Genomic DNA, 55779 nt, shown 5'->3' with positions numbered 1-55779 from the left:
GGTTCCTGGTGCTGACCAACAACTCGATCTACACCCCACGCGACCTGCGCGCCCGCTTGAAGGGCTCAGGACTCGACGTGCCGGAGGAGAATATCTGGACCTCGGCCCTCGCCACCGCCCAGTTCCTGAAAAACCAGCTCCCCGGCGGACGCGCCTATGTCATCGGTGAAGCAGGATTGACGACGGCGCTGCATGAGGCCGGCTTCGTCCTCACCGACCAGAACCCCGACTATGTTGTGCTCGGCGAAACACGCACCTATTCGTTCGAAGCCATCACGAAGGCCATCCGGCTGATCATCGACGGTGCCCGTTTCATCGCGACGAATCCGGACGCGACCGGCCCTTCGAAGGATGGTCCGTTGCCTGCGACCGGAGCAATCGCGGCCCTGATCACTACGGCCACCAAGCGCGAGCCTTATGTGGTTGGCAAACCCAATCCGATGATGTTCCGCTCGGCGATGAACCAGATCGATGCACACTCCGAAACGACGGCTATGGTCGGCGACCGGATGGATACCGACATTATCGCCGGCATGGAGGCGGGGCTTCATACGGTGCTGGTGCTGACCGGGATCACCCGCAAGGAAGACATCGACGCCTTCCCGTTCCGGCCGAATCAAGTAGTCCCGTCAGTGGCCGAACTGATCGAGCAGGTCTAGCAATCAGGTCCGTTGCGGGCGGTGCTCGAGCATCGCGACCGTCACGGTGCCGCCCTTGGTTGGCTGCGACCCGACCTCGGTGAACCCCAGCCGGCCGTGGAACTTCAACGACCCGGGATTCGGCGGATCGGTGTTTACCTCGCACGTCACGGAATCAGCACCGATGGACCAGGCATGGTCGAAGACGGCGGCGTAGAGCGACTCCCCCACTCCGCGCCCGCGTGCACCGTCGGCTACGACGATCCGGTCCACGTAGAAGTGTGATCCGCCCCGTTTCTCAAACCACTGGAAGTTTTCGCTGTCATACGGCGAACCGGCTGAAAACGCGAAGACGAAACCGATAACGGCCGCACGGTTTTCGTCCGGGACCGCGACCAGTTTGAGGGCGGCACCGTCGACCAGGGCGGCAATACCATCCTCATCCGTAGTGGGAACGGCCGGCACCGCCGAATTATTGATGACGGTGATCGCCGGAATGTCTGCATCGGTAACGGCGCGCAGAAGGACAGACATCGTTAATCCAACCCCAGTTCATCTTTGCCGAATGCGAACAGGTACGGAATATCGGCTTCCTTCTCGATGCGTTCCTTTGCCCCTGTATCGCGGTCCACGATCACGGCGACCGCTACAACGTCGGCCCCTGCCTTGCGTAGTGCTTCGACCGCGGTCAGAGCTGAGCCACCCGTCGTCGAAGTGTCCTCCAAGGCGATCACCTTGCGGCCCTTGACGTCCGGGCCCTCTACCTGGCGGCCCATTCCGTAGGACTTTTGCGCCTTGCGGACCACAAAGGCGTCGACAGCACGGCCAGCGTCCGCCGCAGCATGCATGACGGCCACTCCAACTGGATCCGCGCCCATCGTAAGACCGCCCGCGGACTGAAAATCGTTATGTCCCGCGCGGTCGAGCAGGTCCAGCATCACCTGGCCGACGAGTTTGGACGCTTCATGGTGGAGCGTGATGCGGCGCAGGTCAATGTAATAGTCCGCTTCTTTACCGCTGGAAAGAGTCACTCGGCCCCGGACGACGGCGAGTTCCTTTATCAATTCCAGGAGGCGGGCACGGGCATCGGATACATCGGGAAGCGCTGAGGTCATGGCTTCAAGCATATAGTCCGCCGCTGGTTCAGGACGGCAGTGCTCTTTCAGCGCCGATTATTTCGGTGACGGAGAGAAAGCCCTATGGTTGGGGCGGGTTCCGAGGTGAGTATCGTGCCTCCAATTTGGCCAGTCTCCAGTAGCCGAAGGCCACCAGCCAGCTGAGCAGCAGTATGGCCACGATGATGTATCCCAGGTTCTCCAGATTGATGGCGGCAATCCAGGCCAGCGGTCCGGTATCGGCGCGGAGCCACTGGGCGAGCAGGGAGGTGAGTCCTACTCCGCCGACCAGGAAGGCAACCGCGATGGAGATGATGGTGACGGTGAGGTTGTAGTAGATCTTGCGGACGGGCGCGGCGAAGGCCCATCCGTAGGCATGGTTCATCACCACCCCGTCCAAGGTGTCGAACAGCGTCATTCCCGCGGTGAAAAGGATGGGGAGCACCAGTACCACGTACCAGGGCGCTGTGAGGGCGGCCGTTCCACCAACCACGAAGAGGCCAATAGTGGTGGCCGTATCAAACCCGAGCCCGAAGAGAACACCGACCGGATACATCTTCCATGGCTTATCCACCTTGCGGGCCACCGGGCCGAGCACCCTGTTCAGCACGCCGCGGTTGTCCAGCAGTTTGTCCAGCTGGGCTTCATCGAAATTGCCGGCTTTCATACCGCGGAAGATTCTCAGAATCCCAATCAGCGACAGCACATTGACCGCACCAATGAGCAGCAGGAAGAGTCCGGAAATCAATAGGCCCCACATGCCGGCCGCCGATAGGAAAGCTGAATCGTCCGCCGTTATCTGTTGGGTGAGTACGTTGAGTCCTGCCGCCAACAGAACCACCGTAACGACGACAACTGTGGAGTGGCCGAGCGCGAACCAGAACCCCACCGATACCGGGCCCTTGCCGTCGTTGACCAGCTTCCGGGTCGTGTTGTCGATGGCTGCAATGTGGTCGGCGTCGAAGGCATGGCGGACCCCGAGAGTGAAGGCGGCCAGCGCCAATCCGGTCCCGAATACTGCGTTGCTGCCCATCACGTAACGTCCAGGAAGGACGACGGCGAAGAACATGCCCCACCCGCCGGCCAGCAGCAAGACAATGACTATCCCCATCCCGATCAGCGGCTTCCCGGTGCCCGGGGCGGACATCCTGACCACGTTCATGGCCGCTCCTGTGAAGGTTATTCCACTGATTTTGCGGGTTCGCCGGCCGAAGCTCCCTCCTCGTGAGTGTGGAAGTAGCCTCCTCCGTCCTCGCCGGCATGGAAGTGCGGGGCCATTGGACCTGGGTCCGTAGGGGTATGGTCGCCGGCGATGTGTTTGGAGTGGAGCCGGCGTACCCAATCGCAGAGTTGGTCCACAGTGTCCTGTTGCTTCCTGGACATCGGCAGCACCGGGGCACCGTTCCGGGCGGCGGTCGCGTCTTTGACCATTTGTTCGACGTCGACCTCAACGTAGGGGGCAAGGTCGATTTTGTTGATTACCAGCAGGTCCGCCCGGGCAATCCCCGGTCCTCCCTTACGGGCGACATCACCGCCGCCGGCAACGTCAAGTACGAATATTTGCGCGTCGATCAGGGCAGGGGAAAACGTGGCGGTCAGGTTATCGCCGCCGCTTTCGACGAAGACGATATCCAGGGGTGCGAAGTCTTTCTCCAGATCTTCGACGGCGATCAGGTTCATGGTCACATCGTCGCGGATGGCCGTATGAGGGCAGGCGCCGGTTTCCACCGCCCGGATCCTTTCGGCGGGCAGCACGCCGGCCGAACGCAGGAACCGGGCATCTTCGTCGGTGTAAATGTCATTGGTGATCACGCCGATGTTGAGTTCTTCGCTCAGATTCCGGCACAGAGTCGCAATCACTGAACTCTTTCCGGTGCCTACTGGTCCGGCAATGCCAAGGCGCAGCGCGCGGCTTTGGGCGGAGTTGGTTTCAGGCATTAGGCTCTCCTCGTTCTCGGATCATCGGTCTGTTCTGGTCATCGGTGTTCGGGTCATCGGACTGCTGGTATCGGTGCGCGGACTGTATCCTCGTATCCGTTGCCCTTTGGCATCGGGGCCCCTGGCTCTCCGTCCGCCTGTTGTTGCCTGGCGGCCGGCGACCACGGCGGGCCGAGAAGTTCCATACCCTGATCCAGGTTCCGGCGCAGCCGCAAACTATCCGCGGCAACAGTGCTGACCATGGCGGCCGGACCGTTCAAGGGCAGCACGGCGGCGTCTGGAGCGAACGGACGGGCGGCGATGGGCTCATCCTCCCAGTCGGGGTCGACGACGAGGACCGACCCAAGTGCCCGGTGCTGTCCAACCACTGCAGGGCTGTCCCCTCCGGCTGACGCCGGTCCCAGATCAAGTTGCTGGTTGAACAGCGGCTTCCCGCCCCGGCGCACCCGGATATGCTGGCTGATGCTCCCGGGGACTTCTCCGGAGCGGCCGAGCAGCAGTTCCTCCCGCATCATCAACCGCGCCTCGAGGTCCAGCTCAACACGGATATCGTGCAGGTGATCGCAGCCGTGAGCGGCAATTACCGGCTCCGGCAACCAGACCAGCGTGGCGCCGTCGCCCACGTGGATGTTGATCTCCATCCTGGAGCGGCCGCCCCTCGCTCCCGGCAACAGCAGTGTCGCCGAGACCTCATTGAGGATCAGCGTGCTGCCTGCTCCGACGTCGATATCCAAGACCAGCCGGTCGCCACCGAGAGGGCCGGCTGCCCCTGATGCCAGCGACACCCTGGCAAGCCGGGCGCCCGCACCCGTCCACGGTTCCCAACCCTTCTGTATGGTGGGCCGAAGCACCAGCGGTGCCTTGGAACGGAGACCGCTCACCCGGCTGCGTGCTTGTCCCCCGCTGCCGATGACTTGTTCAATGACCAGGGAGGCCCGGGCGTACATCGATCCGTGCTGGTGCGGGTTGTCAGGAGGCAAAGAGACGCACATCCCAACGTGCGTGGTGCTCCGCGGCGATGTCCAACAACGGTGCGCCGGCGGCTGGAAGCTCCTCAGGCGGCGAGCCGGCGTACCCGGCGGCTTCAGCGGACAGCCGGTCCAACAGGGGTGTCAGGTGGGCCAGTGCCGCGTGGACGCTGAAGGGATCGAGGCTGAGCAGCTTCACGGATGCCGCAGCCGGGCCAGCGACCGACTCATGCAGTACAGCCAGTGCGGCATCGTGGGCGGTGAGGTCGAAGGCGGCGGCGGCCACCCCGAACACGATTGGTTGGTGAGGCGCGGTTGCCGTGCCCGTGAGTGCCTCGAACCGCGGATGCGGGTGGATGGCACTGGCTGCGCGCAGCAGTTGCCGGCCCAGTGTCCGCGATACTGACCGCAATGACGCTGAGGGGATCCGTGCGTCCAGTTCCGGATCGAGCTCGTGCAGCCGATCCATGTCCGAGGCGGTAGAGGCGTCGCATGCGGCGGCGGCGAAACTGGCCGCTACGAGTCCCGAGGTGAGGGCCCGCCCGGTCAGGAAACGTTCCAGGCTGTCCGCATCACGCACTCCCTGGGTATGGATGATGGCCTCCAGCCCGCCCGAATGTGCGTAGCCGCCCGCGGGCAGGCGTCCGTCGGCGAGCAGGAGAAGCGCTGCAGCGTTGGGCGGCATTTCGTTGCCTAGAACAGGAAGTAGCGTTGGGCCATGGGCACTTCCTGCGCCGGCTCGTGATCGATCAGCTCGCCGTCGATCTTCACGCCGTAGGTGTTCGGGTCCACCTCGATATGTGGCATTGCGGCGTTTTCCGGCAGGTCCTGCTTGGTGCGTCCGCGGCAGTTTTCGATGGCGACCAGCCTGCGGTTGATATTCAGCCGCTCCGCGAGATTATCCTCGATGGCGGCTTCGGACACGAATGCGACACTGGTCGATGCTGCCGCCCGGGTGTGGGAGTTGAATCCCTGCCGCGGAAGCACGGGTTGGGGTGTGGGTATTGAGGCATTGGGATCGCCGAGGGCGGCAACGGCCGCGACGCCGCCTTTGAAAACGGCCGTGGGCCGGACGCCGAACAGCGATGGCTGCCACAGGACGAGGTCCGCCATTTTTCCTGGTTCGATGGAACCTACCTCGCGTTCCAGACCGTGCGCGACCGCCGGGCAGATGGTGTATTTGGCGACGTAGCGCCGGGCCCGCCGGTTGTCGGCCGTGCCGTCGCCGGGCAGCGAGCCGCGGACCTTCTTCATCTGGTGCGCGGTCTGCCAAGTCCTGCTCACCACCTCGCCGATGCGCCCCATTGCCTGCGCGTCGGAGGACATGATGGACAGGGCACCGAGGTCCTGCAGCACATCCTCGGCGGCGATGGTGCCGGCACGGACGCGGCTTTCGGCGAAGGCGAGATCGTTGGGCACCTGCGGGTTCAGGTGGTGGGCCACCATCACCATGTCGAGGTGCTCGTCGACCGTGTTCACTGTGAACGGCCTGGTGGGATTGGTCGATGCCGGCAGTACGTTGCGCTCGGCGGCGATCCGGATGATGTCGGGAGCGTGTCCGCCGCCGGCGCCCTCCGTATGGTACGCGTGGAAGGTGCGGCCGTTGACCGCCCGGAGCAGATCCTCGACGAAGCCGGCCTCGTTGAGCGTGTCGGAGTGGATGGCGACCTGGACGCCGGATTGATCCGCGACCTGCAGGGCAGCATCGATGACGGCCGGAGTTGCTCCCCAGTCTTCGTGCACCTTGAACCCGCCGACGCCGCCGCGCAATTGCTCCCACATGGCCTCGTGCGAAACCGTATTGCCTCGCCCCAGGAAGAGGACGTTGACCGGCCAGGGGTCGAACCCTTCGAGCATCCGTTCCATCCACCAGGATCCGGGCGTCGCAAGGGTCGCCTTCGAGCCCTCGGTCGGGCCGGTTCCGCCGCCGACCACCGTGGTGGTGCCGACCGCCAGCGCCTCCTGCAGCATGTCGGGGCCGACGAAGTGGACGTGTGTGTCGATGGTTCCTGCCGTCATGATCAGCCCATTGCCGGCCATGATCTCGGTGGAGGGCCCAATCACGAGGTCGGGGTGGATACCGTCCATGGTGTCCGGGTTTCCAGCCTTCCCCAGGGCGATGATCCGCCCGTCCCGGATGCCGACGTCGGCCTTAATGACGCCCCAGTGGTCCAGCACGATGGCGCCGGTGATCACCAGGTCCGGCGTACCTTCCGCCCGCGTGGCGCGGGATTGGCCCATGGATTCGCGGATGGACTTACCGCCACCGAATACTGCCTCGTCGCCGCCGGAACACCGGTCCTCCTCCACCTCGATGAGCAGGTTCGTGTCGGCCAGCCTCACCCGGTCCCCGGCCGAGGGCCCGTAGGAGGCAACGTATTCTGAACGGGAAATCCTACTCATCGAGTTTTCCTCCACACAGTCCCCGTAGCCCGGGAACAATACGTCTGCCGCGGATCGGAATCAGTTCGACTTCCTCGGCGGCACCGGGCTCGAACCGCATCGCTCCACCTGAAAGCACGTTCAATCGCTTGCCCCACGCCGCGGACCGGTCAAAGTCCAAGGCGGCGTTGACCTCGGCGAAATGGAAGTGTGAGCCGACCTGCACGGGTCTGTCAGCCATGTTCTCAACCCGCAGTGTGGTGACTTCCAGACCTGCGTTGATCTCGACATCGTCCCCGCAGTGGATAACTTCGCCGGGGATGAGCGGATCGGACTCGCTCAGCCGCTCATCGGAGTGGCGCCGCGGTGCCTGCCGTTCACCGGTGCCCGAGCGGCGCGGTTCACTGGGACTGCTCGGTCCCGAAGAGTGGTGCGGTTCATTCTCCTGCGTCTTTTCGCTGGGGTAGTCCCGGCCGGGGTCATCTGAGGGGTGCACCGGCTCGACATGGCGCTTTTTCGGCTTCAGCTTCGGGTTCTCGAAGGGATTATGGCTCTTCGTCATTGGATCGGCCCCGTCACCGTTACGAGCTTGGTTCCATCGGGAAAAGTAGCCTCAACCTGGACCTGGGCCAACATCTCCGGGACGCCTTCCATCACATCGTCCCGCCCGAGAACGTGGCGTCCGGACTCCATCAGGTCAGCCACTGATTCGCCGTCGCGGGCACCTTCGAGCAAGTACGAGGTGATGATGGCGGTGGCCTCTGGAAGATTTAGTTTGAGGCCGCGTTCCTTGCGTTCGAGGGCGAGTTTTCCGGCGGAGTAGACCATCAGCCGTTCCTGCTCATGCAAGCTCAGAAACACCGTATTCTCCCACTTGAGTGCGGATATGCGGCACTAATTCAGCCCCGCAAAACAGCGCGGATTCGTTAGAAAGAGAGTCGCACCAATTTCGGCGACTTGATACTAAGTCAACTTAGCACCGGCCTTAAACGCCGTCAATGGAAACACCGTCAACGGGCGGCGAGCGCCGCAGTAGCCCGGTCGACCAGTTTTGACGCAACCTGGACGAGCCGCTCGGCAAGTTCCAAGGCGACTTCAGGGACTTCCCGCCGCAATCGCTGATACTCGTGCGGCGTCAGCACCTCCAGGGAGGTTTCTCCATCCGCATGGACATCCGCTACGTGCGGAACTCCGCTCATTGTCGCCACCTCGCCGAAACTTGTTCCTGAGGTCAACACGTTGATCGTCTTCGTTCCACCCGCGTCCCGCGGAATCGTCGAATGCGCCTTTCCCGACATGACGAGGAAGATCCCGGCCGGTTCGGCTCCCCTCGCAACTATCGTTTCGCCGTCGTCGTAATCGCGTTGCTCTAGGTAGTCCCGCAGGATGCCGACCGTTTCCGGCGATAACTCCTGCGCCAGAGGGTGCTCGTCCAGTGTCAACCGCCCCTCCCCGCCGGTTGGCTCGCCGTACTTGGTGATAATCCAGTCCTCGCACCATTGTGTTGCTGAATCCACGCCGTCGAAAACGGCCGGACCGCCATCCTCCTGCGGGCTATGCGCTCCCCGGTTCCCGCCCGACGTCCTGGAGCGACTGTTCCCGGAGACGAGAATCCCATCCGGATCGACGACGACCGACCGGCAGTGACTGGCGGCAATATTCTCCTGGAGCTTCGAGAACGTCCGCCGGGCAACCGCGCTGAAGTCCTCAACGGAACTGACATCAAGGACGATCAGGTCGAGCGACCCCGTCAGCTCGGTGACCGTCCGCGCGACACTCTCCGCCCCGGAAAAGTACATATCGCCGTGCAGCTCCAGGATCCGCACCTTGTTACCCTTTTCCTCCAGTATGTGCTGCTCCTTCGGAGTCCGGAGCCGGCGCGACGGCGCTTGATCCAGGGTGAACGTGGCACGGACGGCGGACCGCGCGCTGCGCGAGACATGCATGAAGTGCAGTTCCATCTCGGATGACAACCGCCGGCAGGTGGCGACGCCCCGGACGCTGTTGCCGTGCTGATCCAGGCGCGGCGAGAAGACGGCGATGCCAATCTGCCCCGGGAGCACGGCCAGTATTCCGCCGCTGACGCCGCTCTTGGCAGGCAAACCGACCTCAGCAACCCACGTCCCGGCGTCGTTGTACATGCCGCAGGTGGTCATGACGCTGAGGACATGCTCCACCAATTCCGGCGCGAGCACCCGCTCGGAGGTCACAGGGTTTACGCCCTGGTTCGCCAGCGTGGCGGCCATGATGCTGAGGTCCCGGCACGTTACATTGACCGAGCACTGCTTGAAGTACAGCTCGGTGGCCGCGTCGACGTCCTCTTCGATGATGCCTTGGTTCTTCAGCAGATAAGCGATGGCGCGGTTGCGGTCACCGCTGCGGCGTTCGGATTCATAAACCTGCTCGTCGAGCTGCAATTCCCGGCCGGCATAGGCGGAATAGGTGCTGCGAAGGCGCTCGAACCTGTCGCCGTCGGAAGATCCGGTAATCAGTGAGCTGGCGGCCAGCGCGCCCGCGTTGATCATGGCGTTACGCGGGCGGCCGGTACCGCGCTCAAGGCTGATCTCATTGAAGGCATCACCGGAAGGTTCGACGTCGATCTTCTTCCGCACCGCTTCGGTTCCGTGATCTGCGAGCGCCAGGCCATACGTGAAGGGTTTGGAGATGGACTGGATGGTGAACTCCGACTGCGCGTCCCCGACTTCGTAGACGTTGCCGTCCATCGTGGCCAGGCACAATCCAAACTGGTCGGGGTTTTCGTCCGCGAGTTCGGGAATGTAGCTTGCGACATTTCCGGAATCGTCCGGGGCGATTTTCCTGAGGAGGGACTCCAGATATTCCTGCACAGGTGACTGCATGATTGAACACTACGTCACGACGTCGTCGGCGGGTTTTAGTGGTGCTGGACTCTTGCCGCTGGGTGTCTGCGCTGTCGGACTCCTAGACTGGGTGAATGGTGGATACAGAAGAACGTCAAGAGATGATCGCCCGTACCCTGGTGAACGCATTCAGTTCCCTGATGGAGGCCGACCCCCATGGTTTCCGCACCAAATTCCGCAAGATGGCGGCCGACCCATTCGCCTTCTACCGGGGCAGTGCGTGCTTGTTCTACGCGGACATGAACGCAATGGAGGATCCCTGGGCGGACGAGCGCACCGACAGGATCTGGATCCACGGAGATCTCCACGCCGAGAATTTTGGCACCTACATGAGCAGCATGGGTTCGCTGACCTTCGACATCAACGACTTCGACGAGGCGTATTTGGGCCACTTTTCCTGGGACCTGCGCCGTTTCGTCACATCATTGGCTCTGCTCAGCTGGCAGAAAGCGCTGCCAGAGCGGGCTGTGCGCGACCTGGCCCGGACCTATCTGACGGCTTACCTGGAGCAGGTAAGCTACTACGCCGACGCCGGCCAGAACGACTTCGCGCTGCGCCTGAACAACACTAAGGGCACCATCCACGACGTCCTGCAGGCGGCCAAATCCTCGCGGCGGACAGATCTGCTCGATGCCATGACCCTGGTGGAGAACCACGAACGGCATTTCCGTGAAGATCGCAAAACACGGCGCCTGGGCGAGGACGAGTATGCCAAGGTCGAGGCGGCTTTCAACGAGTATTTGCAAACGATTCCTGATTCGAAGAAGTCAGGACGCGAAGTCTTCTACACGATCAAGGACATCGTCGGGAAAAAGGGATTCGGCATCGGCAGCGCCGGGCTTCCCGCTTATAACGTGCTGATTGAAGGTTTCAACGAGGCGCAGGAAAACGATATTGTCCTCTCGCTCAAACAGGGAAACGTTGCCGCTCCCAGCCGGGTGGTCACCGATGAACGGGTCCGCAACTATTTCGAGCATGATGGCCACCGGACGGTCATCAGCCAGCGCTCGCTCCAGGTTCACACCGATGCGTTCCTCGGTTACACCACCATCGATGGCGTTGGTTTCGTCGTCGACGAACTCTCCCCGTACAAACGCGACCTAAGCTGGGACAACTTGACTGAGCCGTCGGAAATTGACCCGGTGCTGGCCGACCTGGGACGTGCCACAGCCAAGGTCCACTGCGCCTCTGACCAGGACAGCGACCACGATCTCGTGCCATTCCAGACGGAAGAAGCCATCACACGGGTGATCGGCGACCGCCGCGAGGAATTCATCCAGGAGATTATCGACTTCGCAGTGGAGTATGCGGCGCGTGTCCGCCGCGACCACGCCCTCTTTGTCGACGCTTTCCGGGAAAACAAAATCGCCGGCGTACCTTCCATCTAGGAACGGTACGCCGGCGCTGTTGGTGACAGCTTGTTCCTAGAAGATGAACATCAACAGTGCGACGATTGCCAAGATTCCCACAATGGTCCAAATTAGACTTTTGCCAGCCATAATATCCTCCAAAAATAGTTGATCGCTTAGACTCTAAGCATACTTATAAACCGTAAGGACGGCACCCCTTATTTGGCAAACCGTTAAACTACAGCGGCAGCCAACCGCGCCACGTTATCCACAAACTTCACGAGCGGATAACGTGTTGTCCATTCCTCGAGCAGAAGTTCCCGGGACCGTGCGCGGTAGGATTCCTCGACGTCGCGCATCTGTTGTACGGTCTTGGCACCAAGCAGCATCAGCGTGACTTCGAGGTTCAGTTCGAACGAACGCATATCCATATTGCTTGAGCCAATTACCGTGACGCGGTCGTCAATGGATAAATGCTTGGAATGCAGGACAAAAGGTTTTCTGTAGAGGTAGATCCGGACACCCGCATGCAGAAGTGCAAGATAATACGACTGTTGAGCATGCTGGACCAAAAACTGATCACCGCGCTCGGACACGAATAATTCCACCTTTACACCCCGCTGGGCCGCCGTGGTGACGGCCCGCAGCAGCGATTCGTCCGGCACAAAATACGGACTGGTGATGGAAATGCGTTCCTGGGCGGAGTAAATAAGGGTGTTGAACAGCTGGAGGTTGTTGGCGGTGGCAAATCCTGGGCCGCTGGGCACCACCTGCGCCGTCACATCGCCAGGAGGTTCATCCCTGCGGTAGGGCTGGAGTTCCTCGAGCAGGATCTCGTCGGTCTCGTTGTACCAGTCAGTGGCGAACACCGTGTCGAGGGCCGCGACGACGTCGCCCTCCACCTTCGTCATCAGATCCACCCACCGCAGGTTCCCGCCGCGGTTGTAACTGGCATCCACAATGTTCTGTGACCCCATAAAAGCAACGCGGCCGTCGACGATGACGATCTTGCGGTGGTTGCGCAGATCCGGGCGGCGCCAGCGGCCTTTCAACGGCAGAATCGGCAACATCTTTCGCCACTCCAGCCCGATACTGTTAAGCCGCGCAATGGTCCGTCGGTAGCCAGGCACCCTAAGCGACCCAATGTGATCGAACAGGACACGCACCTTCACGCCCCGGCGGTGTGCCTGCTCCAGCGCCTGGAAGAAGACCTCCGTAGTGTTATCGAGATTCAAGATGTAGAACTCAACATTTACGTAATCGTGGGCCTTATCAATTTCCTCCGCCATGTCGCTGATGGAATCGGTGTAGTCGTGGCAGAATTCCGCGCTGTTGCCGCTCTGACTCGGCAAGGCACCAAGGGACCGGTTAAGAGCGACGACGCTCCGCAGCCACTCGGCACCCTTGTAGTCTTCTTCCCGCAACTCGGCCGCTGTGGTGTTGTCCCGAATGATCTCGTTCGCCCGGGCTTGATTCCTGATCCGACGCCGGCCGATGCTGATACTGCCGAACAGCAGGAACAGCACGACGCCGGCGTAGGGCACGAACAGGATCAGCAGTATCCAGGCCATGGCAGAGGATGGCCGGCGGTTCCCTGGAATGATACCCAGCGCGGCGATGGCGATGATCACGTAGATCGCGCCCAGCAGGACCGTCAGCCAATCGGGCAGGACAGGCAGTAGTCCGTCGGACGCTTCATCCGTGGTCACGCTAAGAGTCATAGTGCTCTCAACGATATCCGGATGGACCCGGTTACTTCACCGCCCCTGAGGTCAACCCGGCGACGAAGTACCGTTGCAGCATCAGGAATCCGATCACCACGGGGATACTCACAACCAGGGAGGCAGCCATAATCTGGTTCCAGTAGATATTGGTTTGGGTGGAATACAGCGTCAGCCCCACCGCGACAGTACGGTTGGCATTCGTCGTCATGACGGATGCGAACAAGACTTCGCCCCAAGCCGTCATGAAGCTGTAAATTGCGACGGCGACAAGGCCAGGTTTTGCGGCCGGCAGGACAACGCGCAGCAGCGCGTTCATAGGTGAGCAGCCATCGACCTTCGCTGCTTCATCCAATTCCCGGGGAATTCCATCCAGATAGCCCGCCAGCATCCAGATTGAAAACGGTAGCGAAAAGGTCAGGTAGGTAATGATGAGGCCGATCCTGGTTCCCACCAGTTGTACCCCGAAGACCTGATCGATATTGACGAAGATCAGAAACAGCGGGAGCAGAAAAAGGATCCCTGGGAACATCTGCGTGGAAAGAATCGTCGTGCTGAAAATCGTCCGGCCACGGAACCGGTACCTCGAGATTGCGTAAGCGGAGAAGATGGCGATTATCAGGCTCAGAATGGTCGCAGAGATGGACACAATAATGCTGTTGAGAAAGTAGTCGGCCAACGGAACGGTGGCCCACATCTGGATGAACGGCTCAATGGTGAATTCCTCGGGCCACCAGGAAAACGCTCCCTGCACATCGCCCAAGGGCTTTAGCGCTGAAGTAATCATCACGTAGATCGGAACGGCCGTTGACACGGTCAGAACAGTCAGGACGATAATGCGGAATGCTTTCGCGGGAGTTGTCTCACGCACGTTTTGACCTCCAGTTCAAGGCAATCAGGTAGATGCCGCTGACCACCAGCAGGAACAACATCAACAGCACGGACATGGCAGCGCCCAGGCCAAAGTTCCAGGTAAGGAATGATGCGTTGTAAATATGGAACGAGATCAGATCGCCGGCCGGCGGTTGCGCAGATCCAAACAATACGAATGGAACGTTGAAGTCGTTGAACGTCCACAGAAACATCACCAGGACGAGTACCATATTGACCGGCCGCAGCATCGGCAAGGTAATACTGCGCCACTGCCGGAATGGTCGTGCACCGTCCACCGCTGAGGCTTCATAAACATCCGTGGGGATGCTCTGCAACCCCGCCATCAGCATCAAAAAGGCGAATGGCCACAGGCGCCAGGCGGCAACAATGACGATCGAGACGAAGGCATTATCGCCGATCAGCCAGAACGGCTTCTCATCGATAAGTTGCAGATTGTCCGCCAGGAGATGGTTGATTGCCCCGCCGTCCTTCTGCAGCATGAACTTCCAGGCAATGACGCTCGCGAAGACCGGCAGGGCATAGGGAACAAGGAAGAACGTACGGAAAAAGGAACGGCCCCTGAAACTGCGCTGTAGTGCCACCGCGGCCGACATGCCAACCGCCCAGGAAATCCCAACGACGAGGACGGTAAAGCCACAAGTGATTAAGAAGGATTGCAGCAGAGCTTCACCAATGACGCCATTGAAATCCAGGGATATCCGGTAGTTGGCGAGACCGGCGAAAGGAGCCTCGCCCCAGTTGGCGATGAAAGACTGCGTGAGCTGGAGGAAGCTGACCCAGATGCCGGTCATCATCGGAATGACGTGGATGACCAGCTCAAAGGCGATGGCCGGGAACAATAATGCGTACGGCAGCCACCAACCCGGCGGTCTCTTTTTCCGTGGTGGTGGTTCGTTGGGCGGCGGATCGATTTTGGCTTTGACCGGCTCCCGCATGCTGGTTCGTGCAGTCATTTCAGAGTTCCACCCTTTCTGCGTTGAGGTGGAGTGCAGGACCGCTTCAGCGTCCTGCACCCCACCGAGCCTGCCTACTATCCGCCGGTGGTCGACGCGGCGACCTGTTGCTCTGCTGTTTCCATAGCGGTCCGGACATCCTCAATCGACACGGTGCCACCGGTCGCTATGGTCGCGAACATCTGGTTCATGGACTGCCCGACCGCGCTTTCGAACTGATCCTCTGCAGGCACCAGGGGCAACGGTTTGGACATGGTGTTGTAAATGTTCTGGAAGGTCACCGCTGCCTCCTTCTTGTCCGAGAAAGTCGGCTCTGCTCCTTGAAGTACGGGCAAAGTCTTGAACTCTGAGCTGAGTGCCTTCTGCGTCTCGGGGCTCGTCATGAACTCGACGAACTTGAGCGCTCCATCCTTATTGCCGGTGTTCTCGAAGATCGAGAGATTGATGCCGGCCACGTGGCTGGCCACCGGTTCACTTCCCGCCGGCGTCGGATAGGGGACCACACCCCACTCATCATTCTTCATCCCCTGTGCTTCAATGCTGCTGCCCGCATTGTTCTGGCTGATGACCATAGCTGCCTTGTGCTTGGCAAAGTCATTAACAGCCTGTACGCCGTTCGCGTATTGAGCGTTGCCGTCAGGTGCCACTTCATGCTTCTGCATCAGATCCAGATAGCGATGAATACCTTCAACGACGCCATCCGAACTGAACGTCGGCGTACCATCATCGGCAAAAAGCTCGGCGCCATTCTGCGCCGCGTTAATGAACGCAAAGTGAGCGTTCTCCGTATAGCTGCCTGCGGCCAATGCGAGACCATGGACATCCTGGGACGGATCAGTCAGCTCCTCGGCAGCAGCGACCATCTCGGCATAAGTGCTTGGTGGTTCAAGACCGGCGTCACTGAACATCTGCTTGTTGTAAAAGAGGCCGTAGGCGAGCCCGTAAAGAGGAACCGAGGTAACCGGCTGTCCCTCAGCTCCCCCTGTTGCGAGCGCGGTTTCCACGAACTTGTCGGCGCCCCCGATCGCTTTCAGGTTCGCGTCATCGAACGGCAAAAAAGCTCCGGTTGACTGCAGGGAAGCGGCCCAGGTGTTGCCGATGTTCAATACGTCCGGTGATTGGCCGGAAGTAATGGCGGTTTGGATCCTGGTCTGAAGATTGTCCCAGCCGATGACCTCCAGGTTCACCTTGATCCCGGTCTCTTCCTCAAACTTCTTCAGTTGTGGGGTCAACACCTTCTCGTCATGTTCGATGCTGGTGCCTTGGTTGCTGGCCCAGTACGTCAGCGTGTTTGCGTCCCCGCCTGAATCTGCGGAGCTGCCTCCGCTGCCGCAGGCTGCTGTTGTTAACGCCATTGCCGCGGCTGTTGCTACGGCCGCCATCCTACGAATTCTCACGACTTGACTCCCTTGACTTTTCAAAATGCGGTTCGGAGCGCGCCTAACTGTTGGCTACGTCACAAACGTAAGCCATCTTTTATCGAGCGTCAAACAAAAGTTGTAATGTGTGTGGCAGACTTATGATGTTCGTTGCCGCTAGCAGGGAGTGAGTTTGCCATTGAAAGTACTTTTCATCGGCGGTTCGGGCGTTATAAGCAGCGCCTGCTCGGAACTCGCTGCCCGGTCCGGCATCGATCTCTTCGTCCTCAACCGGGGGCAGACCCACAGCACCTTCCCTGGGTCCGTGCGCCATTTGCGGGCCGACAGAGCCGATCAGGCAGCGACCCGCGGGGCTTTGGGATCTATGAATCCGGACGTGGTGGTCAATTTCATTGCCTTCACGCCGGAGCAGGTGCAGGCGGATATCGATCTGTTCTCAGGGCGGACGGGCCAGTACGTGTTCATCAGTTCTGCCTCTGCTTATCAAACTCCCCCGGCAAGGCTGCCGATAGATGAGTCCACCCCTTTGCGCAATCCGTTCTGGGACTATTCGCGCCGGAAGATTGCCTGCGAGGAAGTCCTGATGGATGCTTACCGTGATCGGTCTTTTCCGGTCACCATCGTCAGGCCTTCGCAGACGTATGACCGGACCGTGGTGCCGGTGGATGGAGCTTGGACGGTGGTTGAACGCCTGCGCCAGGGCCGCGAAATAGTGGTCCATGGCGATGGAACCTCGCTCTGGACATTGACACACAGCCGCGATTTTGCCCGGGGTCTCATTGGCTTGCTTGGGCAGCAGGGCGCGATAGGCCACAGCTTCCACATCACCAGCGACGAAGTCCTTACTTGGAATGCCATCTACGAAACAGCCGCCCGCGCTGCAGGTACAGACCCTCGCCTGGTTCACGTCCCCTCCGACGCCATTGCCGGGGTGGATGAGGCCTGGGGCGCCGGCTTACTGGGAGATAAGGCGCATTCGATGGTGTTCGATAATACAAAGATCAGGCGCTATGTTCCTGGTTTTCGGGCAACCACGACCTTTGAACAAGGCATGCAGGAAGCGATTGCCTGGCATGATGCTGATGCGTCCCGGAGGAAGATTGACCACCGCTACGACGCCTTGATGGACACCCTGGTCGAGCAGTACCGGGTTTAAGGATCTTCAACGGCCTCAGGCTCGCCCTGGAGCTATCCGGTTCCCGCGACCAGGGACTCTATTGAGGATGGCGAAAGTACGTGCTGCGTTACCATCCGGCTGGCTCCCAGAATGCCGGCTTGATCTCCAGCTTTCGAGAGCACAATATGCAGATGGGCTGTGGCAAGCGGCAGGGAGCGATGGTAAACGACCTCCCGGATGCCGGCCATCAGCTGCTCGCCGGCACTGGCGACGCTTCCGCCGATAACGATAATGGACGGGTTCAGCAGGTTCACACAAGAGGCCAGGACGTCGCCAATGTCGCGACCCGCCTGACGCAGGGCATCGCTGGCTGCATCGTTCCCACTTCGCGCCAATTCCAGAACTTCGGCCCCTGAACGCGCTTCCGTTCCGGCAGCAGTCAACGCGGCTGATACGGCCGGGCCGGAAGCAAGCGCCTCGAGGCACCCATAATTGCCACAACGGCAACGGACCGCATCGCCGCGGGGAACGCGGACATGTCCAAGATCGCCCGCGGTTCCAACCGCGCCGCGCTGGAGCTGGCCGCTGCTGATAATGCCAGCGCCGATTCCGGTGGCCACCTTGACGAACATCAGATTCTCATGACTCGACCAATATGTTGCCTGCTCACCGAGTGCCATGATGTTGACGTCGTTGTCCACCAACACTTGCGTGTTCCACGATCTCTGCACGAATCCGGGAACGTCGAATCCGTCCCAACCAGGCATAATTGGTGGATTTATCGGACGCCCCGTGAAGTGTTCGACCGGTCCGGGCAATCCAATGCCAACGCCAGCCAGTTCAACGTCGGTGCGGCCAGCCTTCTCCAACAAGGCCCGCCCATGCTCGATGACCCATCCCAATACGACCTCTGGACCGTCGGCGATGTCGATTTCCACCTGCTGCTTCTCCAGCACAGTGCCGTCCAAATCGCTTAGGGCGACGATAACGTGAGTCGCACCGACGTCGGCGGCGAGGACCACCCGGGCGGCAGGATTAAAGGCGAACCTGGACGGTGGACGTCCGCCTGAAGAGGCAGCTTCTCCCGCTGGGCCGACAATACCGCAGGCAATCAGCGCATCAACCCGCATGGCTACTGTCGACCGGGCAAGGCCGGTGATCGCGGCAAGCTCTGCACGTGTCCGGGCACGGCCATCACGCAGCAGTTGGAAGATTTCTCCTGCCCGCGCCATATTCCCGGTGCCGGGAGAGGAAGAGGTGCCGAGATACGTCGCAGTAGACATGCAACAAGGAATAGCACGTTCCGTTTATCTCTGTCATCCATACCGAAGTTTGACAGTAATCGCGCGACTTTTGCTTGACCTCCGTCAAAAGCTGATCTAAGTTGAATTCAATGCATTCGCTTGCAGTCCGAACCGGCGCAAGCGATTGCCCAACACTCACAAAGAGGAGAGTCGTGACCTACTCGGTACAGCTGTACACCGTCCGAACGGCGTTGGAAAGGGATCTTCCCGGCACCATCAAGCAGATAGCAGAGATCGGTTATACCGCCGTCGAGCCCTACAACTTTGTGGCCACGGCAGATCAGCTCGCTAAAGCATTTGCCGAGTACGGGCTTACGGCCCCTTCAGGACATGCGCCGCTGCTCAGTGCGGATCAGGAAGAGATTTTCGAGGCAGCCAAAAAACTTGGCATCACCACCGTCATCGATCCTCATGTCCCTGCCGATCGGTGGCAAAGCCGCGAAGACATTCAGGAAACCGCACGGCAGCTCAATGCAGCAGCTAAAAGGGGCGCTGACTACGGAATCCGGGTCGGCTACCATAACCACGAATTCGAACTGGAGGCCCGCATCGACGGGCGTTCCGGACTTGAAGTTCTCGCTGAATACCTGAATCCGGAAGTTGTGCTCGAAGTAGACACCTACTGGGCGGCCGTCGGTGGAGAGGATGTTGCCTCGTTGCTTGGCCGTCTTGGCAGCCGGGTCCGGTTCCTGCACGTAAAAGACGGGCCCCTGACGAAAAACGACAAGGAACAGGTCGCTGTCGGATCCGGACAAATGCCCGTATGGGACGTAATCGCCGCCGCTCCGGAGCTGGAGTTGGCCGTGGTCGAACTGGACGATTTCGATGGGGATGTCTTCATCGCAGTCCAGGACAGTTTCAACTACTTGAAGGCAGGCAAATAAATGGCCACGACAACCTCAACACCTACCGGGCCAGTCGGCATCGGCATCATCGGCGCCGGAACGATCAGCAATGAGTACTTGGACAACCTGACGAAGTTCCCGGATGTGAAAGTCCATGTCATTGGCGACCTCTTTCCGGATGTGGCCGCCGCGCAGGCTGCGAAGTATGGGATTGAAGACCATGGCGACGTCGATAGCGTCCTGCAGCACCGGGATGTCGAACTCGTGGTCAACCTGACCATCCCATCGGCGCACGTGGAGGTGGCTACTGCCGCTATCCGCGCCGGCAAACATGTTTGGTCGGAAAAGCCGTTCTCCCTGGATCGCAGCACCGGACTGCAGTTGCTCAAGGAAGCCGAAAACGCCGGGCTGCGTCTTGGCTGTGCACCAGACACTTTCCTCGGAGCCGGCTTGCAGACCGCCCGCCGCATCATTGAACGCGGCGATATCGGCACTCCGCTGACGGCACTTACCTTGATGCAATCCCCAGGGCCGGAGTCCTGGCATCCGAACCCTTCCTTCCTGTTCCAGGATGGCGCGGGTCCCCTGTTCGATATCGGACCCTACTACCTGACCACTCTGGTGCAGACATTTGGATCCATTGCCAAAGTCGCGGCCCTGGGCAGCAAGTCCCGCACACAGAGGACCATCGGCTCCGGCCCCAAGGCAGGAGAAATCTTCGACGTCACCACGCCCACCCACGTCAGTGCACTGGCGGAATTCGAGTCGGGTGCAGCTTCACAGAGCGTCCTAAGCTTCGATTCCCCATTGCCGAGGGCCGGTATTGTCGAGGTGACGGGCACGGAAGCAACCATTGCTTTCCCTGACCCCAACATGTTTACCGGCCAGATCCGGCTCCACCGTCTCGGCTCGGATGAGTGGACAACAATCGAGGCCACCGGTTCCGAGGCAGGCCGCGGCACAGGAACCCTCGAGATGGCACGGGCTATCAGGAGTGGACAACCCCATCGTGCTCCCGGCACGTTGGCTTATCACGTACTCGACGCAATGGTGTCGATCAACGAGTCGCTGGAAACACGCGAATTCGTCAATGTGGATAGTTCGACCGACCCACTGCCGCCGCTCGACGCGGAGTGGAGCCCCTACGAGGCCACGCTGCCCTGATTCTGCCAGATCCTGCGGACCGGCACGCCTTGATGTGCCGGTCCGCATTACTATCCTGTTTTCTAGGAGATTAACAATGACGTCCGCTGATTCAACGGGAACCAGAGACGGCACACTGGGTGTCGCCGTCGTCGGCTATTCCTTCATGGGCAAGGCCCATTCCAACGCGTGGCGGAACGTCAATGCGTTCTATCCCGGGCCACCGGTGGCCCAACGCGTGCTTGTCGGCCGCGATGCGGGACAAGTGAAGGGCGCGGCGGAGCAGTACGGGTGGCAAGAGAGCGCCACCGATTGGCGGGCCGTGCTGGAGCGTGACGACATTCAGGTCGTGGACGTCTGCACCCCTGGGTATCTGCATGCTGAAATCGCCATTGCGGCGCTGGAGGCCGGCAAGCACGTATTGGTGGAGAAGCCGATGGCCAACACCTTGACCGAAGCCGCGGATATGGCCGAAGCGGCCCGGAATGCCAGGGCCAAGGGAATCCAGTCCATGATCGGGTTCAACTACCGCCGGCTTCCTGCGCTCGCACAGGCGAAACAGATGATTGCCGACGGCGCACTGGGCCGGATCCGCCAGGTCAAGATTTCGTACTTGCAGGACTGGTTGTCCGACGAGAGCGCGCCGATCTCCTGGCGGCTGCGCAAGGAAACCGCCGGATCCGGGGCGCTCGGCGACTTGGCCTCACACGCCATCGACCAAATCCACTACCTGCTCGGGGAACCGCTCACTTCGATCTCCGGAACCCTGAATACGTTTGTTCCTGAGCGGAGCGGCGATCACGGGCTGGAGCCCGTCACGGTGGATGACGCTGCCTGGGCAACGGCACGGACGGCGTCGGGCGCGGTCGCGAGCCTGGAGGTTTCCCGTTTTGCGACCGGCCGGAAGAATGCCCTCCAGATCGAGGTCTTCGGTTCGGCGGGCAGTCTGGCGTTCGACCTGGAATCGCTGAATGAACTGCAGTACTACGACGCCGGTACACCGGCTGGACGGCAGGGTTTCAGCAGGATTCTGGTTACCGAGGAAGAGCATCCTTATCTGCAGGCATGGTGGCCCACGGGGCATATCCTCGGCTGGGACCATACTTTTACGTCGCAGGCGGCGGACTTCATCAACGCCATCGCGTCCGGAACTCCGCCGGAGCCGTCCTTCGAGGATGGGCTGGCCGTTCAACGGGTGCTGGAGTCGCTGCAGAACAGCGCGGCCAAGGCGAGCGTCGTCGTCGATATTAACCATTAGCCAACCGAGAAGTCACCGAGGAGCACAGATGCCACGCAACTACACTCTTTTCACCGGCCAGTGGGCCGATCTGCCCTTCGAGAAGGTCGCCGAACTCGCCGGCCAGTGGGGTTACGACGGGTTGGAAATCGCGGTTTCCGGAGACCATTTGGATGCGTGGCGCTGGGACGACGATGACTACATCCATGACCGGCTGGAGATCCTGAAACGGAATGGTTTGAAGGTCTGGGCTATCTCAAACCACCTGAAGGGCCAGGCGGTCTGCGATGACCCCATCGACTTCCGGCACAAAGACATTGTCGGGCCGAAAGTTTGGGGCGACGGCGATCCGGAAGGGGTACGCCAGCGCGCGGCCGAAGAGATGAAGCTGACCGCACGGCTGGCGAAGAAGCTCGGCGTCGATACGGTCGTCGGATTCACCGGCTCCTCCATCTGGCAGTACGTGGCGATGTTCCCTCCGGTTTCACAGGACGTGATCGACGCCGGGTACCAGGACTTTGCCGACCGCTGGAATCCGATCCTGGACGTCTTCGACGAGTGTGGCGTGCGCTTCGCCCATGAGGTCCACCCGTCCGAAATTGCCTATGACTACTGGTCGACCGTGCGGACGCTGGAGGCGATCGGGCACCGCGAGGCGTTCGGTATCAATTGGGATCCGAGCCATATGATGTGGCAGGACATCGACCCGGTCAGTCTGATTTGGGACTTCAAGGACCGGATCTACCACGTTGACTGCAAGGACACGAAGCTGCGGATCACCGGGCGGAACACGCGGCTCGGATCGCACCTGCCGTGGGGTGATCCGCGACGCGGCTGGGACTTCGTCTCCACCGGACGCGGCGACGTTCCATGGGAGGAGAGCTTTAGGGCGTTGACCGCCATCGGCTATGACGGACCGATCTCCGTTGAGTGGGAGGATGCCGGCATGGACAGGCTGCAAGGCGCACCGGAAGCACTCGCCTTCCTGAAGAAGTTCGATTTCGCCCCGTCCGAAACCTCGTTCGACGCCGCCTTCAAACAGTGATCCCGGGGCTGCGGTATTCGGGTCTGCTGTATGCGAACCTGCATATCGGCCCGCATCACCAGTAGGCTTAGTAAATGCGGAAACTCCAGGCTCAGATCATTGCTGAACTCGGCGCACAGCCGTACATCGATCCGGAAGCGGAAATCCGGCGTCGGATCACATTCCTGAAGAGCTACCTGAAATCCACCGGCATGAAGGGCTTCGTGCTCGGCATCAGCGGAGGGCAGGACTCGACGCTGGCCGGCAAGCTTTGCCAGCTGGCCGCCGACGAGCTCGCCGCAGAAGGCAGAGAGGCGAACTTCGTCGGCGTGCGCTTGCCGTACAAGGTGCAGCACGATGAGGACGATGCGCAACTCGCCCTCGACTTCATTAGGCCCAAGACGTCGTGGACGTACAACATCGCTCCCGGCGTGGACGGCTTCGAGGATGAGTACCGCACTACGACCGGCGAGAAAATCACCGACTTCAATAAGGGAAACATCAAGGCGCGGGCGCGGATGATCGCCCAATATGCGTTGGCCGGCCAGCACGGTCTGCTGGTGATCGGCACCGATCATGCGGCCGAAGCGATAACGGGTTTTTACACCAAATTTGGCGACGGCGCTGCGGACGTCCTCCCCCTATCCGGCCTGAACAAGCGGCAGGGTAAGGCGCTCTTGAAGGAACTCGGCGCCGTGAAGCGGCTCTATGAGAAGAAACCGACGGCCGACCTGCTGGACGAAGATCCCGGCCAAACGGATGAGGAAAGCCTTGGACTCTCCTACGACGACATCGACGACTACCTCGAAGGCAAGGACATCGGCGCCGAGGCGGCCGAACGGCTGGAACACCGCTTCATGGCATCACGCCACAAGCGGACCCTGCCTGTGGCCATCGACGACACCTGGTGGCACTAATGCTCACATGGAGAGAACATCGCCGAGGGAAAACTGACTCCCCGGCAAAGGCTCTTTAGCCGACGTCACCCCGCTTCCGCCGTTGCCCGGATCAGCCAGATTGTCTCAGCTCGTTGAGGAAGACCGCGCCGAACGCTTGTGACCCCAGCGAACGCTTGTGACCCCAGGTCCAATCTCCGCCAGCCTCGCCCATGACGGCCGGTAGCTGTAATAGTAGCTGGATGGAGAGTTCCGGAACACTAAATGCCCACCAGCTCGATACAGCACAGCCGTCGCAGCAAAGCATTGACCTGTACCGGACGCTGAGCGCCGACATCGCGTCCGGCGTCGCCATCATTTCCACCCGCCTGCGGAATCACGATTATGCCGCGACCGTAACCGGATATCTCTCCGTTTCCTACGATCCGCCCACCATACTGGTGAGCCTGTTCGACGGCGCCCGCATCGCCGATGCTGTTTCGGAAGCCGGCGTGTGGGCGCTTAGCCTGCTCGGCAGTCAGCATCAGGGCACCGCGAATTGGTTGGCCAGTCCCGGAACGCCGCTCCACGGACTCCTTAACCAGGTCCCCTACCGGCGCGGTCCGGCAACAGATTCAGTGATTATCGACGGCGCACTGGCCTTCTTCGAGCTGCGCACCGTGGAGATCCATGAAGCGGCCACGCATCTGCTGGTGATCGGCGAAGTCGTGTCCATGGGCCGCGATGCCACAGGAACGCAGACGCAGGATCCGCTGGTCCACCACGCCTCGTCCTATCGCCGGTTGGCCCGCTGATACTCAATGGGGCCCGAGTGTTTGCGCCGGACGCCATCCGACAGCGTGTCAGCCTCACACCGGCAACCGCTCCCGCAGCTCAAACGCCGAGTCAGCGCCTAACCCGTCAGGTAGGGGGTTGCAGAGGGCTGACTCGCGGCCAGGGGGCTGAACCGGCGGGCTCCTGTGTAGGCGAGGGGCTGACTCGGCATGGTTGGCGCGGCTCGGGGGCTGACTCGGCGTGGTTGCCGCGGCGAAGGGGCTGACCCGGCTTTGCCCGCGTGAAGTTACCGCTGGTCGCGGCGGAGCGGGTGGTCTTCAGGAATTTCGACGACGACGATCCGCACGCCGTCGGGTCCGTCCAGCCACATTTCCACCAGCCCCCATGGCTCTTGCCTCGGCTCGCGCGTAATGGTCGCTCCTGCTTTCCTGAGCCGTTCGTGTTCGGCCTCGATGTCCCGGACCTGTAGCCACAGCACGGTCCCGGTCGCGCCCCTCGCGCCACCACCACCGCCGCCGCCGCTCTCCGGGTGTCCGGAGACCTCGAGGAAACCGTTGCCGAGGAAGAACACCATGCCGGGGTGCTCGGGACTGCCGAATTCGCGGTAGACGGCCAGACCGAGAACGTCCCGAAAGAAGCGTTGGCTGGCCTGTGGGTCTTCCGCCCGGAGCAGGATCCGGCTGCTGAGAATCTCCATACCTGCGATCATGCCAGCCGTCGGCGGCAAAATGCACGTACTGCTAAGGTTGCTGACTTCCTGGTAAGGCTGCTGACCTCAAATGCCGGGCAATAACGGTAACGTAGCGGATGTGAAGATTGCTACCTGGAATGTGAACTCTATCCGTGCCCGGGCCGACCGCGTCGAAGCCTGGCTGCAGCGCTCCGACGTCGACGTGCTGGCGATGCAGGAGACGAAATCCAACGACGAGAAATTCCCCTGGGAGCTGTTCGAGAACAACGGCTACGAGATCGCCCACTTCGGCGTAAACCAGTGGAACGGCGTTGCAATCGCCTCCCGGGTGGGTCTGCAGGATGTCGAACGGACCTTCCCGGATCAGCCCACCTTCGGCAAGGGTGAGCAGGAGGCGACGGCGGAGGCACGCGCTATCGGCGCAACCTGTGGCGGCATCCGGATCTGGAGCCTCTATGTGCCCAACGGCCGCGCGGTCGGTGATCCGCACATGCCGTACAAACTTTCCTGGCTCGGCACGCTCAAGGAACACGCTGAGAAATGGCTCGGCGAAGACCCGGAGCAGCAGATCGCGCTGATGGGTGACTTCAATATCGCACCGCAGGACGACGACGTGTGGGACATGGCCGCGTTCGAGGGCGCCACCCACGTCAGCGAGCCTGAGCGGGCGGCCTTCGCGGCCTTCGCCGAGGCGGGCTACACCGACGTCGTCCGCCCGCACACGCCCGGCCCCGGCGTCTACACCTACTGGGACTACAAGCAGCTGAGCTTCCCCAAGAAGATGGGCATGCGCATTGACTTCGTCCTCGCCTCCCCCGCGCTGGCCGGGCGTGTCACCGGGGCAATGATCGACCGCGAGGAGCGCAAGGGTAAGGGCCCATCGGACCACGCGCCCGTCATCGTGGAGCTGGGTTAAGTAGATGGCGGGGGATAACGACGGCGGCAAGGACCACTTCAGGGGCTTCCCCTATGTCTCCAATCTGCGCATTTTCGAGCCGTTGGAGGCGTTCTCCGACGAGGATCAGCTCACCTTCACGGAACAACGATACCGGAACAGGGCCGACGTCGATGCCGCCGAGGCGAAGAGTTCGCTGAGCCGGATCGCGCGAACGGTTGCCGACCCCTTTCCGCACCGGTCCACCAACGACGTCCGGGTGCTGCACTATCCGTCGGCCGAGGGCATCACGTCGACGTTTTACTGCCCCAGCCAGCTCTCGGTACGCAGCACGCTGGCGGCGGAAACGCTGATCGAGAACATGAAGGGGCCGTTGGCCAACATCCTGCTGCCGGAGGCGGCACGGGAGGCACACCAGAGCCGGCTCGACCCGGACGAATTGGCGGATTCGATCGACAAAGTCCATACCCGCGCGGCGACCTGGGGCGTGCCGTTCAGCTGGTTCGCGCTGATCCACGAGGATGACCATTCCGAGGTCGTTGAAGAGCATGGCCGGGTTCTGACCGTACGCATTTCGGCTCCGTTGACCCAGGCGGTGGAGCGGGCGGCGGAGGCCAGCACCAACCTTGTCGCTGCCGCTCCGGAACTCGATCTGTTGGCGGACCTGAGCGAACTCTCGACGTGGATGGAAAACTTCCACGACAACTCGATTATCGAACTCGACTACGGTGCAGTGGCCAACGTCGTGTTCCCGGACGAGTCACCGTACGACGTCCGGCAGGGAATCGAGGCCCTGGCCGAAGGCGACATGACGGGCGCGGCCGCGGCCTACCGACGCCTGGCCAGCCGGTGGATTCCGGTCCGGCAGCTCGGACGCGCGTCTTAGAAAACCTCGACGGCGGCGCGTCCGTTGCAGCTCCCGACAACTCCGCGAGCGCGTCCGCCGCCGCTATGTCGTAACCGACGGCGGCGGGGCTGTTGACCTGCGCACCACCAGTTCATGCGGCTGGACCCCAGGCTGAACCCGCGGGGCGCCGGCCAGTTCGGCCAGCAGCAGACCAGCGGCGAAGGCGCCCTGCTCGTCAGGCCGTTGCCGGATGGTTGTCAGTCCCGCCGGTTCAGAGAGTTCATGGTCATCGATACCGACGACTGACAACTCCTCCGGAATCCGGATGCCCCGCTCCGCGGCAGCCATCATGACGCCGAAGGCCATCTCATCGGAGGAGGCGAATATCGCCGTCGGACGGTTCCCGGGGTCGCTCAGAAGCCGGGCCGCAGCGGCCTTGCCGTCCGCGGTCCTGAAATTGCCCAGGGCGGTCCATTCCGGCCGGACCGGAAGACCGTGCGCCCGCATCGTTGCCTCGAACGCCTGATTGCGCAGCAGCGGTACGGAAAAATCGAAACCGTACTCCCCGGTGCCTTGCAGATGCGCAATATCGCGGTGGCCCAGCCCGATCAGGTGCTCGACGGCGTCCCGGACGGCAACGGGATCGTCGATGCTGACGTGGCGCACCCCCTCCAGATTGGAACCGACAACAATCGAGGGCGAGTCCAGCGCCCGCAGCGACACCAGTTCCTCTTCGGTCAGCGACATGCACATCACCAGAAGGGCATCGATGCGTTTGCGCAGCATCGAACGGTGGAACACCCGTTCACGGTTGCCTCCGGCGCCGCCCAGGTTGAAGACCATCAGGTCATAGCCGGCGGCCCGCAAAGCCCGGTCGGCGCCGCCGAGGGCCGTGGCGAAATACCAACGGTCGATCATCGGCACCACGACCCCCATCGTCATGGTCCTGCCGGAGGCCAGGCCTGAGGCGGACGACGACGGCACGTACCCGAGCCGCTCGACGATCTTGAGCACGCGGTCACGGGTGGCCGCCGATACGCCGGGGATGCCCCGGACGGCTCGTGAGACAGTGGCCGTGGAGACTCCAGCTGCTATTGCGACGTCGTCAATACTGACTGCCGGCGCCGCCTCCCCCTTGGTGGCCTCCTCCTTGGACGTCTCCCCCTTAGTTGCGCTAATGTCGGTTCCCGCTTCCGGACGATGGATTGCCTGGCCGCTTCTTGACCAGCCACCAAATGACCAGGACGAGCAGGAGCAACAGCAATGCCCATCCGACGGCGGGCTCACCCGAAAGCTGCGCAATGATAGTGACGACGACGAGGACCGCGGCGAAGAAGCCGAGAAGACCGATCAGGATGTCGATATTCTCGGCCTTGCGCTCGGCCTTCCGGTTCTTCACCATGCCGTTATCCGATCAGCACCGCTGGAGCGACTGTCCCTCGGCGCGCCGTGGACGGTCACTTCACACCACCTGCGGTCAGGCCCGCGACGATCTTGCGCTGGAAGATCAACACCATGATGACCAGCGGGATGGTGACAATGGTTCCTGCCGCCATCACTGCCGTGTACGGTTCCTGGTGCGGTTGGCTGCCCGCAAAGGACGCGATTGCAACGGTGACCGGCTGGGTCGCATCGCTGGCGAGCTGACTGGCGAGCAGGTACTCGTTCCAGGACGCGATGAAGGCGAGGATCGCCGTCGTGAATACCGCCGGAGCCGCGAGCGGCATGATGATCTTGCGGAACGCCTGCGACTTGGTGCAACCGTCGATACGCGCCGCTTCCTCAAGTTCCCACGGCATTTCGCGGAAGAAGGACGTCAGTACATAAACGGTCAGCGGCAGGACGAAGGAGATACTCGGAATGATCAGTGCCTGATAGGTGCCCATCCAGCCAATGTCTGTGAAGAGCTGGAACAACGGAGTCACCAGTGCGACGCCGGGGAACATCGACGCTCCGAGGATGACTCCCAGCACCATGAACTTGTACGGGAACTCCAACCGGGCCAGCGCGTAGGCTGCGAAAACGCCGGCGGCCAGACCGATGACGGTCACGCAGACGCCGATGAACAGGCTGTTGAACAACGCCCTGCCCAGATGGTTTCCCAACTCTTCGGAGAACGCGGTGACGAAGTTGTTCAGGGTCGGGTGGGTCGGCCACAACGTCATTTCGAAGGTGTACTGGACCTCGCGGAACGCGGTCACCATCATCCAGTAGAACGGCGCCATGCACCAGATGAAAATCACCGCGGCGCTGGCATACGTGCGGATACTCGCCCATCTGGCACGGCTTCGGGCACGCCGCTTCGGAGCGCTGTCGGGCCCGGTCTCCACGTCGGCGGTGCTGGTTAGTGTACTCACTTGATTTTCGCCTTTCCGCCGGACGTGCTGTCCGCAACGACGTTGGCGCCGAGGAACTTAATGAAGATGAACGCGACCAGGAAGATAATGATGAACGTGATCGTCGACAACGCGGCCGCACTGTTGAAGCCCTGCCGGATCTGCTCAACGACCAGAATCGACAAAGTCGTCGTGCCATTCGCGCCTCCGGTCAGGATCGCCGGCAGGTCGTACATCCGCATGGCATCGAGTACGCGGAACAGGATCGCCACGATCAACGCAGGCTTCACCAGCGGGAGCGTAATGTGCACGAACCTCTGCCAGGCCGATGCGCCGTCGACCTTGGCTGCCTCGTAGACATCGCCCGGGATCATCTGCAGCCCGGCCAGGATCAGCAACGCCATGAACGGCGTGGTCTTCCACACGTCGGCAATAATGATGGCGAACCGGGCCGGCCACTCGCTGCCGGTCCACAGAATCGTGGTGTTGAACAGGTTGTTGGCCACTCCGTTGAACGCGAAGATGAAGAACCACAACTTGGCCGTGACCGCCGTCGGAATTGCCCACGGCACCAGCACGGCACCGCGCAGAATGCCACGGCCCTTGAAAGCGCGGGCCATGATCAGGGCCATCCAGAAACCGAACACCGTCTCCATCGCCACCGTGACAATGGTGAAGAAGAACGTGACTCCGGTGGCAGACCAGAACTGTGCCCCCAGGCTTCCAGGAGCACAAGGAACCGTGCCCCCGCCGACCGCCGCACATTGCTGCAACAGCCACTGGGAGTAGTTCGTAAGACCGGCAAACCCGCCCTCGGTGAACAAGCCGGTCGCCGGATCCAGCCCTGCATCCTGCTGGAGCGACATCACGATGGCGCTGATGATCGGATACAGAATCACGACGGCGAGGAGCACCAGCGTCGGCGCTATGAACAGCGCCGCCCAACGGCCCTGACCGGGAATTTTGCGCTTTTCGTTACCGGATGAGCCCGATTTATCCCCGGGGGGCTTCTCGGCATCGCCTACTGGTACTGCCTGGACAGCCATGGTCCTCCTCCCGCGCAGGCAATATCGCCTGCGCGTGCTTCGTTCGGACCTGAGGGCGGGACCGCGGCCCCGCCCTCAGGCTTTGCCTAAGATCCGGCTGCGGCTGACGTAATAGCTTGCTGCATATCCGCCAATGCCTGATCCACCGATTTCTCCCCCTGCAGGGCGGCATAAGCGTTATCCTGGATCGCCTTTGAGACGGCCGGATAGAACGGCGTCACCGGACGCGGCACGGCATTCTCGATCGAGGTCTTCAGCACGGGCAGGTACGGAAGTTCCTTGACGAGTTCCGGATCGTCATACAGATCCGTCAGCACCGGGGCCAGGGAGCCCTGCAGCGCATAGAACTTCTGCGTCTCCGGGCTGGTGATGAACTCGACGAAGTCATGCGCCGTCGCCTTGTTGTCCGAGTAGACGCTGATGCCCACGTTGTGTCCGCCGAGGGCGGAGGCGCCTGGTCCATCACGGCCCGGCAGCGGGGCGATGGCGAACTTATCCTGCACCTTCGAGGATTCCTCGTTCTTGGCCAGGCCGTAGACGTACGGCCAGTTGCGCAGGAACAGCAGGTCGCCGTCCTGAAACGCGATGCGGCTTTGTTCCTCCATGAAGGTGATGGCCTGCTCCGGAATGTTCCCGGTCTCGAATCCCTCGACCAGGTTGGTCAGACCGGCCTTCGCCTCGGGGGTCTCGAGCGTCGGCTTGCCGCTGTCGTCGAGGATGTCGCCGCCGGCGGTGTTGATCGCCTCGACGGTGTTGACAGTCAGGCCCTCATACTTGGCATACTGGCCGGCGTAGCAGCCCATGTCGTTTTCTTCGGCGATGTCGCACATGCCCATCATTTCTTCCCACGTCTCCGGCGCCTTGGGCACCAGATCCTTGCGGTAGTAGAGCAGGCCGGCGTCGCTGGATTGGGGCGCGGTGTAGAGGGTGTCGTTGTAGGTGCCGCTGGCGACCGTGGCCGGCAGCATGTCGCCGGTTTCGATGGCGAGCTCGTCCTCGAGCGGCTGCAGCCAGCCCTTGGCTGCGAATTCAGCGGTCCAGATCACGTCGACGCTCATCACGTCGTATTCTTCGTTCTGGGCCTGGAAGTTCTGGACCAGGTCGTCGTGCTGCTGGTCGGCACTGTCGGACTGCTCCTTGAAGGTGACCTTCTCGTCCGGGTGCGCCTCATTCCACTTTTTGATCAAGGGCCGGACAACGTCGCTGTTGTCCTTGCCCTGTACGTAGGTAATTGGTCCGCGTGCATCCAGGTTCTGGGAGGCCGGTCCGTCGGCTTCTCCGCCGCCGCCACCGCCACCGCCGCCGCCTGTGGATCCGCCGCATGCCGTCAGGGCAAGGGCCAGAACGCCGGCCGCAGCGACCGGGGCAAGTCTCTTACTATTGAACATAAACTCTCCTCGTTGAGACGGCCGCCTGAATACGAAGGCCGGTTGAGTGATGAGCATCATATTAGTAATGTGATTCACATCAATGCAAGCGCTTACGTAAATCGACGTCGAAAGGTCTCCCTTGACTGACCTCCAGCAGACTCCATCCGCGAGGCGAGCCTCCGAGCGATCAGAGCGATCCGTGCCGTGGTGGTCCGACGCGGTGATTTACCAGATCTATCCGCGGTCGTTTGCAGACGCTGACGACGACGGCATGGGCGACCTCGCGGGAGTCACCGAGCGGCTGCCCTATTTGGCGCAACTGGGCATTGATGCCATCTGGTTATCCCCTTTCTATGTCTCCCCGCAGGCCGACGCCGGCTACGACGTCGCCGATTACCGCGACGTCGATCCGCTGTTTGGAACCCTTCAGGACTTCGACACCATGCTCGCCGCCGCGCACGAACGTGGAATCCGTGTCATCGTGGATCTCGTTCCCAATCACACCTCGGATGAGCACGTTTGGTTCAAGGAAGCGCTGAACTCGAAGCGTGGTTCCCGCGCCCGTGACCGGTATATCTTCCGCGACGGGAAGGGCGAACACGGAAAGCAGCCGCCCAATAACTGGCAGTCGGTCTTCGGCGGTCCGGCCTGGAGCAGGCTGATGGAGGTCGACGACGGCTCAGAGTTGGGTCCGCAGTGGTACCTGCATCTGTTCGACTCGAAGCAGCCGGATCTGAACTGGGAGAACCCCGAAGTCCAGGAAGAGATGATTTCCGTCCTCCGTTTCTGGCTTGACCGGGGTGCCGACGGTTTCCGCATCGACGTCGCCCATGGCCTGGTTAAAGAGGAAGGGCTGCCGGACTGGAGCGGACAAGCCGGGATGGTCGAGGGTGAGAGCCCGACGGTCGAAGCAACCAATATCGAGGATGAGGAGCAGGCCCGGATGGGCGGTCCGGCCGAGTCCGACGCCGGCCGCTCACCAATGTTCGACCAGGACGGCGTGCATGACATCTACCGCCGCTGGAACGAGGTCCTGTCCGAATATCCCGGGAACAGAATGCTCGTCGCAGAGGCCTGGGTGGAACCGGCAGAACGGCTCGCCCGCTACATCCGCCAGGATGAGATGCAGCAGGCCTTCAATTTCGATTTCCTGCTGGCCGGCTGGGATGCGCGCCGGATGGCCAAGAGCATCGAGGAATCGCTCAGCGCTGCTTCCTCCGTCGGCTCGCCGAGCACCTGGGTGTTGTCCAACCACGACACCATCCGCCACACCACCCGCTTTGGCCTCCAGGACCCGACAAACTTCCCGAAGGGGGTCGGGCCCGGCGACGAGCAGCCGGACGAAGCACTCGGGCTGGCAAGGGCGAGGGCGGCCACGCTGCTCATGCTCACATTGCCCGGCTCCGCCTATATCTACCAGGGTGAAGAACTCGGCCTGCCCGAGCACACCGCGCTGGACAGCCATGTCCGCCAGGATCCTTCGTTTTTCCGGACCCAAGGCGCGGAAAAGGGCAGAGACGGTTGCCGGGTTCCACTGCCGTGGCGCTCGGACGCCCCGGGTTACGGATTTGGCGATTACACCGCCAGCGACGCCGGTCCCTGGCTGCCCCAGCCGGCGAGCTTCAAGCGGTACGCGGTTGACCGGCAGGAAGGCATTGCCGGTTCCACTCTCGAGTTCTACCGCTCCGCGCTGGCGTTCCGCGCCGAATACCAGCTCGGTGCCGGGGTTCTGGAGTGGTCACCGCTGAACAAACCGGACGACGGCGTCCTGTCGTTCAATAATGGACCGGTCTTGGTTTTCGCCAATCTGGGCACCGGACCTGTTGACCTGCCTGGCGACCACAACGTGGCACTTTCCAGCAGCCCTGACGCGGTGGATGGCACCCGGCTCGCACCGGACGCCGCCGTATGGATGCTGCCGGAGAAGTAGCCAGGACGTCAGCTCAGCGGACGCGTTCGGCGCGGACGAACTTCGTCCGCGCCCCGGCGCCCATGCTGATCAGCACCGGTCGGCTGATCCCGACGACGGCGTCAAGCGCGCACACCAGTTCAGATACTTCTTCGGCAATGATGTACGGCGCCACTCCCGGACGCGGATGCAACCGGACGCGCAGTCCCGGTTCACCCTTGATCCTGTAGGCTGCCACAGTTGCATTGACCAGATCAGTCCGCTCCGCGAGCGCACCCTTGAGCGCCTGTTCCGCCACGGAGCCGTTGATCAGCACGCGTCCACCGTCGCGCTCCCGGCCAAAGTCCCCGGCAAAGTCGCTCGTCCTGCCCTTGCCTTGATTAGCCGCCCACGCCACCATGCCCACAATCAACAGCACGGTGAGCACAGCCAGCACAATCCACAGCCAGCTGTCCCGCTGGCCCTCGAGGGTCGTCTGTTCAAAAAGCGCGTGTGTCCGGCTCTGGATTACATCTGCAACGCTGTGCCACCAAGGGCCGGCTGCCGGAACGATGGCCAGAGCCAGCGCCAATGCGCCAATCGTCAGCAGAATAGCGCCGATGATTCCCAGCAGGAACCGGTTGAGGGCGCGCGGAGTGCCGTTCATACGCCGATCACTCCTTCAGCCGAGACCTTGACTTTGACGTCGGGCAGCGGCTTGACCGGCGTCCGGACCAGCTCGTCCTCCACAGCTTCGGCGATGGCGCCCTCATTCACAGGGATGCCCGACGTCGGCCTGACATTGACTTCAACCAACCGCCGGGAGACTGTGACCAGCACCTGTTCCGGCGTCACTCCTGCCTCCGCACGTGCCCGCCTCGCCAGTGAGGATGCAATGACTTCATTATCGACGACGACGGCGGCACGGGGATTCGGGATGATGTGCCGTGAGCGGCGGCCGGGCAACACGGCATTCAGGAAAAAGTACAGCCCCAGGAGGAAGATCAACGCGCCGACGGCACCCAAGGCCAAGGGATCAACTCCGGACGGCAGGTTACTGATCCATTCCCAAGCCTGCTCGGGCGCCAGCAGCCACGGTTCCTGACCGAAGGCCTTCAACGCCGCCTCGAAAAGGCAATAGACGGCGAAAACGGTTACCAGGCCGGCTGCCAGCACGGACGCTGCGGCACGGGAGGCATGCGTTTCCCTGCGCAGGATTCCTGCCGTAGCCGGATCCGGAGCACGCTCGGTTTTCTCTGCACTCATTGGACGCGTCCGCCCTCCTTGACCCGTACACCGGTTATCCGGATGTCGACCCGGCTCAACTGGGAACCGGTCAGGTGGGTGATTTTTTCCAGGATAATTTCCCTGGCCGCCAGCCCCCGCTCCCAGATTGAACCGCCGATGTTGTCGAGCGCCGACGGGTCACGAGCGACGCGGGTTAGGGAAGGGATTTCAATTGGCAGTACCAGCGAAAGAGCGAGCAGGCCGGTGTCATCCCGCCAAGTGGCCCGTATCTGGTCCCCCGGAACCCTCAGCACCTCCGAAGCGGCGGCCTGTGCAACACTCGTCAGCGCCTGTGTGCTGATCCGGTTGTGTCCCGAATATCCCGATCTGTCTCCGGCGCGCGCGGCATTGCGAACGGTTTCCGCCCGGGAAGCCAGCTCCGTCACGAGGAGGATCGCCGCCCGGTCAGGGCGTCCCGGACACCGCGTAGATCAAGCTTGCCTTCGGCTGCCCGCCCCAGCAATGCTCCGACGGCCATGAAGACCACCATGAGCAGGAAGCCCCAGAACTGGAACAACAATGCGGTGAACGCAAGAATGGCGCCTATACCGATGCCAATGACGGTGAGATTCATTCGAATCCCTCACTTCCTGTATGACTCAAAGACCACTAATCGCCAACGTTCCATCCGCCCTGCCGCTACTTCTCATTCGCCTGCTGCTTGCCGTCGTTGACGCCGGGTACGTTCACATCGTTGATCTCGACGTTCACCTCGATCACACTCAATCCGACGAGATCCTGCACCGCAGTGTAGACGGCTGCGCGGACCTGGTTCGCAACATCCTGAAGCGGATTTCCATACGAGGCCACGAGATTAATATCGACCGCGACCTGGGTCTCACCGACCTCGACGCGTACGCCGTGGGTTAGATCGCTGCTGCCGACGGCGTCGCGCAGGGCTCCGAGGGCACGTGATCCTCCGGTACCCAGCGCGTAGACGCCTTCGACCTGACGCGCCGCGATACCCACCACCTTGGCTACGGCGACATCCGAAATGACAGTCCGGCCGGTCGCGTTCTCCGCAGCGGCCTGCTGCGCGCGCGACGTCTGCGGACTGTTCTTCCCGAGCACTTCGGCCTGCCCCGCACTATCACCCGCGTCAGCAGCCGTGGAACGGAAGTTTTGGTCCGGGCCGGTTAAGGGCTCGGTTCGGATCTCAGTTGTGTGGGCGCCACTGGAGCGGGCATCGTCGTCGACCATCATCCACCCTTTCTGTTAGCTCCACCCTAGCCCGTCGCGTGCCTCTGCAGGGCAGAAAAACACCGATGCTGAAATGTGGAGAAAATGCGGTTAGAAGCAGTTCGGTCAGCGCAGTTTGGGACAGTTCTCCATGACCCACTCCTCGATCGGAATGACCGCCTGCTCGAAGGCCGCCTCGTCAAAGTTGGCGTATGCATGACCACTCTTGGCGAAGACTTGCTCCACCTCATGGAAATCGTCGCGAAGTTCGGCCGGCACCTTTTCCTTGAGCTGGGTCAACTCGCTCACCGCTTGCTTGGCTTCCGCCCGGCCTCCGCCGTACGAGTAAGTCAATGGGGCGAAGGCGATCGAGAGCATTTGGGCACTGATCGCTTTGCAGGCCTTGCTCATGTTCTCAAAGGCCCCGCTGACGGCGGCACCGGCGGACGCTTCGTCGCTGTCGGCGCTCTCTTCATTGTCCCGACCATCCTCAAGGGTCTTGTCGGCGGTGTCCTCATTAGCATCCGGTTCATCACCGGTGGAGCTGCCGGTGCCGTTTGCCTCGTCCGTTGGGTCTGCGGCACCAGCATCCGCGCCGCCGCTTGGGTTCGCGCCGCCAGGCTGGTTGGCTCCGCCATCCGCAATAGGATCATCTGCGGAGGGGCCGTCCGCCCCTGCGTCTTTGGCGTCTGGACTATCGCTGCCTTCCGGACCTGGATTTGTGTCCGCGCCACCGGCGGGGTTACCGGAGTCTCCGTCGCCCGGCCCCGCACCTTGGCTCGAGTCCGCCTCACCAGCAACGCTGCCGCCCTCGTCCGGGCCGGAATCACCGCCGCCGTATGGGCCCATGGGTGCATCGCCGGCATCAGCGGTGGTCGGAACGGCTCCCACTGAGCTGCCCTCTGTCGAGATTTGGTTCTCTCCCGGCAGGCTTTCGCCCTCGGTGCTACCGGCGCCGGAGCAACCGGTCAGGACGAGAGCAGCAGTGAGAAGGGTGGAAGGAAGGAGAGCGCGTGCGGAGCGGTGACGGTTCCCGAAAGCCTCAGGCGCACATTCCATGCCACGCGAATGCATCGATATCGCAAGGCCTTTCCGGCCGTCGAACTGGTTCATGACGCCCTCCAAAACGGTCCCTCCAGAATACAACCGGCCGATCCGGCCCGACCGGATTCCAACATCCCGTCTCTGTAACGCTTTGGAGTTTGCGAACCACGTTCCGGCTACGCCCGGGGTTCTGCACGCCCCTCGCTGCTGGTGGCATTAAATCCAAAAAAGGCCCGACGTCGCACGTCAGGCCTTGGTCTTTCCGGCGCCCGTAAGCGCCGATGGTGGCTCCGACCGGCGTCGATCCGGTGACCTTTCGATTTTCAGTCGAACGCTCTACCAACTGAGCTACAGAGCCCGGCGCCACTGTTACTGGCGCCGTGACGATCCGGTTTTTGGCCGGAACGCCAATGCGACCCTGACGGGACTCGAACCCGCGACCTCCGCCGTGACAGGGCGGCGCGCTAACCAACTGCGCTACAGGGCCTTACTAACAAGACTGGTCAATACTACCAGCCTCAACACACAGGAAAGTTACTCCTGCAGTACCCCCAACGGGATTCGAACCCGTGCCGCCGCCGTGAAAGGGCGGTGTCCTAGGCCGCTAGACGATGGGGGCATCGGACACTACACGCGAAACTCCGCCCGATTCGCATCGAGGGAACCTTCCCGTTGTGGACCTATAAAAGCATAGGGCCCAGCGGCCGATTAAACAAAATGGAGCGTATCTTCCATCGGCCGTCGTCGCGCCGGCCCCCGGGACAGGGTAGAAATGGAAGGTGATGGAGATGCCCGAGGAAGAATTCGAGGCGGCGGTCGACGACGCGATTGACCGCATACCGGAAGACCTGGCCAATGCAATGAGCAACGTCGCCATCTTCATAGAAGACAACTATGAACCTGCCCCTGGCGAGGACCCAGACACGGTGCTGCTGGGCATCTATGAGGGAACTCCGCTGACCGAACGGGACGGTTGGTGGGAAGCAGGTTCGCTGCCGGACCGGATTGTCATTTTCCGCGAAGCGATCCTTGAAATGTGCGAAAGCCGTGAAGAAGTCATCGAGGAAGTACTCGTGACGGTCGTTCATGAAGTGGCCCACCATTTCGGCATTGATGACGCACGATTGCACGAGCTGGGCTGGGGATGACGGCCGGGCGATAGCCTTAACCCATGGGGCACAGTCACACTCACGGGATCCAGCCCGGCACCGCCACGGGCAAGCACCGCAAACGGCTGTTCATCGTCGTCGCTATTACCCTCACAGTGGTTGTTATCCAGGTCGCCGGCGCCGCTTTGTCCGGCTCTCTGGCACTGCTGGCCGACGCCGGACATATGCTCTCCGACGCCGCGGGGGTTTCGATCGCGCTGCTGGCTTCCTGGATTGCCACCAGGCCCGCCAGCGACCGCAGCACTTATGGGTATCAACGCGCCGAGGTGCTGGCCGCCCTGGCGAACGCCCTGGTCTTGATCGTCATCGCAGTAGTGATCTTTATCGAAGCTCTCCGCCGGTTCGGTTCAGAGCCGGAAGTGGAGACAGGGATCATGCTGGCCGCGGCTGTAATAGGTGCGGTGGCGAACCTCGTCTCATTGCTGATCCTGCGCGGCGGTCAGAAGGAGAGCCTCAACGTCCGCGGGGCCTATCTGGAAGTCCTCGGAGACCTGCTTGGGTCGATCGCCGTCATTATCGCCGCCGTCGTCATTGCCACCACCGGCTACACCCAAGCCGACACGTGGGCCTCGATCCTGATCGCCCTGATGATCCTGCCGCGGGCGTGGAGCCTGCTCAAGGACGTCGTTCACGTGCTGCTGGAGGCGACCCCCAAGAATGTGGACCTGGACATGGTCCGCGAGCACATCCTCAGTGTCGACGGCGTGACGGACGTGCATGACATCCACATCTGGACCATCACCTCGGGCGTGCCGGTGTTTTCCGCGCATGTGGTGATCGGCAATGAGGCGTTCGACGCCGGCGGCGCGGACCGTATCCTGGACCGGCTGTGCGAGTGCCTGGGCAGCCATTTCGACACCGAGCACTGCACCTTCCAGCTGGAACCCCAGGCCCACGCCCGGCACGAACGGGAGCAGCACGCCTGAGCCGTGGCATGGCGCCATCGAGCCGGTCAGCTGGAGCCGAGCAGCGGGCCGAAGTCGGGCCGGTTGGCCAGTCGCGGATCCGTACGGTCGGGCACCACCATGAGTGGCCCCTTGGCATGGTGCATGACGCCCTGGCTGGTGGAGCCGAGCAGCATGCCGGCAAACCCTCCCCGGCCACGGGAGCCCAACACCAGCAGCTCCGCCGTCCTGGACGCTTCAATCAGCACCTCAACCGGGGCTCCATCGACGACCTGATGCGAAATATCCAGGCCCGGGAAGTGGCTCTGCAGCCAAGCCTTGCCGGCGTTCAGCTGCACCTGGATGTCGGCGTAGAGAGCCTCGCGATCCAACGGCGCCGGCACCCAGGCCAACGAGCCGGTAAACGGCGGAACGGAACAAATCATCCGCAATGGGCGCCGCCACCGCACGGCCTGTTCGGCGGCCACCAGAACGGCCGCACGCGCCTGCTCCGAGCCGTCGACGCCGACCAGGACCACAGGCTCCACATCCGCCGCACTCGTGGCCGGCTGCCCGTCGCGCTCCTGTGGGGCTTCGATACCTGCTTCTTCCAGCCGCGACGCGCTGCACAGCGGAATGGTGACTGTGGGACATTTGGCATGGGCTGGCAAGGCGCTGCTGACCGAGCCGAGCAACCTGCCCATGAAGCCACCCCGGCCCCGGGAACCGACCACCATGAGCTCGGCTTCTTCGGACAGCTCAAGCAGCACGCCGGCGGCATCGCCGGTTTCCACAGTGGCATGCACCTCGACGTCGTAATCCGCCACCTTGGCGGCGGCCTGCCGAAGCACAGTTTCCGCGCCATCGCGGATCACAGCGTCGTCGACTGTGGCATAGCCTCCGTCAAGTCCGGAAGCGGCGAAAATCGGAACCGTATACGCGGTTACCAGATGCAATGGTGCACGACGGCGCTGAGCCTCCTTGGCGGCCCAAATGAGTGCGCAGACACTTTGGTCGGAGCCATCAACTCCCACCACGATCCCGCGCGGCTTCCTTCCGTCCCGACTGTGTCCGGCTTTCTCGCTCATGGCCGGTGCCTCCTAGACTGCCCCCGAGGGCGTTGATTCCGCCTGCTTCAAGCTTACCTTCAAGTGACCGACCACACAGCAGCGACGTCCTACAACTGTGGAAATCACACTTCATACGCTATTGCCCCTGTGGAGAACCGGCCGGCCGCTACCGGGCAGCCGAAGAATTCTGTAGGCTCGGATCAGTGTTCCGCGCCGGGATTACCGCCGGGGAATCTCCAGCGGTCACGCCTGTGACCGGGTCATTTCGCTTACCTATTGAAGAGCCGCAACTGGGGGCTGCTCAATGGGCCTGTTCTCCTACCGTTCGGGGAGGTTCCAGTAGTGGGCAATGCGCCATGCACGTCAGCGGCCATGGAGTCTACGACCACGGTGGTCATCGGTTCAGGTCTGTCCGGCCTGGCAGTTGCCAGTGAGTTGAGCCGCAAAGGCGTCGCCGCGATTGTGGTGTCCGGTTGCGGCGGGCTCCTCGGAGACTGCAGCACACACCGCAGCCCCGCCGACCCATCGATGTTGCATGAGCGCGCCGACCTGCTGAGATTGCTGCGGACCTACGCCAGCAATCACGCAGTCGATATCCGGAAAGACATCCACGCCGAGGATCTCATCCTCCAACAGAACGACGGCGGCACCGGGCATCCCACGGACGGCACCCAGCCGCGCAAATGGGCGGTGCAAACCGAACAGGGAGTCCTGATGGCTGACAGCATCGTGCTGACGAACTGCCCACAGAATCAAATCCGACGGGTGCTGAAATCAGTCGGGATCACCGCCGGCTGTGATTTCCTGGCCGCGATGCGCGCCATCGGCCTCCATCTGGTGGGTATCGGAGACCTGCTCGCCCCCACCACCCGGGAGATCGTGCACCAGGCGAAAGTTGTCAGCGAAGCGATCGTCTCCGAACGCATGATCAGCTCCGGGCCGACAGCCATCGCCTAAGACGTTTGCGGCAGCCAGCCGTTGTCCCAAAAACGTTATGCGGCAGCCAACCAAGGGTGAAGCCAGCCTGTCAGCGGGTGTCAGCCGCCGTCGTCGTTCCTGCCCAAACGACGCCGGGCCATGATGCCAATGATGATCACCAGGACCACCAGAACCACGCCCATGATGACCACAAACGTGGTCGGGAAGACTGTGGCAGGCTCATCGGGGTCTACGGTCTGACTTTCTGATCCAGCCTCGGCTGAGGGAGATTCAACGGGCTGTTGGGAAGACACCTCGGCACCGCCTGGGCCGCCGGTGGCCGCGGTGAATTCGAAGACCCCTTCAATCGGGTGCGAGTCCGAGGACACGACGCGCCAGGTCACGGTGTATTTTCCGCCGGGAGCATCCGGGCTGATCGCCTGGGTGGCGACTTTGTCCACTATTTCCACGTCGCCGATGGCCCAATCTTTGCCATTTTCATCCTGGACCTTGATTTCGGAGCCGAGGGCGATGGGGGTATCCGTGAAGGTGAGCTTGATCGCATCGGGAACACTCTGCAGACTCTGTCCATCCTTGGGGCTCGACTCCGCCAGGGAATCGTGGGCCGACGCGGCCGAAACCGGCACCATCAGGCCCAACAGCGCCACGAAGAGGGCGGCCAGGGCCCTGCGGATGGATACTGCAGCGGATGCTCGTTGCACGGTGTTGCCTCTCGACGATGTCTTCCATACCAGCGTAGGACATATCAGCCGCTGAAAGTCGGCCAGTTCGCTATGGGCGGTAGGATTCTCAAGGACCATCCGCCGTCGTGCACGAGGAAATCACTATGCTCAAGCCGGGCTCTGCTCTCGACCGCTTTTTTCACATCTCCACGCGGGGCAGTTCGGTTTCGCGCGAATTCCGCGGTGGACTGGCAACCTTTTTTGCAATGAGTTACATCGTGGTGCTCAACCCGCTCATCCTCAGCGGAGCCGACTCCACCGGAGGCGAACTGGGCCCTGCGCGCGTCGCCGCCGTGACCGCCCTCGTTGCCGGTGTACTCACTATCCTGATGGGCGTCTGGGCTAAATACCCGTTCGCGCTGGCGACCGGACTCGGCGTCAATGCCTACGTGGCGGTGACCGTTGCTTCCAACCCGGGCCTGACCTGGCCGGATGTCATGGGGTTGGTGGTGCTGTCCGGTGTCACGATGCTGATCCTGGTCCTCACCGGATTCAGGACGGCTGTCTTCAACGCCGTTCCACCGAGCCTCAAGACCGCCATCGTGGTCGGCATCGGCCTGTTCATCGCTTTGATTGGGCTGGTCAATGCCGGCTTTGTCCGCCGCATCCCGGATGAAGCTGGAACCACCGTGCCCGTTGGCCTCGGCTTTGGCGGTGTACTGCTCGGCTGGCCGACGTTGGTTTTTGTCTTCGGGCTGATCCTGACCATCGCCCTGGTGGTGAAAAAGGTCAAGGGCGCCATCCTGATCAGCATCATCGCCGCGACGATTCTGGCCATCATCATTGAGGCAATCTTCCCGTCAGGTGTGCGGCCGCAGGATCCAACTGGATGGTCGCTGGTGGTGCCGCAGGTGCCGGAGACGTGGGTTCAACTGCCGGACCTGAGCCTGATCGGCGAGATCAGTCTCTTTGGCGCCTTTACCAATCTGGGAGTCACAGCCGCCTCCCTGCTGACCTTTACCATCCTGCTCAGCATCTTCTTCGACGCCATGGGAACCATGGTTGGCCTGGCAAATGAGGCGGGGCTCACTGACGAGGAAGGCAACATCCCAAACGTGGACCGTGTGCTGATCGTCGACGCCATCGGTGCCATCGCAGGCGGCGCCGGGTCAGTGTCCTCGAACCAAATCTATGTCGAATCCGGGGCCGGTATCGGTGAGGGCGCCCGCACCGGCCTGGCCAACGTCTTCACCGGTCTGTTGTTCCTGCTCGCCGTGCTCTTTACGCCCCTGGTGGCAATCGTCCCGTTCGAAGCGGTGGCCCCGGCCCTCGTCGTCGTCGGCTTCATGATGGTGTCACAGGTAGGCCGGATCGACTGGTCCGACTGGGGCGTCGCCATTCCGGCCTTCCTGACCTTCACCCTGATGCCATTTACGTACTCGATTGCCAATGGTCTCGGTGCCGGCTTCATCGCTTTCGTGCTGGTGCGCAGCTTCCAGGGCCGGGCCCGCGAAATCCACCCGCTGATGTGGGGCGTGGCCGCGGCCTTCGTCATCTTCTTCGGTCTTGGCCCGATCGAACAAGCCCTCGGCGTGCGGTAACTCACCTCCAGTCCACCGCAGGACCAAAGGCCGGGCGCGTTAGGGTTGGTAGCAATAACAGCCGGGCGGACTGATGTTGCCGGCAGCGTCAGCCGTGACGACTTTGGGGGAAATGGAGTGCATCAAGCCACCGGTGAAGGGGCCGACCCTCCGCTGGACAGCGACGAGCCCTCCGCATCCCGGCGTCGGCAGGCAGGAAGCCGCCGCGCACTCATCGTCAGTACGGCCCGTGACCGCGGTGCACTGGCAGCGGCGAGAGCCCTCAACCAAGCAGGATGGACTGTCGGTGTCGGCATGCCCGATGCTCCGGGGATGCTCGGATCCTCACGCGCTTGTGCTGCCAGACATCTGGTACCCCGGCCGCGGGGTGATGGAACCGCCTTCGTGAACGGCGTCCGCAGCGCCGTGACGGCGGGCGCGTACGACGTCGTCTTCGGTGGCGGGGATGATTGGATGGCGGCGCTGTCCACCTACCGGAATGACATTCCCGCCCGGGTGGCCCATCCCCGGTCTGGCGTGGTGGAAGCCGCCCTGGACAAGGTGAACCTCGCCGAAGTTGCGTTTGGTGCCGGGTTGGCTGCGCCGCACACCGAAATGGCGACAGAGCAGGCGCTTGCCGGCTGGACCGGGCCTGTAATAGTCAAATGCCGTGCGCATTGGTCCCAGGGCCAGACCCGTCCACACCGTATCGAAGCGAAGCTGTTTCCAAACATTGAAGCAGCGCGGAAGCAAGTCGAGCACCTCCAGGATGCGGGAGCGGAGGCTGTGCTGCAAACGCCGGTCAGGGGCAGTCTTGGTGCCCTGATCGGCATTTTCCACGATGGCCGGCTCAACGGACGCGTCCAGCAAAACACATCCCGGCTATGGCCTACCCCCAACGGCGCCTCCGCCCGTGCCGAGACAATTCCGGTCGATGAGGACTTGGCCACCAAGGCCGAGACGCTGCTCCACCGGCTCAATTGGAGTGGACTGGTTGAGCTTCAATTCCTGACGGGCGCCGACGGCGTACCACATCTGATCGACCTGAACGGCCGGTTCTTCGGATCCCTTGCCTTGTCGAACTCCGCACGGCCGGGACTCATTGACGCCTGGGGCCAGCTTGTCCTTGACGGCTCAATGCCGGAGCTTGGAGATGCCCGCCCGGGGATCCGCTACGCATGGACGGCCGGCGACCTGCGGCGTGCAGCTGTGGAGCGCCGCAATGGTCTCGCTGCGGACGTCGTCGACACGCTGCATTGGGCCAGGAAAGCACGGCACAGCGTGTGGAACCTGCGTGACCCCGGACCGGCATGGAGCCTCGCTGCCGGGCGGTTCACCCGACCGGGCAGGAACACCGGGAAGACAGTGCCCCAGCCGGCGCAGCGCTGACCAGGGCTTCGTTGTTCGACGTCGTTTACTTACTTGATTCAACGCCGGCGCCGTACCGCGCGGATCGTCTCCCCCAGCAGTAACCGCTCCGGTGCCCGCAGCGCAACAAGCCCGAGCAGGTAGAGTCCGCCAACGACCGACGCGACGGCGGCCGCAGTCACAATCGCTGGAAAACCGGCCAGAGCTTCGAGCACGGCATATCCGGCGGCTCCGGCAACAACCGCGAGTACGGTTGCACGCGCAAGCAAAACTGCTGCCCCCCTCAGGTTCAATCCGCGGTGCAGGCGGTGCAGCAACCACCCGTTCGCGAGCGCCGCAAACAGCAGCGACGCGCTGGTGGCCAGCGCGATTCCGGCCAAACCGATCACTGGGGCCAGGAGTATGTCTCCAGCAACATTGATCGCCATCGCCAGTACGGCGACCATGACGGGGGCCCGTGAATCGCCCAATGCATAGGCCGCACTGACGATCACCCGTCTGCAGCCTAATGCGAGCAATGCCGGCGTGTACCAGAGAACCGCAGTGGCCGTCGCGGTGACATCTTCTTCGGTGAACGCGCCGCGGCCGAAAGCCAGTTCGACCAACGGAACGGCCGCGATCGCCAGGACCAGGCACAGCGGCGTGAGCACGGTTACCGTAACTGCCAGGGCACGTCCGACCAGCCGCCTGATTTCCGTGATGTTCCCGGCTGCCGCGCCCAAAGCCGGGTAGAGCGGAACGACCAACGAGGCGATAATCAGCATCTCGGGAAGGTTGATCAAGCGCCAGCCATACGACAGGGCAGTAATCGCACCGTCCTCCAGCGTTGAGCCGACGGCCCTGTCCACCATGATGTTGACGTTCCCAATGGCGCTGCCGAACAGCAAAGCGGGCACCAGCCGGGCGATCTCCCGGAAGCCCGGATCCCGCAAATTCCAGCGGGGCCGCACACTTGCCCCCAGAGCACGCACCGGAGGGAACTGCATCAGAAGCCTGGCGCCGGAGCCGACGACGAAACCCACGGCGAGGGCCATGATCCCGTAGCGGGGACCGAAGATGCCTGCCGCGCCGATCATGATGATGTTGAAGGGCACGCCCTGCAGCGAGGACCAGGAGAAGCGTCCATGGGCATGTGCGAGGGCGGCCAGCAGATCGGTTCCGGCGACGAGGACGGCTGCGATCAGCACCACGCGGGTCAACTGCGCGGCAGTCGCCGTCTCGGCCTCATTGAAGCCCGGTGCGAGGACCGACGTAACGGGACCAACGAAAATACCCATGATGACGCTGCCCAGCCCCAAAACGACCAGCGTGACCGTCAACGCCACGTCGAAACCGGGATGTCCGCGGCAGCGACCGTCCTCGCCGTCGGCTTCGCGGGCAACAACGGGAGTAACCGAACGAGCCATCGCAATCGCCGCCAGGCCGAGGACGATGTTCAGCAGCCCCTGAGCCACGAAGTACGCGTCCAGTTCGAAACCAGCGCCAAAGACGGCGGCGATCACGATATCCCGGAAGAAGCCAAGCAGGGTGGAGATGGCCGTCAGCCCGGTCACAAGTAATGCGGCGCGGGGTACGCGCCCACCTCCCCGGCTAGCCACGGACTACCGGAAAGGCTGTTGTGCAGCAGCGGTGAAGGCTCACTGAACGAGCCCCTCATCGTCGGTCAGGATCTTCGCCCCGGTGCAGAACTGGCGCACCCGCGCGTCCTCCCATACCTGCGCAGGGACACCGCCGCCGAGCAGGTCCCTCGCGAGCCGCGGATTGGTTCCGACCGGCACATCGCTGCCGGCAATAATGACATTCCCGTAGCGCCGGCCCTTGAGCATCGGCGGATCCGCGATCACTGCCAGATGTTCGAAGACCGAGCCGATGGTGGCCATTTCCCGTTTGGCTGTGGCCAGGTCCGGCGAATCCCCGCAGTTGACCATGTAGATGCCGCCCGGCGCCAGCACCCTCCGCGCGGACACTGTGAACTCGGCCGTTGTCAGGGCGACCGGAGTGTACTGGCGGGAGAAGACGTCGCGGATGATCAGATCGCGGCTGGCGTCCGTCAAGGATTCCGTCACCTCCCGCGCTTCGCCGACCCTGATCCGCACCAGCGGCGCCCTCGGAATGTTGAACCATTCCCGCACCAGAGCGGCCAGCCTGCCATCGATTTCGACGACGACCTGCCGCGCATTGCCGTAGGCCGCCGCCAGGTACCGCGCCATCGAACACGCTCCCCCGCCCAGATGCAGCGCCCGCAGTTTGTCGTCGAAGCTCCAATGCGATTCGATCAGCCGGGCCATCCAGGCCATGTATTCGAATTCGAGCCGCAGCGGATCCTCAACGTCCACATGCGATGTCTGCACACCGTTGAGCTTGAGCAACCAGCCGGTCGGGTTGTCGTCGTCGGAAATCAGCTCAGCGCTGCCGGTGTCCACCTCATAAACGCCGTCCGCCGGGCCCTGCCGTTGGCCCGATATGCCGGCCCTGGACTCCATGCGGGTTTTTGAGTCCCCGCCGCCCTTGGAATTCCCGCCGTCGGACTTGGCCTTCCTGGTTTTGCCCTTGCCCATCAGCGCCGCACCATCCGGAACATCGGCTTGCCGTACCAGCTCGGACCACAGAGCAGTGAGGTACCATCCGGGACGAAACCGTTGCGCCGGTAGAACCGTTCGGCCCTGGCATTGTCATTCAGGATCCAGAGGTAGGCTGCCCGGTCATCGATGGCGGTATCCAGCATCCGTTGCCCCAGCCCGGAACCGTGGGTGGCCGCCAGCGTGTAAAGGTGGTGCAATTCCAAAGCAATGGGCGACGGCGGCGCATCCCGCTGCCACTCGACGTCGCGCTTGGCACCGGCCGCGGCTATCCCGACGACGGCCCCTGCGGCATCGACCGCGATCCAACTGCGGCTCAGGCCGCTACCGCTTTCCTGCTCCAGACGGGCGCGGTGGCGTTCGATCACCTGGTCCAAAGTGGATTCATAACGCTGATGGAATTCTTCCGGCATGATGTGCGCATATGTTTCGCGCAGGGTCTGGACATGCGTCCGCGCGTAGGCAGCGGCATCCTCGGGTCCGGCCCGTCGGACCTCGTACTCGGGCAGCGGGACGGTCATGCCTCCATGCTATTAACGTACGACGGCGATGGCGAACCCATCCCAGCCCTTCGCCCCAACCGTCTGGATCGCCGTGGAATCAAGCCGCGGGTGGCTTCCGAGCAATTCGAGGGCTTCGCGGGTGCCGCGGATATCCGCGTCTTCGACACTGCCGGCTCCAGCACCTCCCGCAGCTCCGCCGCTTCCTGACGTCTCTTCGGCGACGACGCCGTCCCGTATGCTGCCGCCGCGGACGACGTTATCCAGCACAATCACGCTGCCCGGGCGGGAAAGTTTGACCGCCCACTCGAGATAGTTCGGGTTGTTCGCCTTGTCGGCATCGATGAAGAAGAGGTCGAAAGGCGCCTCGTCCGTCAGTGCCGGCAGGGTGTCCAGGGCAGCGCCCACGCGGATATCCACCTTGTCGGAAAGGCCGGCCCGCTCGAGGTTTGCCCGTGCGACTTCCGCGTGCCGGGGTTCGAACTCGCAACTGATGATCCGGCCGTCCGCGGGGATGCCGCGTGCCATCCAGATGGTGCTGAAACCACCAAGAGTGCCGATTTCCAGTACCTTTCGCGCGCCCTGGATCTGAGCGAGCAACATCAGCAGCTTCCCTTGGGCCGCGGTGACCTCGATGGCCGGCATCCCGGCGTCGGCCGTGGCGCGTACCGCCTGCTCCAGCGCCTCGTCCGGGCCCACGACGGTGCGCTTCAGGTACTCGTCGACGTCGTTCCACTGGTCTTTCACGCTGACTCCTTCATAGGTTCCGGCCGGAAAAGCCCTCAATGGCCGCCGTCGTCGATGGCGCGTTCGAGACGCTCGACCTTGCCGGTCAATTCGCCGGTGTGGCCTGGGCGGATGTCCGCCTTCAGCACCAACGACACCCGGCTGCCATAGCGTCCGACGGCTTCGGTGGCGCGTCTGACCACCTCCATCACTTCGTCCCAGTCGCCTTCGATTTCGGTGAACATCGAGCTGGTGTGGTTGGGCAGACCGGAATCGCGGACCACCTTGACGGCGGCCGCCACGGCGTCGTGCACTGACGCGTTGCCGCGGGTGGATGACGCGCTATTGGCCGGTGCATCGCCGTCGGGAGTGCCGGAAGGGGCTACTGAAAAGGCAACAAGCATGCTGTTAGTCTGCCATGCCCGGCATCTGGATATAAGCCGTCGCTGCCCGCCGGAGAACTACCCTCCGAAGAACGGGGCCACCTGGTTATAGAGCTCCTGGAAGCCGAGCACGATGAAGACCAGGGCCACCACGCTCAGCAGCACGTTGCTCAGCACCTTGTTGCGCCACTGCTGGGGAACCCGTTTGCTGTTCAGCAACCACAACAGGGTGATCGCCAAAAACGGCATGAACAACGCACCGAGCACGCCGTAGGCGACAATCAGCGCGAACGGCTCGCCTATCAGCAGCAGCAACATGGGTGGGAAGGTCAGCCAAAGCATGTAGGCGCGCGCCTGCTTACTGCCCGACCCTGGCGCCTTGTCGGCCGACAGGTCCTTCGGATGCTTCCGGTAATTGACGATGAAGTCGGCAAACATCAGGGCAACGCCGTTCCAGACACCCAACAGCGAGGAGAATGAAGCCGCCCAGAAACCGACCAGGAAGATGATCGACCATGCCTCTCCGTAACGGTCGGCAAGCACACCCGCCAGGTCGATCAGACCGTCGTCGCCCTCGGACAAAGCAATGTTGGCGGAGAACAGCAGTTCCGCACCGACAATCAGCATGGAGATAGCCAGGATGCCTGTGACGATATAGGCAACGGAATTGTCGATCCGCATGACCTTCATCCATTGCGGCGTGTGCCAGCCCTTCTCCTTCAACCAATAGCCATATGCCGCCAGGGTGATGGTTCCGCCCACGCCGCCGGCAATTCCCAGCACGTAGAAGAGCGAACCTTGAGGCAGCCGGGGAACGAGGCCGGAGATAATGCCGCCCAGATTCGGGACAGCAAGGACAGCGGAGCCGACGACGGAGACAAAGAGGATGCCCACCATCACGGTCATGATTTTCTCGAACCCGCCGTACTTTCCAAACCAAACCATCGCCAGCCCCACGACACCGGAGATGACGGCAAAGACATTGAGGGGAATGCCGGGAAAGAGCGTCGCCAGGGGAAGTGCGCTCGACGTCATGGCGGTGGCACCGTAGACGAAGCCCCAGAGGATGACGTAGATGCCGAAGTACCAGCTGGTCCAGATTCCCAGCGAGCGCCAGCCCTGGAAAATCGTCTTGCCCGTGGCTAGATACCAGCGGCCGGTGCCCTCCACGAGGACGATCTTGAAGATGCAGCCCAGCACCGCAGCCCACAGCAGTACATAGCCGTAGAGGCTGCCAGCCAGCAAGGTCGCGACAAGGTCGCCAGCGCCGACGCCGGTTGCCGCCGCGACGAGGCCGGGACCAACAATGCGCCACTTCGGGGTTTCTTCCGACACACCTTGTGTGTTGACTGACTCGGCCACGACTACTCCCAGGTTTTGCGGTATTCCCCAATGAATCGCTTGAACTCTACGCGCGCCAGCACCGCCCCACAAGGCTGTTACGGGCAATGGTGGTTTCAAACTGGCACGTTTGACAGGATGGACGGACGGCATGCGGAAACGGGGCCGAAGCAAAGGATGGCGCGGATGGCCAAAGGGATCTATATCAGCGCGATGACGCCGAGTTCGGGGAAGTCGCTGATCAGCCTTGGCCTGGCCGACACACTTCACCGGCACGCCGGCAGATTCGGCTTCTTCCGCCCAATTTCCGACGGCGACGACGTCTCAGCCGATCCGATGGTTGAGATGATCCAAAAGCAGTTCGACCTCCCCGCGGAACGCTGCCGCGCCGGGCTCAGCGCCCACGAGGCCCGGAACCTGCTGGCCAGCGGAGACCGCGACGAGATCGACTCCCGGTGTGTGGCAATTTTCTCCGGAATGTCCGCCGAATGCGACGTCATCATTGTCGAAGGAACGGATCTTACCGGCCACGACGCCGCCGTTGAATTCGATCTCAATGCCCGCCTCGCCAACAACCTCGGCTGCCCGGTTCTCGCCGTCGTCAATGCCGGTGACATGTCGGTGGAAGAGGCCGCCGACGCCGTCGACGTCGCCCGCCGCGAATTGTCCGCGGCCAACTGTTCCCTGTTGGCGATGATGGTGAACCGGGCCGATCCGGAAGCACTGGAGGAAATCGGCAAGGCCGTCCGGCCGGGGGCTTCCAAACGGCCGGTGTACATCATTCCCGAAATACCTGAGGTGTCCCGGCCGACCGTCGCGGAAGTTGCTTCCGATCTGGCGCTGGAACGGGTGGCCGGCAGCCTTAATCTGGAACGTGACATTGTTTCCACCAAGGTCGCCGCCATGAGCGTAGGCAATTTCCTGCACGAGCTCACGGACGGCACGCTGGTCATTGTCCCGGGCGACCGCGCCGATGTCCTGGTCGCAACCCTGGCCTCGGCCTTATCCTCCGACTTCCCGGTTCCGGCGGGCATGATCCTGACCGGTGGGCTCGAGCCCGAGGAGCACATCGCGATCCTGCTGGACCAGGCGCCCTTCCCGATCCTGAAACACCCCGAAGACACCTATTCGACGGCGCGGCGGGTCAGCGGTGTGCGCGGGGAAATCACCACCGGCCAGCCGCGCAAGATCGCCGCAGCCTTGGGGGCCTGGTCCAACCGTGTGGATGGGGCCGAACTGATCGAACGGCTCACTATCCCGCGGCCGGAGAAAACCACGCCGCTGCGGTTCCTGCACGAATTGATCGAGCGCGCCCGCTCCGAACGGATGCAGATCGTCCTGCCGGAGGGGACCGATGCCCGGGTGCTTCAGGCGGCGGAAATCCTGCGCCGCCGGGATGTCTGCGGCCTAACCATCCTCGGCCCGGAAAAGCAGGTGCGCGAGCTGGCCGCCAGTGAAGGCGTCAGTCTGGACGGTGTAGACCTGATCGATCCGGAAGCGAGCGACCTTCGGGAGGAATTTGCCGCCGAATACGCCCGGATCCGGGAGCATAAGGGCGTGGATCTTGCCGCCGCACGGGAAAGAATGCTCGAAGGGGCATACTTCGCTACCATGATGGTCCAGCTGGGCAAGGTCGACGGCATGGTCTCCGGCGCCGCGCACACCACCGCCAACACCATCCGGCCGGCACTCGAGTTCGTCAAGACCCGCGACGGCGTCAAGATCGTTTCGTCCGTGTTCCTGATGCTGCTGCGGGACCGGGTTCTGGTCTACGGCGACTGTGCTGTCAACCCGGAACCGGACGCCGAGCAGCTGGCCGACATCGCCATCGCCTCGGCAGAAACGGCTGAAGATTTCGGCATCCAACCCCGCATTGCGATGCTCTCCTACTCCACCGGGGAATCCGGATCCGGCGGTTCCGTAGAGGAGGTCCGGCGGGCGACCGGCATGGTCCGCGAGCGCCGTCCCGACCTGCCTGTGGAGGGGCCCATTCAGTACGACGCCGCGGTTAACGCCGCCGTCGCCGAATCGAAACTGCCCGAATCCTCCGTGGCGGGCCAGGCCACGGTGTTTATATTCCCCGATTTGAATACTGGCAACAACACCTACAAGGCCGTGCAACAGTCCGCCGGAGCGGCCGCCGTCGGGCCCGTACTGCAGGGGCTCCGCAAACCTGTCAATGACCTTTCCCGCGGCTGCACCGTGGAGGACATAGTGAACACCGTGGCCATCACTGCCATCCAGGCGCAACCTTCCCGGGAGTCTTAATGCTCGTTCTGGTTCTCAACTCCGGCTCCTCCTCGATCAAGTACCAGGTCCGGGAAGTCCCGCCCCCCGGCGCGGACGACAATCAAGAAGCCATTCTCACCGAGGGAATCGTCGAACGCATTGGCGAGGGGGAAGTTGAAAACCATACCGCTGCGCTGGAGCAGATCAACTCCGGACTCTCCGAAGCCCTGGGCGACCGGCAGATCGACGCCGTCGGCCACCGCGTGGTGCACGGCGGTGAACGTTTTGGCGAACCGGTGCTGATCACCAACGAAATTACCCGCGCGATTGAGCGGCTCAACCCGCTGGCGCCGCTGCACAATCCGCCCAACGTCCTCGGCATCCGGGCCATCGCCGATAAATGGCCGGACCTGCCGCAGGTGGCCGTCTTCGATACGGCGTTCCACCGCACGCTTCCGGAACGAGCCTGGCGGTATGCCATTCCCGACGACTTCTACCGCAAGTACGGCATCCGCCGGTACGGATTCCACGGCACTTCCTGTGAATACGTCACCCAGCAGGCAGCGGAATTGCTGGAATGTCCACTCGGGGAGTTCAACGCCGTCGTCGCGCATCTTGGAAACGGCGCCTCGGCGACCGCCATCCAGGGCGGTATCAGCGTTGACACCTCCATGGGATTCACCCCGCTCGAGGGGCTGGTGATGGGCACGCGATCGGGTGACCTTGACCCATCCATCCTGCTGTTCCTGGAACGTGAAGGGTTCAGCGCCGATGAGCTGGACGAGATCCTGAACAAACAGTCAGGGCTCAAGGCGCTGTTCGGACAGAACGACATGCGGGCCATTGTCGAAGCCGGCGACGACGAACGCGCCGGCCTGACGCTGGACATTTCCTCCTACCGGCTCGCGAAGTACATCGGCGGGTATCACGTCGCGGTCGGTGGTGCCCGGGCGATCGTGTTTACCGCCGGCATCGGCGAAAACTCACCGCAATTCCGGCAGGCGGTGGTGGCACGGCTGGCGCCGCTGGGTGTGAAGCTCGACGACGGCGCGAACCTTGGACCGGCCGGCGGAGCCCGGATCATTTCGACCGAAGACTCTGCCATTCAAGTGCTCGTGGTTCCCACCGATGAAGAGCGTGCCATCGCCGGGGCTACAGCCGCCGTCGTCAACCACCGGGCTGGCGGCAAGGACTCGTAGAGCGGCGGGCCAACAGCTGCCGTTATCCCCAGCCGGTGAGCCTTGTCAGTGCCGCCGCAACCGCCCCCACAATGACGACCACCAAGAACGGTGCCCGCAGCCAAAGCGCCACGGCCGCAGCGCCGAGTGCCACGACCCGTGCGTCCAGCGTCAACGCCTGTCCGCCCGAGAACGCGTTCACCATCGTCAATGACGCGAGCAACCCGATCGTCAGGGTCGCAGCGACGCGGGACATCCGGGGGTTGTCCATCATCCGCTGCGGCAGCAGATACCCGGAAAACTTGATCGCAAATCCCAGCGCGCAGGCCAGCAGCAACCACGCCCACAGACTCATCGCCCGCTCCCGCCGTCGTGCTTTTCGCCGGCCGTATGGTCCTTGGCGTAGTGGTCGAGATCGTGCTCGCTGTACGGTTCTTCATACGGCTCGATATCCGGTGCCATACCGGCCGGAACGGCGTCGTGCTTGAACCAGCCAATTGCCCCGGCCACGGCCGCCGCCACCAGGATCGGCACGCCGGACGGCAGGAAGGGAATGGTCAGAACCGTCACCAACGCACAGACGACGGCGATGCTGGCCGGTTGCTTCGCCTGCAGCCTGGGCCACAACAGACCGAGGAAGGCGGCGACCGCAGCACCATCGAGTCCCCACTGCTGCGGATCGCCCAAGGCGTCACCCGCCAGTGCGCCGACGGCGGTGAAGAGGTTCCACAGCGTAAAAACACCCAGCCCCGCCGTCCAGAACCCACGCCGCTGCTCGGAGCTTTCCAGTTGTCCGCTCGCCGTTGCGGCCGATTCATCGATCGTGACCTGCGCTGCCACGACCTTGCGCCATCCCCGGGGCCGCACAAGCGCATTCATCTGCATGCCGTAGACACCGTTGCGGATACCGAGCAGAGTCGCCGCGCTCATTGCGGCGACTCCGGTACCGCCGCCTCCGATCACGCCGATGAAGGCAAACTGCGAACCGCCGCTGAACATAAACAGGCTCAGGATCATGGTCTGCCAGAAGGTCAGGCCGGCCGTGACGGACAGCGCGCCGAAGGAGATGGCATAGAGGCCGGTGGCGATGCTGATCGAAAGACCCACCCGCACCGCAGGCGACTTACTCCAGGATGTTCCCGGCGCCGGACTGGAGGGCATGGTGGAGCTCATCATCTGAGAGTAACGGAGCGCAGGCACCTCCAGCCAGCTACCGCCGTCGCACACTCCACGCCCAGGCAACCAGCGGAATCTGCAACGGCAACCGGAGGCTGTGAACCGTCCGTGCTTTCCGCGATCCCTTCGGCCCGAAGGCTCTTCGCAATGCGCTGATGTGTCCGGCGGTGAAGCCAGCGAACATCACAGCCGTACAGGTGGCAGCGGCTGTACGGGTCGGCGGAAAGAGCAGCCCGGCGGCCCCTGCAAACTCGATCACGCCGCTGAAATGCACCCAGTTCTTCCGGGACCTCATTCCCTCCGGGGTGGTGATCGACGGCGGCACGACCGCATAGTAGAAATGCGGAGTCGTGAAATGGTTTACCGCGCTGGCCGTCAACAGCCCGGCCAACGCCGTCACGGATTTCGATGTCATGCCTGGACCGGTTCCTGCCTCATGCTCCAACAAGATCCTGGTTTCCGGTTCATGCTTCCACCGGTTCCACTGGGTCCTGCGGGTGGCCTTCGAGCGCGTCGGCCGCCCGGACCAGTGTCAGGTGCGAAAACGCCTGCGGAAAGTTTCCGGCCATCCGGCTTTCACTGGTCGCATACTCCTCGCTGAGCAGGCCCAGTTCGTTGGAATAACCAATCAGCTGGTCCATCAATTGCCGCGCCTCATCGCCCCGGCCCGAGCATGCGTACTGCTCCACCAGCCAGAACGAGCACGCCATAAAGGGATGCTCGCCGGGGGCCAGCCCATCTTCACTGTCGTGCGTGCGGTAACGCAGCAGCAGACCTGCGTCGTCCAGCAGTTCCTGTTCCATATAGGCAACCGTGCCGAGCATGTGTGGGTCATCGAAAGGCAGGAATCCGACCT

Annotated in this window: 58 protein-coding genes and 3 tRNA genes (2 of these 61 cut by a window edge); 19 read left to right on the top strand and 42 right to left on the bottom strand. The window is 62.4% G+C overall.

Annotated elements, in window-relative coordinates:
• Positions 1-659: the 3' portion of an HAD-IIA family hydrolase gene (locus ACX80B_RS06400; protein ID WP_459294215.1), read on the top strand. It extends 148 nt beyond the left edge of the window; only the last 659 of its 807 coding nucleotides appear in the window; its start codon lies off the left edge, out of view; the stop codon is at positions 657-659.
• A 3-nt stretch (positions 660-662) separates the two neighbouring features.
• Here ACX80B_RS06400 and ACX80B_RS06395 read toward each other — a convergent pair whose 3' ends face one another.
• The 10 genes from ACX80B_RS06395 to glsA all read right to left on the bottom strand — a co-directional run bounded on the left by ACX80B_RS06395 (position 663) and on the right by glsA (position 9899).
• Complete coding sequence (locus ACX80B_RS06395; RefSeq protein ID WP_459294213.1) at positions 663-1172, bottom strand: GNAT family N-acetyltransferase; 510 nt, start codon at positions 1170-1172, stop codon at positions 663-665.
• A 2-nt stretch (positions 1173-1174) separates the two neighbouring features.
• A complete protein-coding gene (gene pyrE / locus ACX80B_RS06390) occupies positions 1175-1753 on the bottom strand; it encodes an orotate phosphoribosyltransferase (RefSeq protein WP_459294211.1) in 579 nt (192 codons plus the stop codon).
• Between the two features lie 82 nt (positions 1754-1835).
• Positions 1836-2915, bottom strand: coding sequence for a HoxN/HupN/NixA family nickel/cobalt transporter (locus ACX80B_RS06385; RefSeq protein ID WP_459294209.1), 1080 nt, complete (start codon positions 2913-2915; stop codon positions 1836-1838).
• A gap of 17 nt (positions 2916-2932) precedes the next feature.
• On the bottom strand, positions 2933-3691 hold the full coding sequence (gene ureG / locus ACX80B_RS06380; RefSeq protein WP_459294207.1) for an urease accessory protein UreG: 759 nt from the start codon (positions 3689-3691) through the stop codon (positions 2933-2935).
• 53 nt (positions 3692-3744) lie between these two features.
• On the bottom strand, positions 3745-4671 hold the full coding sequence (locus ACX80B_RS06375; protein ID WP_459294205.1) for an urease accessory protein UreD: 927 nt from the start codon (positions 4669-4671) through the stop codon (positions 3745-3747).
• The gene (locus ACX80B_RS06370) at positions 4661-5344 is read right to left on the bottom strand and encodes an urease accessory protein UreF (RefSeq protein ID WP_459294203.1); all 684 of its coding nucleotides are present in this window, start codon (positions 5342-5344) and stop codon (positions 4661-4663) included. The genes ACX80B_RS06375 and ACX80B_RS06370 overlap by 11 nt, the downstream gene beginning before the upstream one ends.
• A gap of 8 nt (positions 5345-5352) precedes the next feature.
• Positions 5353-7062 (bottom strand): urease subunit alpha, encoded by a 1710-nt coding sequence (locus tag ACX80B_RS06365; RefSeq protein WP_459294201.1) that lies wholly within the window; start codon positions 7060-7062, stop codon positions 5353-5355.
• On the bottom strand, positions 7055-7603 hold the full coding sequence (locus tag ACX80B_RS06360; protein WP_459294199.1) for an urease subunit beta: 549 nt from the start codon (positions 7601-7603) through the stop codon (positions 7055-7057). Before ACX80B_RS06360 ends, ACX80B_RS06365 begins: the two co-directional genes overlap by 8 nt.
• Entirely contained in the window at positions 7600-7902 is a 303-nt protein-coding gene (locus tag ACX80B_RS06355) for an urease subunit gamma (protein ID WP_459294197.1), read from the bottom strand. Before ACX80B_RS06355 ends, ACX80B_RS06360 begins: the two co-directional genes overlap by 4 nt.
• Before the next feature lie 149 nt (positions 7903-8051).
• Positions 8052-9899 (bottom strand): glutaminase A, encoded by a 1848-nt coding sequence (gene glsA / locus ACX80B_RS06350; protein WP_459294195.1) that lies wholly within the window; start codon positions 9897-9899, stop codon positions 8052-8054.
• Between the two features lie 95 nt (positions 9900-9994).
• Between glsA and ACX80B_RS06345 the strand changes: the two genes are divergently transcribed.
• Positions 9995-11308, top strand: coding sequence for a DUF2252 domain-containing protein (locus ACX80B_RS06345; protein ID WP_459294193.1), 1314 nt, complete (start codon positions 9995-9997; stop codon positions 11306-11308).
• A 194-nt stretch (positions 11309-11502) separates the two neighbouring features.
• On the opposite strand, the gene cls is transcribed toward ACX80B_RS06345, so the two are convergent.
• The 4 genes from cls to ACX80B_RS06325 all read right to left on the bottom strand — a co-directional run bounded on the left by cls (position 11503) and on the right by ACX80B_RS06325 (position 16219).
• A complete protein-coding gene (gene cls, locus ACX80B_RS06340; protein WP_459294191.1) occupies positions 11503-12990 on the bottom strand; it encodes a cardiolipin synthase in 1488 nt (495 codons plus the stop codon).
• Between the two features lie 31 nt (positions 12991-13021).
• Complete coding sequence (locus ACX80B_RS06335) at positions 13022-13861, bottom strand: carbohydrate ABC transporter permease (RefSeq protein ID WP_459294189.1); 840 nt, start codon at positions 13859-13861, stop codon at positions 13022-13024.
• A complete protein-coding gene (locus tag ACX80B_RS06330) occupies positions 13854-14837 on the bottom strand; it encodes a carbohydrate ABC transporter permease (RefSeq protein WP_459294187.1) in 984 nt (327 codons plus the stop codon). Before ACX80B_RS06330 ends, ACX80B_RS06335 begins: the two co-directional genes overlap by 8 nt.
• A gap of 77 nt (positions 14838-14914) precedes the next feature.
• Positions 14915-16219, bottom strand: a complete 1305-nt coding sequence (locus tag ACX80B_RS06325) for an ABC transporter substrate-binding protein (protein ID WP_459294185.1) — start codon at positions 16217-16219, stop codon at positions 14915-14917.
• Positions 16220-16382: 163 nt separating this feature from the next.
• On the opposite strand from ACX80B_RS06325, the gene ACX80B_RS06320 reads away from it, so the two are divergent.
• Positions 16383-17372 (top strand): SDR family oxidoreductase, encoded by a 990-nt coding sequence (locus ACX80B_RS06320; protein WP_459294183.1) that lies wholly within the window; start codon positions 16383-16385, stop codon positions 17370-17372.
• 32 nt (positions 17373-17404) lie between these two features.
• On the opposite strand, the gene ACX80B_RS06315 is transcribed toward ACX80B_RS06320, so the two are convergent.
• Entirely contained in the window at positions 17405-18616 is a 1212-nt protein-coding gene (locus ACX80B_RS06315) for an ROK family transcriptional regulator (protein ID WP_459294181.1), read from the bottom strand.
• A 173-nt stretch (positions 18617-18789) separates the two neighbouring features.
• Between ACX80B_RS06315 and ACX80B_RS06310 the strand changes: the two genes are divergently transcribed.
• The 6 genes from ACX80B_RS06310 to ACX80B_RS06285 all read left to right on the top strand — a co-directional run bounded on the left by ACX80B_RS06310 (position 18790) and on the right by ACX80B_RS06285 (position 24576).
• Complete coding sequence (locus ACX80B_RS06310; protein WP_459294179.1) at positions 18790-19521, top strand: sugar phosphate isomerase/epimerase family protein; 732 nt, start codon at positions 18790-18792, stop codon at positions 19519-19521.
• A complete protein-coding gene (locus tag ACX80B_RS06305) occupies positions 19522-20646 on the top strand; it encodes a Gfo/Idh/MocA family protein (RefSeq protein ID WP_459294177.1) in 1125 nt (374 codons plus the stop codon).
• Positions 20647-20722: 76 nt separating this feature from the next.
• Positions 20723-21883, top strand: a complete 1161-nt coding sequence (locus tag ACX80B_RS06300; protein WP_459294175.1) for a Gfo/Idh/MocA family protein — start codon at positions 20723-20725, stop codon at positions 21881-21883.
• Positions 21884-21911: 28 nt separating this feature from the next.
• The gene (locus ACX80B_RS06295; protein WP_459294173.1) at positions 21912-22907 is read left to right on the top strand and encodes a sugar phosphate isomerase/epimerase family protein; all 996 of its coding nucleotides are present in this window, start codon (positions 21912-21914) and stop codon (positions 22905-22907) included.
• 74 nt (positions 22908-22981) lie between these two features.
• Positions 22982-23803: an ammonia-dependent NAD(+) synthetase gene (nadE, locus tag ACX80B_RS06290; RefSeq protein WP_459294171.1), complete on the top strand. Its 822-nt coding sequence runs from the start codon at positions 22982-22984 to the stop codon at positions 23801-23803.
• Between the two features lie 221 nt (positions 23804-24024).
• Positions 24025-24576, top strand: coding sequence for a flavin reductase family protein (locus ACX80B_RS06285; RefSeq protein ID WP_459294169.1), 552 nt, complete (start codon positions 24025-24027; stop codon positions 24574-24576).
• Between the two features lie 266 nt (positions 24577-24842).
• Here ACX80B_RS06285 and ACX80B_RS06280 read toward each other — a convergent pair whose 3' ends face one another.
• On the bottom strand, positions 24843-25253 hold the full coding sequence (locus tag ACX80B_RS06280) for a VOC family protein (protein WP_459294167.1): 411 nt from the start codon (positions 25251-25253) through the stop codon (positions 24843-24845).
• Positions 25254-25365: 112 nt separating this feature from the next.
• Here ACX80B_RS06280 and ACX80B_RS06275 point away from each other — a divergent pair, with 112 nt between their 5' ends.
• Together ACX80B_RS06275 and ACX80B_RS06270 are read left to right on the top strand one after the other, a co-directional pair.
• Positions 25366-26163 (top strand): exodeoxyribonuclease III, encoded by a 798-nt coding sequence (locus ACX80B_RS06275; RefSeq protein WP_459294165.1) that lies wholly within the window; start codon positions 25366-25368, stop codon positions 26161-26163.
• A gap of 4 nt (positions 26164-26167) precedes the next feature.
• Entirely contained in the window at positions 26168-27028 is an 861-nt protein-coding gene (locus ACX80B_RS06270) for a hypothetical protein (protein ID WP_459294163.1), read from the top strand.
• 63 nt (positions 27029-27091) lie between these two features.
• Here ACX80B_RS06270 and ACX80B_RS06265 read toward each other — a convergent pair whose 3' ends face one another.
• From ACX80B_RS06265 to ACX80B_RS06245, 5 genes are all read right to left on the bottom strand, one after another.
• Entirely contained in the window at positions 27092-28084 is a 993-nt protein-coding gene (locus tag ACX80B_RS06265) for a LacI family DNA-binding transcriptional regulator (RefSeq protein WP_459294326.1), read from the bottom strand.
• Positions 28085-28163: 79 nt separating this feature from the next.
• A complete protein-coding gene (locus ACX80B_RS06260; protein ID WP_459294161.1) occupies positions 28164-28391 on the bottom strand; it encodes a hypothetical protein in 228 nt (75 codons plus the stop codon).
• Between the two features lie 55 nt (positions 28392-28446).
• Complete coding sequence (locus ACX80B_RS06255) at positions 28447-29319, bottom strand: carbohydrate ABC transporter permease (protein WP_459294324.1); 873 nt, start codon at positions 29317-29319, stop codon at positions 28447-28449.
• A 23-nt stretch (positions 29320-29342) separates the two neighbouring features.
• The gene (locus ACX80B_RS06250; RefSeq protein WP_459294159.1) at positions 29343-30371 is read right to left on the bottom strand and encodes a carbohydrate ABC transporter permease; all 1029 of its coding nucleotides are present in this window, start codon (positions 30369-30371) and stop codon (positions 29343-29345) included.
• A gap of 86 nt (positions 30372-30457) precedes the next feature.
• Positions 30458-31759 carry an ABC transporter substrate-binding protein gene (locus tag ACX80B_RS06245; RefSeq protein WP_459294157.1) on the bottom strand — a complete coding sequence of 434 codons (1302 nt, stop codon included), beginning with the start codon at positions 31757-31759 and terminating at the stop codon, positions 30458-30460.
• A gap of 181 nt (positions 31760-31940) precedes the next feature.
• Here ACX80B_RS06245 and ACX80B_RS06240 point away from each other — a divergent pair, with 181 nt between their 5' ends.
• The gene (locus tag ACX80B_RS06240; protein WP_459294155.1) at positions 31941-33671 is read left to right on the top strand and encodes a glycoside hydrolase family 13 protein; all 1731 of its coding nucleotides are present in this window, start codon (positions 31941-31943) and stop codon (positions 33669-33671) included.
• A 13-nt stretch (positions 33672-33684) separates the two neighbouring features.
• On the opposite strand, the gene ACX80B_RS06235 is transcribed toward ACX80B_RS06240, so the two are convergent.
• The 9 genes from ACX80B_RS06235 to ACX80B_RS06195 form a co-directional block, all read right to left on the bottom strand.
• The gene (locus ACX80B_RS06235; RefSeq protein WP_459294153.1) at positions 33685-34296 is read right to left on the bottom strand and encodes an Asp23/Gls24 family envelope stress response protein; all 612 of its coding nucleotides are present in this window, start codon (positions 34294-34296) and stop codon (positions 33685-33687) included.
• Positions 34293-34895: a DUF6286 domain-containing protein gene (locus tag ACX80B_RS06230; protein WP_459294151.1), complete on the bottom strand. Its 603-nt coding sequence runs from the start codon at positions 34893-34895 to the stop codon at positions 34293-34295. Before ACX80B_RS06230 ends, ACX80B_RS06235 begins: the two co-directional genes overlap by 4 nt.
• Positions 34892-35293, bottom strand: a complete 402-nt coding sequence (locus tag ACX80B_RS06225) for a hypothetical protein (RefSeq protein WP_459294322.1) — start codon at positions 35291-35293, stop codon at positions 34892-34894. The genes ACX80B_RS06230 and ACX80B_RS06225 overlap by 4 nt, the downstream gene beginning before the upstream one ends.
• A gap of 5 nt (positions 35294-35298) precedes the next feature.
• Entirely contained in the window at positions 35299-35490 is a 192-nt protein-coding gene (locus ACX80B_RS06220) for a DUF2273 domain-containing protein (RefSeq protein ID WP_026535581.1), read from the bottom strand.
• 65 nt (positions 35491-35555) lie between these two features.
• Positions 35556-35987, bottom strand: coding sequence for an Asp23/Gls24 family envelope stress response protein (locus ACX80B_RS06215; protein ID WP_459294320.1), 432 nt, complete (start codon positions 35985-35987; stop codon positions 35556-35558).
• Positions 35988-36221: 234 nt separating this feature from the next.
• The gene (locus ACX80B_RS06210; RefSeq protein WP_459294148.1) at positions 36222-37208 is read right to left on the bottom strand and encodes an ICP22 family protein; all 987 of its coding nucleotides are present in this window, start codon (positions 37206-37208) and stop codon (positions 36222-36224) included.
• 213 nt (positions 37209-37421) lie between these two features.
• Positions 37422-37497 (bottom strand) — tRNA-Phe (locus ACX80B_RS06205).
• Between the two features lie 55 nt (positions 37498-37552).
• A tRNA-Asp gene (locus ACX80B_RS06200) sits at positions 37553-37626 on the bottom strand.
• Between the two features lie 59 nt (positions 37627-37685).
• Positions 37686-37758, bottom strand: a tRNA-Glu gene (locus ACX80B_RS06195).
• A gap of 163 nt (positions 37759-37921) precedes the next feature.
• Here ACX80B_RS06195 and ACX80B_RS06190 point away from each other — a divergent pair.
• Together ACX80B_RS06190 and ACX80B_RS06185 are read left to right on the top strand one after the other, a co-directional pair.
• Positions 37922-38287: a metallopeptidase family protein gene (locus ACX80B_RS06190; RefSeq protein WP_459294318.1), complete on the top strand. Its 366-nt coding sequence runs from the start codon at positions 37922-37924 to the stop codon at positions 38285-38287.
• Positions 38288-38310: 23 nt separating this feature from the next.
• On the top strand, positions 38311-39234 hold the full coding sequence (locus tag ACX80B_RS06185; protein ID WP_459294146.1) for a cation diffusion facilitator family transporter: 924 nt from the start codon (positions 38311-38313) through the stop codon (positions 39232-39234).
• Positions 39235-39260: 26 nt separating this feature from the next.
• Here the strand turns inward: ACX80B_RS06185 and ACX80B_RS06180 are convergent, their stop codons facing one another.
• On the bottom strand, positions 39261-40280 hold the full coding sequence (locus ACX80B_RS06180; RefSeq protein ID WP_459294144.1) for a universal stress protein: 1020 nt from the start codon (positions 40278-40280) through the stop codon (positions 39261-39263).
• A 354-nt stretch (positions 40281-40634) separates the two neighbouring features.
• Here ACX80B_RS06180 and ACX80B_RS06175 point away from each other — a divergent pair, with 354 nt between their 5' ends.
• A complete protein-coding gene (locus ACX80B_RS06175) occupies positions 40635-41219 on the top strand; it encodes an NAD(P)-binding protein (protein WP_459294142.1) in 585 nt (194 codons plus the stop codon).
• 80 nt (positions 41220-41299) lie between these two features.
• Here ACX80B_RS06175 and ACX80B_RS06170 read toward each other — a convergent pair whose 3' ends face one another.
• Positions 41300-41902, bottom strand: coding sequence for a copper resistance CopC family protein (locus ACX80B_RS06170; protein WP_459294140.1), 603 nt, complete (start codon positions 41900-41902; stop codon positions 41300-41302).
• Between the two features lie 125 nt (positions 41903-42027).
• On the opposite strand from ACX80B_RS06170, the gene ACX80B_RS06165 reads away from it, so the two are divergent.
• Together ACX80B_RS06165 and ACX80B_RS06160 are read left to right on the top strand one after the other, a co-directional pair.
• A complete protein-coding gene (locus ACX80B_RS06165; protein ID WP_459294138.1) occupies positions 42028-43464 on the top strand; it encodes an NCS2 family permease in 1437 nt (478 codons plus the stop codon).
• A 117-nt stretch (positions 43465-43581) separates the two neighbouring features.
• Positions 43582-44832, top strand: a complete 1251-nt coding sequence (locus ACX80B_RS06160; RefSeq protein WP_459294136.1) for an ATP-grasp domain-containing protein — start codon at positions 43582-43584, stop codon at positions 44830-44832.
• 38 nt (positions 44833-44870) lie between these two features.
• Here the strand turns inward: ACX80B_RS06160 and murJ are convergent, their stop codons facing one another.
• The 6 genes from murJ to ACX80B_RS06130 form a co-directional block, all read right to left on the bottom strand.
• Complete coding sequence (murJ, locus tag ACX80B_RS06155; RefSeq protein ID WP_459294134.1) at positions 44871-46409, bottom strand: murein biosynthesis integral membrane protein MurJ; 1539 nt, start codon at positions 46407-46409, stop codon at positions 44871-44873.
• Positions 46410-46448: 39 nt separating this feature from the next.
• A complete protein-coding gene (locus ACX80B_RS06150) occupies positions 46449-47294 on the bottom strand; it encodes a spermidine synthase (RefSeq protein ID WP_459294316.1) in 846 nt (281 codons plus the stop codon).
• A gap of 74 nt (positions 47295-47368) precedes the next feature.
• Positions 47369-47911 carry a GNAT family N-acetyltransferase gene (locus tag ACX80B_RS06145; RefSeq protein ID WP_459294132.1) on the bottom strand — a complete coding sequence of 181 codons (543 nt, stop codon included), beginning with the start codon at positions 47909-47911 and terminating at the stop codon, positions 47369-47371.
• Positions 47912-47923: 12 nt separating this feature from the next.
• Positions 47924-48637 carry an O-methyltransferase gene (locus tag ACX80B_RS06140; protein ID WP_459294130.1) on the bottom strand — a complete coding sequence of 238 codons (714 nt, stop codon included), beginning with the start codon at positions 48635-48637 and terminating at the stop codon, positions 47924-47926.
• A 35-nt stretch (positions 48638-48672) separates the two neighbouring features.
• The gene (locus ACX80B_RS06135; protein WP_459294128.1) at positions 48673-49020 is read right to left on the bottom strand and encodes a thiamine-binding protein; all 348 of its coding nucleotides are present in this window, start codon (positions 49018-49020) and stop codon (positions 48673-48675) included.
• A gap of 57 nt (positions 49021-49077) precedes the next feature.
• On the bottom strand, positions 49078-50334 hold the full coding sequence (locus ACX80B_RS06130; protein WP_459294126.1) for an Nramp family divalent metal transporter: 1257 nt from the start codon (positions 50332-50334) through the stop codon (positions 49078-49080).
• Positions 50335-50526: 192 nt separating this feature from the next.
• Here ACX80B_RS06130 and pta point away from each other — a divergent pair, with 192 nt between their 5' ends.
• Both pta and ACX80B_RS06120 read left to right on the top strand, forming a co-directional pair.
• Positions 50527-52608, top strand: coding sequence for a phosphate acetyltransferase (gene pta / locus ACX80B_RS06125; protein WP_459294124.1), 2082 nt, complete (start codon positions 50527-50529; stop codon positions 52606-52608).
• On the top strand, positions 52608-53768 hold the full coding sequence (locus tag ACX80B_RS06120; protein ID WP_459294122.1) for an acetate/propionate family kinase: 1161 nt from the start codon (positions 52608-52610) through the stop codon (positions 53766-53768). The genes pta and ACX80B_RS06120 overlap by 1 nt, the downstream gene beginning before the upstream one ends.
• 22 nt (positions 53769-53790) lie before the next feature.
• Here ACX80B_RS06120 and ACX80B_RS06115 read toward each other — a convergent pair whose 3' ends face one another.
• The 4 genes in view from ACX80B_RS06115 to ACX80B_RS06100 are tightly spaced (at most 49 nt apart) and all read right to left on the bottom strand, a layout consistent with a single transcriptional unit that may run on beyond the window.
• Positions 53791-54102, bottom strand: a complete 312-nt coding sequence (locus ACX80B_RS06115; protein ID WP_459294120.1) for an AzlD domain-containing protein — start codon at positions 54100-54102, stop codon at positions 53791-53793.
• Positions 54099-54920: an AzlC family ABC transporter permease gene (locus ACX80B_RS06110; RefSeq protein WP_459294118.1), complete on the bottom strand. Its 822-nt coding sequence runs from the start codon at positions 54918-54920 to the stop codon at positions 54099-54101. Before ACX80B_RS06110 ends, ACX80B_RS06115 begins: the two co-directional genes overlap by 4 nt.
• 37 nt (positions 54921-54957) lie before the next feature.
• Entirely contained in the window at positions 54958-55338 is a 381-nt protein-coding gene (locus ACX80B_RS06105; protein WP_459294116.1) for a DoxX family protein, read from the bottom strand.
• 49 nt (positions 55339-55387) lie between these two features.
• A protein-coding gene (locus ACX80B_RS06100) for a glycoside hydrolase family 15 protein (RefSeq protein ID WP_459294114.1) crosses the window boundary here: on the bottom strand, positions 55388-55779 show its final stretch. It continues 1432 nt past the right edge of the window; only the last 392 of its 1824 coding nucleotides appear in the window; its start codon lies off the right edge, out of view; it ends in the stop codon at positions 55388-55390.

It is taken from the genome of Arthrobacter monumenti, from assembly GCF_054511255.1.
Note: the sequence above shows the minus strand (reverse complement) of the source record. Positions and strands in the feature narration are given on the sequence as shown.

Bases quoted from the DNA above. Each gene is read 5' to 3' on its own strand.
- ACX80B_RS06230 (WP_459294151.1), bottom strand. From the start codon at position 34,895: ATGAGTGCAGAGAAAACCGAGCGTGCTCCGGATCCGGCTACGGCAGGA.
- ACX80B_RS06330 (WP_459294187.1), bottom strand. From the start codon at position 14,837: ATGACTGCACGAACCAGCATGCGGGAGCCGGTCAAAGCCAAAATCGAT.
- ureG (WP_459294207.1), bottom strand. From the start codon at position 3,691: ATGCCTGAAACCAACTCCGCCCAAAGCCGCGCGCTGCGCCTTGGCATT.
- ACX80B_RS06150 (WP_459294316.1), bottom strand. From the start codon at position 47,294: ATGGAGTCCAGGGCCGGCATATCGGGCCAACGGCAGGGCCCGGCGGAC.
- glsA (WP_459294195.1), bottom strand. From the start codon at position 9,899: ATGCAGTCACCTGTGCAGGAATATCTGGAGTCCCTCCTCAGGAAAATC.
- ACX80B_RS06180 (WP_459294144.1), bottom strand. From the start codon at position 40,280: ATGAGCGAGAAAGCCGGACACAGTCGGGACGGAAGGAAGCCGCGCGGG.
- ACX80B_RS06285 (WP_459294169.1), top strand. From the start codon at position 24,025: ATGGAGAGTTCCGGAACACTAAATGCCCACCAGCTCGATACAGCACAG.
- ACX80B_RS06325 (WP_459294185.1), bottom strand. From the start codon at position 16,219: ATGGCGGCCGTAGCAACAGCCGCGGCAATGGCGTTAACAACAGCAGCC.
- ACX80B_RS06345 (WP_459294193.1), top strand. From the start codon at position 9,995: ATGGTGGATACAGAAGAACGTCAAGAGATGATCGCCCGTACCCTGGTG.
- ACX80B_RS06135 (WP_459294128.1), bottom strand. From the start codon at position 49,020: ATGCTTGTTGCCTTTTCAGTAGCCCCTTCCGGCACTCCCGACGGCGAT.
- ACX80B_RS06105 (WP_459294116.1), bottom strand. From the start codon at position 55,338: ATGACATCGAAATCCGTGACGGCGTTGGCCGGGCTGTTGACGGCCAGC.
- ACX80B_RS06110 (WP_459294118.1), bottom strand. From the start codon at position 54,920: ATGAGCTCCACCATGCCCTCCAGTCCGGCGCCGGGAACATCCTGGAGT.
- ACX80B_RS06220 (WP_026535581.1), bottom strand. From the start codon at position 35,490: ATGAATCTCACCGTCATTGGCATCGGTATAGGCGCCATTCTTGCGTTC.
- cls (WP_459294191.1), bottom strand. From the start codon at position 12,990: ATGACTCTTAGCGTGACCACGGATGAAGCGTCCGACGGACTACTGCCT.
- ACX80B_RS06305 (WP_459294177.1), top strand. From the start codon at position 19,522: ATGGCCACGACAACCTCAACACCTACCGGGCCAGTCGGCATCGGCATC.
- ACX80B_RS06395 (WP_459294213.1), bottom strand. From the start codon at position 1,172: ATGTCTGTCCTTCTGCGCGCCGTTACCGATGCAGACATTCCGGCGATC.
- ACX80B_RS06235 (WP_459294153.1), bottom strand. From the start codon at position 34,296: ATGAACGGCACTCCGCGCGCCCTCAACCGGTTCCTGCTGGGAATCATC.
- ACX80B_RS06360 (WP_459294199.1), bottom strand. From the start codon at position 7,603: ATGACGAAGAGCCATAATCCCTTCGAGAACCCGAAGCTGAAGCCGAAA.
- ACX80B_RS06210 (WP_459294148.1), bottom strand. From the start codon at position 37,208: ATGAACCAGTTCGACGGCCGGAAAGGCCTTGCGATATCGATGCATTCG.
- pyrE (WP_459294211.1), bottom strand. From the start codon at position 1,753: ATGACCTCAGCGCTTCCCGATGTATCCGATGCCCGTGCCCGCCTCCTG.
- ACX80B_RS06260 (WP_459294161.1), bottom strand. From the start codon at position 28,391: ATGGTGAAGAACCGGAAGGCCGAGCGCAAGGCCGAGAATATCGACATC.
- ACX80B_RS06115 (WP_459294120.1), bottom strand. From the start codon at position 54,102: ATGAGTCTGTGGGCGTGGTTGCTGCTGGCCTGCGCGCTGGGATTTGCG.
- ACX80B_RS06295 (WP_459294173.1), top strand. From the start codon at position 21,912: ATGCCACGCAACTACACTCTTTTCACCGGCCAGTGGGCCGATCTGCCC.
- ACX80B_RS06280 (WP_459294167.1), bottom strand. From the start codon at position 25,253: ATGGAGATTCTCAGCAGCCGGATCCTGCTCCGGGCGGAAGACCCACAG.
- ACX80B_RS06175 (WP_459294142.1), top strand. From the start codon at position 40,635: ATGGAGTCTACGACCACGGTGGTCATCGGTTCAGGTCTGTCCGGCCTG.
- ACX80B_RS06300 (WP_459294175.1), top strand. From the start codon at position 20,723: ATGACGTCCGCTGATTCAACGGGAACCAGAGACGGCACACTGGGTGTC.
- ACX80B_RS06365 (WP_459294201.1), bottom strand. From the start codon at position 7,062: ATGAGTAGGATTTCCCGTTCAGAATACGTTGCCTCCTACGGGCCCTCG.
- ACX80B_RS06190 (WP_459294318.1), top strand. From the start codon at position 37,922: ATGGAGATGCCCGAGGAAGAATTCGAGGCGGCGGTCGACGACGCGATT.
- ACX80B_RS06315 (WP_459294181.1), bottom strand. From the start codon at position 18,616: ATGTCTACTGCGACGTATCTCGGCACCTCTTCCTCTCCCGGCACCGGG.
- ACX80B_RS06245 (WP_459294157.1), bottom strand. From the start codon at position 31,759: ATGTTCAATAGTAAGAGACTTGCCCCGGTCGCTGCGGCCGGCGTTCTG.
- ACX80B_RS06185 (WP_459294146.1), top strand. From the start codon at position 38,311: ATGGGGCACAGTCACACTCACGGGATCCAGCCCGGCACCGCCACGGGC.
- ACX80B_RS06370 (WP_459294203.1), bottom strand. From the start codon at position 5,344: ATGCCGCCCAACGCTGCAGCGCTTCTCCTGCTCGCCGACGGACGCCTG.
- ACX80B_RS06250 (WP_459294159.1), bottom strand. From the start codon at position 30,371: ATGGCTGTCCAGGCAGTACCAGTAGGCGATGCCGAGAAGCCCCCCGGG.
- ACX80B_RS06120 (WP_459294122.1), top strand. From the start codon at position 52,608: ATGCTCGTTCTGGTTCTCAACTCCGGCTCCTCCTCGATCAAGTACCAG.
- ACX80B_RS06270 (WP_459294163.1), top strand. From the start codon at position 26,168: ATGGCGGGGGATAACGACGGCGGCAAGGACCACTTCAGGGGCTTCCCC.
- pta (WP_459294124.1), top strand. From the start codon at position 50,527: ATGGCCAAAGGGATCTATATCAGCGCGATGACGCCGAGTTCGGGGAAG.
- nadE (WP_459294171.1), top strand. From the start codon at position 22,982: ATGCGGAAACTCCAGGCTCAGATCATTGCTGAACTCGGCGCACAGCCG.
- ACX80B_RS06165 (WP_459294138.1), top strand. From the start codon at position 42,028: ATGCTCAAGCCGGGCTCTGCTCTCGACCGCTTTTTTCACATCTCCACG.
- ACX80B_RS06385 (WP_459294209.1), bottom strand. From the start codon at position 2,915: ATGAACGTGGTCAGGATGTCCGCCCCGGGCACCGGGAAGCCGCTGATC.
- ACX80B_RS06145 (WP_459294132.1), bottom strand. From the start codon at position 47,911: ATGACCGTCCCGCTGCCCGAGTACGAGGTCCGACGGGCCGGACCCGAG.